Consider the following 56,421-nt stretch of genomic DNA (forward strand, 5'->3'; position numbering starts at 1 on the left):
ACCTCGGCCATGGTCTTGGGCGCTGGCTTACTGGCCAAATGCTTCGCGGTCGTGGTAGGCACCGTACTGGGCTGGATCGGCGCGGTGGTCGGCGATGCGATCCGCAAGTTCGCTCATCCTGATGCTGTCTTTACCAGCGGCGGGCTGCTGAGCCTGCTGTGGATCAAGATCTTCTGGCGAGTAGGACCACAACTGATTGGCTTGGTGTGCGGCGTGATGCTGGGCTGTGCGCTAGTGCTGCGTTGAGGGGACTTGGATATGAAGAAGTACCTGGCACTCCTCGCCTCTCTGCTGCTGATCAACGCGTGCTCGGACGAAAACTCCAAGATCCGCGGTGATTTTATAGCCGGCTGCATGAATGGGGGCTCGAGCAAGGCCGTATGTGCTTGCACATTCGAGAAGCTCGAAACGAAGTACAGCCCAGCAGAACTGCGAGGGATCAATCGCTTAACAGCACCGCCGGAATCTTTCCTAAGGGAAGCTTTTCAATCAGCACAAGCGTGCCGTATTCAGCACAACTGATCCCAATGCGCCATATACCGCTGCCCCTGCCAACAAATTAGCCTACGCATATAAGTCAAGACGTTCGAAACCTTAATGAGGAAGGGCTGCTCAAAGCAGCCCTTCCTCATTAAGAATGAACAATATTTTTATTTTTCTGTTCGGTGCCTTTTAGCATGCAGATATTCAAACTTAGACGATCTGAAAGCAGGTCCAATGACAAAAATTCAAGCCACCTCGAAGATCTGACAGAGGTTCCAGCCACTCTACTATTGGTCCGTCTTCGACATGCGAAATGGCAGTACGCCCCAATGGATTTGCCCAGGAAGCCAGGGTCAGCTCCTGGAGGTGTATGAGCACAGGCAAAGCCGGTACCGGGCACCGCGCCCCTACTTTACGAAACCGCTCCAGGCTAATTGTCAGTCCAGTCCTAAGCGCACCCCATCTGCACTGTGCGCTGCGCCACTCGCGCCTCACGTCGTTGCAGCAGGTTCAGCAATGGCGCAGTTATCAGGGTAGAGAACAGCGCCATGATCACGAGGATCGAGAACAGCTGTGCCGGCATCAAGCCCAGCTCATGGGCGATGTTCAACACCACCAACTCCATCAGCGCCCGGGTGTTGAGCAACACTCCGATCTTCAACGCCTCACGCCCCGCCATCCCCCCCAGCCGGGCGGCTAGCGCGCAGCTCAGGCCTTTGCTGGCACAGGCGCAGAACACCCAGAACAGACACCAGAGCAGGTCATCGGCCGTGCCGAGGGTGCCCAGGTCGATCTTCATGCCGGTGTAAAAGAAGAACACCGGCACCATGACGATATTGACCAGCGGGCGCATGCGCAGATCCCACTGCTCGCGCAGCACGTCACATCGGTACAGCGCGGTGCCGAGCACGAAACCGCCGACGATGGCGAACACGCCCAGACATGCAGTGATGACCGCCATGACGAAGACCGTGGCGACCACCAGGCCGAAACGCATGTCGCTCAACCCCTCGCCCGAGGGCGACTCACGCTGCAGCCAACGGTTCAGCCAGGGCGCCACCCCGCCATAGAACAGGCCGAGGAACAGGCCGACCGCGCCCACTTTCAACAGCGTGGCGGTGAAGCCTTCGCCGGCGCACACCACGATGACCAGCCCCAGCGCAATCCAGCCGATCAGGTCGTTGATGCCGGCAGCCGCTATGGCGGTCACTCCGGTCTCGCTACGTGCCATGCCGCGCTCGAGCAGAATGCGACCGAGAATAGGCAGGGCCGTGATGGAGAAGGAAATGCCGCACACCAGCATCAGCCCGGTCAAGTTCTCCACCGGCTGGTACTGAGTATAGAGATACGCGCAGGCCATCCCGGCCAGATAAGGCATTGGAATGCCCAGCACGGTGATCCAGCCCAGGGCACGCTTCAGTCGGCGCTCGCGCAGCAGGCCGAAGTCGAACTCCATGCCGATCTGGAACATCATCAGGATGATGCCCAACTGCGAGATCGCCGTGAGAATACCGCCCACCGAGCCGTTCAGAAACGCCCTGCCCTCGGGCCAGAACATGCCCATTAGGGTGCCGAGCACGATGCCGCCAGCGATCTCGCCGACCGCAAACGGCTGGCCATGACGCTGCGCCAGTCGCCCCGCTAGCTGGCTGCTGACGATGATGATCGCCAAAGCCCCTAGGAGCGTGACCAGTTGCTGTTCGTGATGATTCATGGCTGGACCTCCTAGTCCGAAAGAAGGGCAAGTTCGCCCAGCAGCCCGTCGAGGCCTTGTTTGAAGGAGTGCATGTGCGCCACGCCAGTGTCCGGGTTGCTGACCGCGACCCGCAGGTACTGACGCCCTTGCCAGTCCAAGATGCTGGGGTAGCCCAAGCCACGTTGCTGGCAGAGCTCCACCAGTTGCTGGACCTGCTGGTCGCTGGCCGCCCTTGGACGAAACGCCAGGACCGGCATCAGTCCCTGATCCGGCACCAGGCTGTAGCGCGTATCGGCCCGCACCTGCTCACGAAGGCTGGCGGCGGCGGCTGTCATGCCGCGCAACGTCTGGCGATAACCCTGTACGCCGAGGTGGCGCAGCAGGCACCACAGACCCAGGGAGCGAAACTGGCGGGTGCCGTACAGGTTCATCTTGAAGGTGTCGAGCTCTCCCTTCTCTTCCCAGTACGGCCCGCCTGACCAGAAGCTGCCCGCCAGCAGCTCGCCGTTGCGCACCAGCAGGCAGCCCACGCCAAAGGCAGCGAACATCCACTTGCAGGGGTCGAAGGTGATCGAGTCGGCCTCGTGCAGGCCGTACATCATGGCCCTGGCCTCGGGCAAGGCAGCCAAGGCCAGACCAGCGGCGGCATCGACGTGGAACCACAAGTCATGCTGGCGAGCACAGTCGGCAATCGCCTGCAAAGGGTCGATCGCGCCAGTGGCAGTGGTGCCCAGCATGCCGATCACGCACATCGGACTTAGGCCCTGGGCGATGTCCGCAGCCAATTGCGCAGTCAAGGCATCGACCTGCAGCACACCATGGCTGTCGACTTCCACCGAGACCAACACCTGCGGATCGAAGCCGAGCACATCCAGGGCCTTGGCCACCGAGAAGTGCCCTTCGCGTGACATGTACACCCGCGCCCGAGAGAACGGTATGTCATGTCCGACGCGAGCCTGCCAGTGCTCGCGTGCCAGCTTGAGGCCGATGAGGTTGGCCAAGGTACCGCCACCGGTGAAGATCCCTCCCGGCAGACGGCCCTGCACTGGCGGCAGGTCGAACAGCCCGCGCAACGCGTGCAACACCTCCGCTTCGATCATCGTCGCGCTCGGCCCCGCGCGCCAGGCGCCTGGGGTCTGGTTCAACGCGCTGCCGAGCAGGTCGCCGAGCACGGTGGCGGGGTGTGGCTTGGGCGAGATGTAGCCGAAATACTTCGGGTGGCTGACATTGCACAGCCCTGCGCTCATCAGTTCGATGGCCGCCGCCAGGGTGTCGCCCAGCGGTTGGCCGTCGACGGTCAACGGTTGCGGCGCGTTGATCCGCTCGGCGATGGCGTCGTGCGCGTGCCAGAGCGGGAAGCGCTCCGGCGCCACCTGCATGTCAGCGAAGAATTCCAGCACCTGGCGTCCGGCGCTCAACAGCGCCTGTGAGCGCCCATGCTGCAAGGGATCAATCACGCTCCACCCCCAAGGTCTCGACGTGCAGACGGATCTGACGCTGGATGCGCATGTGCCGCCCCAGTACAGCCTGCCGGTCTTCGCCGGCGATCAGGTAGTAGCAGTAGTGCGGCTGAGCCGAGTCGGGCATCGCCTGTACCCAGTCACCGGGCTCGGCCAGGATGATCCGCTCACACAACCCCGGCATGTCGTCGAACACCTCCAGCCCCTCGACCTCGCGCAGCACACCGCTGCGCTCGATCACCACGCCACCGAACAGCATCGCGCCCTGGGGCGGAGCTAGGGCCGGCAAGGCCGGAAGGCCGAGCAACTGCCCAGCCTGGGCGGCATGCACATCCAACCCGGTAAGGCGGCCGATCGCCTGCACAGTGAAACCGCCGCCTGGCCGCAACCCCGCCTCTAATACGCAGGGCACGCCCTGCCGGTAACGGATCTCGACGTGCGCGGCGCCCTGGGTCAGCCCCAGGCCCCGCGCCGCACGGATCGCCAACGCGCCCAGTTGGCGCTCCTCGTCACGATTGCCGGAGGTCGGCCAGACCGATGCCGATTCGGCGAAGTACGGCCCATGTCCGCCTTCCTTCTCCAGTACCGCTAGCACCAGATCCTCGCCGTCAGCCTGCAGCAGCACGTCGATACCGAACTCACGCCCTTCGCAGTAGGCCTGGGCAATCATGCGTAGGCTGCCGTGACCGTAGGCGAAGCGGTTGCGGTCCTTGAGTGGATCGACCGCGATGGACTGCGCGATGAGGCCTTCGAGCCTGGCCAGCGCAGCCTGGTACTGCCGCTCGTCAGCGACCGCGATGACCCCTTGGCTGTTCATCGAGTCACTGAGCTTGATCACCACGCGCTCGCCCAACTGCTCACGCACTCGTGCCCACGGCGCGTGCGCATCCAGGGGCAAGGTCGGCGGCACGACGATGCCCTGAGCCTCCCAGAGCAGCGCCGCCAGGTACTTGTTGCGGCTGGCGACTGCCGTGGCCACCGACATGCCCGCCAAGCCCAACTGCTCGGCCAGTTGCGCCGTCGCCAGCACGGTGCCTTCGTTGACCGGCAGCAAGGCATCGAGCGGCTGCCGCGCGTGGTAACCACGAACAGCATCGAACAACCCCTCGAGCGGCCACAGCGGCACATTAAGCACCGCCTCCACGGCAGGGTGCTCACGCCACGCCTCGCCGTTGCCGATCAGTACCACGCGCAAGCCCGCTGCGCCCAGGCCATCGAGCAGGCGTCGACCGGGATAGGCGTGAAGCACGCCTATGCGTTTTCCCTTCATTGCAATTCTCCTCAGAAGGACCCCGTGCGGGCGCCCGGGCGGCTTTCGAGCAGCGTCAGCACTTGCCCGCCGACCTGGCGCTGGGTGGCCTCGAACAGGTCGGTGGTCATGTTGTTGGTCCACAGCCGACCTCGCTGGGAGATCTCGTAGGCGTGCTCACCGTCGGCCAGCAGGCCGTGCTCGACCCAGCGCTCCAGCAACCGCGGGTCAATGGTCTGCAGCGCCTGGTGGTGGGCCTTGTCCAGTCGCAGGAACTTGGGAAACATCACCGCACCACGGTTTTCCGGACGCTCCAGCGCCAGCGAGCTCTTCTCGATGCTCGGCAGCCCTTGCTCGATCGCCTCCATGTAGCGGTTTACGTTGCTTTGCTTCATGTAGCTGAAACCATCGACGTAGCCGCGCGCCGAGGAGCCGACCGCCAGCGTCTCGGCGCGGTGCTCGCCACCACCGCCGCCCCACAGCAGGCGGAAGTACTCGCACACCTGATCCTTGCGGCTGTAGATCTGGTCGGCGACGTTGCGGTAGCCCGACTCTGCCAGGCGGTGGCGCAACTGTTCGAACATCGCAAGCATCAAGGTATCGCTGGGCTTGGGCGGAATGCTGCCCTCCTCCATCTGGCGCTTGAACTTGGGCGGGAAGGCGAAGTAGTGCAGGTTGTAGTAGTCGACGCTGTCGAAGCCGTCGTCGATCAGCCGCGCCAGGTCACGCTCCAGCGACACCAGAGTCTGCCCTGGCAAGTTGTACATCATGTCGACGTTGATCTCGTCGAAGCCGAAGCGCCGCCCCTGATCGCGCACATTGGCCACGTCATCCAGAGTCGCGGCGATATTGAAATGGTCGCGCAGCGACTGGTCATAGGTCTGAAGGCCGAAGCTGATACGCTGCACGCCATTGGCCTTGAGTACCTCCAGGCGATGCGGATCGCCAAGAGTCTTCGGCTCGCCCTCAAAAGTCCATTCGGCCTGCGGGTCGATGGTGAAACTCTGCCTGATGGTATCCATGATGCGTTGCAGCTGCCCAGGCGACAGCACCGAGGGCGAGCCGCCACCGAAGTAGATAGCGCGCAGCATCGAGGACTGGCCACGCACACTCGCCGCCTCGTTGCGAATGTCACGGCACAGCGCCTGGGTGTAACGCTCGTAGACCGAGGTGTCCTTGTCCACACGCACGTGGAACGGGCAGAAACGGCACATGTCCTGGCAGTAGGGTATGTGCACATAGAGCAGGGTTTCTATGCCGGCCGCCACCGGTTGCTGGAATACGCCTGGCAGTCGGGCATGCACCGCATCGCCGAGCAACGGATAGAAATAATAAGTCAGCGGATAGTAGGCCTCGTACATGCTCGCCCCCTAGCCCAGCAAACGGTTGGCGTTGTCTTGCAGCACGGCACGCAGTACCTGCTCGTCCAGACCCGCGCCGAGAATGCGCTGGCACACCGCCGAGTAGCTGCCGCTGACCGGCAGGTCCGAACCGAACAGCACCTTGTGGTGAATCTGCGGCCGGTCGTGCAGCCAGTCCGCCAGAACCTCTGGCGGCACCAGCGCGGTATCGAGGTAGACCCCCGGATAGCGCTCTGCCATTTCCAAGGCTTCGTCGTACCAGGTCGGCTTGCCGCCATGGGCGAACACCACGTTCAGCGTCGGGAAGGTTTCCACCAGGCGGCGATAGTCGCTGGGGCGAATATATTTCTGCTCGGTGTCGCGCTGGGCGGTCAGCCCGGTGTGATACATGATCGGCTGGCCGGCCTCGGCGCATTTCTCGTAGACCGCCATCATCGAGTCCAGGTACGGGTCGAAGTCGTGATCGGCTGGGTAGAATTTGTAGCCCTTGATGCCGCGCGCATGGTCCTTGTGCCATTCGGCGAGCGGATCGGGATGATGGTTGGGGTTGATGTTGCCGAACGGCACGAAGAACGGATCGTTGCCGCAGAACTCTAGAATCAGCTCACTATCGATGGAGAAGCTGGTGCCCGGCCCGCACTCGGCCAGGATCACCGCGCGCACCACGCCACAACCTTGCAGGTAAGCCTTGAGCGCGGCCGGGTCGGAAAAGATCTGGCGCACGTCGACACCCGGCTCGAAAGGAAACTTGGTCAGCAGGCCCTGGATGTCGTCGCGCAGCAGAGCGAACTTGCCGGCATGAATGTGAAAGTCAACGAAGTTCATTTCAAAAGTCCTTTTCAAAATGTCGGAACGGTCTGGAACAGGGACATGTAGTGAGGGGCGACACTGGCGTGCAGACGCTGTTCGAGGAACGCCAGCAGCGGCTCGACATGCTCGGGCTCGTGCCATTCGGCGGCCAGGTCCTCGATCACGTGGTGTTCGGCCAGCAGTTCACCGTCCTGGTAATGGCGCACGATCGGATGGAGGAAGTTGGAGTCCTCGGCGCGCTTGACGTTTTCTCGGCCGACGCGCTCGACGTTGAACGGGTTGTCGAACTTGCGCTGGCCGAACTCCAGGGTCAGGGTGAGGTATTCCTGCCCAGCGAAGCGCTCGGCGACCTGGAGCATGGTCAGTTCCTCGAAGAAGGTCAGCGTATGCTCCTTGCGGTCGAGCACCGCCACGTCCTGCAGATAGCCCGGTTGCTGCCAGAGCGCCGAGGAACGGTTGATTCGCGCCAGCAAACGCTCGCACAGCGCCTCGGTCTGCAACGCCAGCGTCTGGCTTGGCAGACCGATGCCTTCGTAGCGCTCATGCAGCAGGCGGCACAGGGTGCGCACGTTGTAGCGGAAACCATGGATGAATCCGGACATGTACTTCTTGTAGTCCAGGTACTGCATAAGGGTGCCGGCGAAATACAGGTCCGGTACGTTGGCGGACTGCCAGTCGGCACTCTGCACCGGCAGCCGGCCCTGGGTGCATAGCTGTGGGCGGCAGCTGTCGTCGAACAGCGAATCGTCGAAGCGGAAACCAGTGCAGGCAATGACCCGGTCGTACTCGATCATTTCCTGCTCGCCCTCGGCGTGCTGGTAGGCGAACCACGCTTTGTAGCGCTCGCCGTCGCGCTCGATACGCTGCAACTGGGCATCGAGCACAGCGTTCTGCGACTTGAGCTGGTAGGTATCGAGCAGGTTGTTGTTGACTGCCCGGACATGGCCTACATAGTGAGTCGACCAGGCCATGCGCAACGGGTTGGGGCTGGCCACGTGAATCATCGCGGCGTGCTCAATCAGCGCATCGGCGGTCTCGAACGCCGAGTTGCCCTTGCCCAGGATCAGCACTTTCTTGTTGGTCAGTGGCTCGGGATCGACATCCATGTCGGCATAATGCTCGGCGTGCTCGATGCCCTCGATGGCCGGCAGCCAGCCCAGGTGCACGCCGGTCGCCACGATCAGCACACGCGCATGCAGCTGCTCGCCGTTGCCCAAAGTGACGATGAAGTGCCCGTCACGCTTGACGTTGGTCACGGTGCAGCCGCTGCGCACGTTCAGTTGATGCTGCTCGGCGAAGCTCTTGAGGTAACGGGGCATGTCATCGGCGTCAGGGAAGTAGCGCCGACTGAAATCAGGGAAACGCTGGCTCGGCTGCTCGTCGCTGAGCAGCGAGTTCCAATCCCAGCGCAGGTTGATTTCCGGATCGTCGTAGCCGGTGTGGACCTTGTTGATGGAAATCAGCTTACGGTGCCGGGGGAAGCGCTTGAAGCTGGTTCCCGGCGCTTGGCCACTTTCGAGTATCAGGTAATCGCAGCCCTGTTCCTGCAGGCAGTAGCCTGCCTGCAAACCGGCCGGGCCAGCACCGATCACCAAGTATCCATACATCCTTGAGTTGGGCATTTCGATAACTCCATTTATTCATGGTCTGTGAATAACGGGCACGCGGCGTCGCTCAGCCATCGCCGGTTGGCGAAAGCTGTGTGCGCTCATCGAGTCGTTAAGTCAGTGTTAACGTGTTGTTGTAAACATCGGGCTCAAGGCCCCCGGGTGGGCTACACGAAGCCGATCACCGCATGCTTTTCGCCGCTGCCGCGGGTTACCTGGGTCCTGCTGAAACCGGCGGCGCGCAGTAGCGCCTCGAACTGCTCGGCGGTACGGTGCCGGCCACCGGTTTCCAGCAGCATGGCCAGGTCCTGCATCACGGCATTGAAGGGCGCCGCGCCCGAGGCCTCGAGCAGGCGGTCGAGCACCAACACCCGACCATTCTCCGGCAAGGCTTCGCGCACCCGGCGCAGCAGGGCGCACGACTGCTCATCGTCCCAGTCCGAGAGGATGAAGCCCAAGGCATAGGCCTGAGCCTTGGGCAACGGGCTGTCCCAGAAATCGCCGGCCACGAAACCGACCCGACCGAGCAGTTCCATGCTCTCGACACGCGCCAGGCAATGGCGCTCGACGGCGGGCAAGTCAAACACCGTCGCGCGCAAACCGGGGTGACGGCGAGCCGCGGCGATGGCGAAGGCCCCGACGCCGCCGCCCAGGTCGACAATGCTGTCGACTTCATCGAGCAGGCCAAGCCCTACGAGCTCTTCGGAAGGTTGGTGGCTAAGGCTCCACATGGCGTCATGAAACGCGCTGCCACGCTCCTCAGCCTCCAGATAGTCGAACGGTGCCTGGGCTTCCTGGGCCAATTGCGACCATTGCGCCTGGCCGCTAGCCAGCGCCGCATCCAGGTGCTCGAACAGCGGCTGGGTATTGTCGGCGAAATGCTCCAGCAACGGTCCCAGGAACTGAGGTGACGCCGGATCCAGCGAGCGCTGGGCCCCGGATGTCAGGACATAGCCGTACGCGCCGTGACCGACCAGGTTCCAGGCCATCGCGCCACCGAGCACGCGACGCAGGGTGTCCTGGTCAAGGTCCAAGCGTTGCGCCAGCGTGTCCAGTGCAACGCCGTCGGGGGCCGCCGCCAGTTCGCGATACAGGCCAAGACGATGGCCATGGAAGAGGATGCCACTGCCCATGAAGCCGTAAAGCGCCATGTTCACCGGATCCTGAGCGACGAGGGTGTCGAATGCCGTTTGCATGGGTAAAACCTCCTTGTTTCGGGGGCGCGAATTCAGGTGCCCAGTTCGAAGGTACCTTCGGCCAGTACCTGTCCATTGACTATCAGCTGTATCTGATGCGCACCGGGGTAATAACTACGCACCTGGTTGGTGGCGATGCCATGCTCGCGCTGCAGGCGCACGCTGCCCTGGGCCTGCTTCTTGCGCTTGCTCCACTTGAATACCCGGCGATTGGTCTGCCCGCGAGCACCGGGAGCGAGGATGGCGTAGTCGACCATCAGGCCATGTTCGCCCGCCCCTTCGACCTGGATATCGCAGTCCAGCGTGATGCTCTGGCCGGCCACGATGCTCGGCGGACTGACCTCGAAACGCTTAACCTTGACCGGTGTCGTGCGCAAATAGCCAAGCAGCTCGAGGGCCGCGGCGTTGCCCTGGCGCGTCAGAGTGCGCGCGGCGTGGCGTACCATCCACTGCCCCTGCTCGCTCGGCAGCTCGGCTTTCCAGCGGCTGAGCAGCTCGACCACCAACGCGGGATGATCCTTGCTGATGTCGTTGAGGTTGTTGGCCACCGAACGCCGCACATAAAGACTGGGATCGTCGCGCAGACGTTCGAGCAGCGGCAGGATCGGCGTCGGATCGAGCAGCAGCGAAGGCACACGTGAAGCCCAAGGCAGGCGCGGCCGAGTGCCTTCGCTGATCAGCCGGCGCACGTCGGAGCTGTCATCGTCTAGCCAGCCGGTCAGCACCGCCAGGGTCTGCTGCGGACAGGCCACCAGGTACGGGCGAATGGCGAACTCGCTGGTGAAGTGTCGGGTCACCTTGTGAATGGCCTGCATCGCCAGCTCGAAATCGTCCAGGCCACGGGTCTCGACGATATCGGCGATGACCCACACCGGGAACCCGCTCATGCGCCCCAAGCGCGTCTGGGGCACGGCATCGAGCATGCCCGTGAGCACCGGCACGGCTTCGTCGAACGACAGCCCCAGCCCGTGCCACAGCGCCTCGGCCAACGCCCGTACCCGGGCTTTCATTTCCAGGCCTTGCAGCTCGGTCGGCAGGGCCGCCTGGTAACGCTGGGCATCGAAGCCCGGCGCCAATGCCGCGGCGCGCAGGCCCAGCTCCTGGCACAGTGCTTGATCGAAATGATCCTTGAAGTCCATGTCCTTTCTCCGTGCCTGTCAGCGCCGGGCTTCCAGGCTACTTCTGTCGAAGGCAAGCGCGTCGTAGCCGTTGCCGAAGCGATAGTTGCTCCAGCGCATCAGTGTCTGTTTGCCGGTCTGGTGATTGACCATGCGCATCTGTCCGGCACGCCAGTAGCGCTCGCCATAGACCTGGTAGTCCTGGTAGGTCTGGGTCTTGAGCAGCGCGTTCTTGCGGTCGTAGTACTCGACTTTCAGAGGCCGGTAATGTGCCTTGTCCAGCCAGGTTACCTGACGCGTGTAGCCCGAGCGCGGATACGCCGGCACCATCTGCAAGCGGTACGCCTGCTGCCCTTCGACTTCCTCGTCGCCCAGGTACTCGTAGCTGTACTTGTCCAGCTCCCAACTGGCCATGTCCTCATAGGCGAACTCACTCCCCATGAACGGCCCGGACTTGTTCTCCGAGGCGATACGCTTGACCCTGCGAAGCGACGGGAAGTACTGCCACTGATCGTCTGACTGCAAGCTGTGGGCGTGGGTCAGCAGGGTCGTACCGCGCACATCCGCCGGGCTGAGAAATCGCGCCAGGCTCTTGTCGCCATCGCCCTGCACTTCGAGAAACTGCACCTCTAGCTCACGACTGCTGGTCGCACCGTAGGCATTGCGCAGTTCCATCTGCAGTTCGGCCGCCATGTCCTGCCAGCCCGTGTTGCGGCGATCCGCCTCCTGGGCAATCTGCAGGCCACGCTCATCGGCCAACGCCGCGCCCGCCTCAACGAGGCAGAGCAGGCTGACCAGCAGCTTCAATTGTTTCAGTCCCTTCACGTTTTTTCTCCAGAGTCAGTTCAAGCAGCCGTGGCAGTAGGAAGAAGTCCGCCAGCAGGGCGATCACCAGGGTCAGGGCGGTCATCAACCCCATCTCCCGGTTCAAGGCGAAGTCCGACAGGGCCAGCACCAGGAAGCCGGCGGTCAGGGTCAGCGTGGTCACCAGCAAGGCCGGCGCCGTGCTGCCGAAAGCATCGACTACCGCCTCGGCGACGCTACGCCCTTCTTCGCGGGTGCGTTGCAGCACCGCATACATGAAGTGGATGGTGTCATCGACCACCACGCCAAGCGTCATCGACGCGACGATGGCGACGGAGAAGCCGACCTGGCCAACGAACAGCCACCAGATGCCCAGCACCATGGCCACCGGAATGATGTTCGGCACCAGCGACAGCAGGCCGAGCTTCCAGGAACGGAACAGCACCATCAGCAGCAGCGCCACCACCAGCGCCGAACTGGCGATGCCCCACATCATGCTTTCGACGTTGCGCTGGCCGATATGGGCGAAGATCAGCGTGGTGCTAGCGGCCGTGGCGGTCAGCATCGAGGCGTTGGCCTGCAGCCAGTCCATCGAGCGGCGCTCGAAGGCCAGCATCTGCCGCGTGCTCAGCTCGTGCAGCGCGACCACGGTCCGGGCGGTGCCACGGCCGACATCAATCTGGTTGTTCAGGTCGAGTCCGTAGGGCAACGACTGTTCGTACAGCAACAGGCTCTGGGCCGCGATTTCGGTGTTGGCCGGCAGACGGTAGGCATCCGCCTCGCCGGTGGTCAGGCTGCGGTTGATGCGCTTGACCACATCCGACAGGGTGCCCACGTGCGCCACTTCGGGCTGCTGGCGCAACCAGCCGGCGAAGGCGTCGACATCGGCGAGGAAGCGCGGATCGTTGACACCAGCGTCGGAGCGCGACCGCAGGGCGTATTCGATGGTGTAAAGGCCGGTAAGGTTATGCTCGGTGAAGTCGTTGGCCTGGCGAAACGCGGTGTCCGGGCTGAACCAGCGCAGGTACTGGTCGTTGAGATCGTTGCGCCCGGCCAGCGACACCAGCACCACCACCACCGGTAGGGTCAGCCACATCAGTAGCCGCGAGCGCGCCTGGACCCAGGTGCCGAAGCGACGCATGCCACGCTCCAGCGGATCGCTGCCCTTGCCCGGCTTCAATGGTAGCAACGCCACCAGCCCCGGCAGCAGGCACAAGGTATACAGCCAGGCCATGCCGATGCCGATCGAAACGATGTTGCCTAGGTCGCGGAACGGCGGGATCTCACTGAAGTTCAGCGATAGGAAGGCGATGGCGGTGGTAATGCTGGTCACCGTCACCGGTACGGCGGTTTCCTGCAACGCCTCGCGCACCGCCACCAGGCGCGATTCGCCCTTGCGCAGGTGGCTCAACGTCACCGACAGGACATGCACCACGTCCGCCACCGCGATCATCAGCACCACCAGCGGCGCCGAGGCCGACAGCGAGGTCAGGCTCATGCCCAGCCAACCGGCGATGCCTTCGGCGCTGTTCATTGCCAGGTAGACCACCGCCACCGCCGCCAGCGTGGCCAGCACGCTGCGCAGCATGACCAGCGCGGCGACCAGGATGACCAGGTAAACCCACGGCGTGAGGTTGATCGCATCGCCCATGGCCGCCTCAAGGAAGGCATTGTTGTACATGGCCATGCCAGTCAGGTGCACCTTCAGGCCGGGATAGCGGCTCTGCGCCTGATCGGCGAGCTTACGGGCAAAGCCCACCACCTCGCTGTTCTCGAACGGCGACGCACCGGCCAGATGGTAGATGACGTTAACCGCGGCAACCTTGCCATCCTGAGACACCAGACGGCCGACCAGTTGCGGTTCGGCCAGGGCCACGGCGCGGATGCGCTCGCGCTCGGCAGGCTCCAGACGGGCCTGCTCGGACACCAAGTCGGCGACGCGGATGTTGTCGGCGTCGGCATCTATATGCTGGAAGTTGGCCAGCGAGTCGACGCGCACCGAATAGGGCGTCTGCCAGGCTTGCCGGGTGATCCAGCGCAGGGCCTCAAGGGATTGCTTGTCGAAGGCATCGCCGGAGGCAGGCGCCAGCACGATGAACAGGTTGTCCGAGCGGTCGAAGGTGGCCTGCAACTGCTCGAGCGCCATCAGCTCGGGGTTGTCCTTGGCCAGGTAGTCACGGTAGTCGGTGCTGAAGCCGAGCCGATCTTTGCCCAAGCTGGCCAGCGCGGCCACGGCAAGAAAGGCAAGCAGCAATCCCCAGCGCAGACGCACCAGCACCGAGGCAATCGTTCTCATCATTTTGACATCCATTCCAAAAAGACCGGGGTAATCGGTGGCTACACAAGCTATAGACCTATAGTTCACATGTCAACAATTGACGTATCAACTTTTGACTTGTAATTTTCGGCCCTTACTTTCCCCTCGCAAGGAGCGATACATGAAATTGACCGTTAGCCACTCCGCCGAAACCCAGGCCATTGCCAGCGGCCTGCTGGACGGCCTGGTCGCCCAACCGCTGTTCGGCGAGCTAGACGTGCGCCGTCTGCAGCTCGCCCCCGCCGGCACGGGCCTGGCCGTGATGCAGGTGAAAAAAGACCTGGCGCGCTGGAACAACCCCACGGGTCAAAAAATGTTGGTGGTGTTCCAGTTCCACGAGCGCGATGCTGACCAGCACGAATCGTCCTTGGCCCGCTATGTCGACGACCGCGAACCAGCGCTGGCCCGCCACGGTGTGGCGGTGGTGCTCAGCGCTGTGACCGAGCGCGGCGAGCATTGGCCCTTCGATGGCTTCGAGATCATCGACTTCCCAAGCCTGGAAACCGTTGGCCAGCTGATGCAGGACGACGACTACCGTCAGCGCACCGCAATCTCCAGCGCCGTGTTCGGCGGTGCCTTCGCCATGGCGCCGATCAAGGCCGCCTGAAGCCGCAATCAAGGACGATGACATGATGGCTTTCGCCCCAGGCCCTCGCGGGCATGTTCTCTTTGGCTGTGCCCAGCAGTTCCGTGAGCGCCCATTGGCGCTGCTCGACGAGTGCCACCAGCGCTACGGGACGCTGGTACGTCTGCCGGTCGGTTTCGGCATGGCCTTCTGCCTTGCCTTCGACCCCCATGACCTGGCCACGATCTTCCACAGCGACAACTTCGGCCGCAGCGATATCGCCAAGGCCTTCGAGCCGCTGGCTGGCGGCAGCATGATCATTGCCGATGGTGATCGATGGAAGGAGCAGCGCAAGGCTGTCATGCCCTCGTTCGCGCTACCACGACTGCGCGCCCTTGCCCAGGTGGTCGATGACCTCGCCGCCGAACGCGTCGCCGGCTGGCAACACCACCAGCGGGCCGGCGCGCCCCTGGACCTGCAAGCACAGATGGTCGCGTACGCCATGGACGTGCTGACCCACTTCCTCTTCGGCCGGCGCATTGACGCACAGGCGATCGCGCGTATAGCCGATGGCTGGACGCAGAGCCTGTACTACATGAACATCCGCCTGTCGGCCGCCGTGCCGGTGCCCAACTGGCTGCCGACCCCCAACAACCGACGCCTGCACCGTGCCGCGAGCCTGATCGCCGATGTACTGCTGGAAATCATCAGCGAACAGCGCCAACGTCAGGGCAGCCAAGACGGTGGCTTTCTCGGCGACCTGATCGGCTACCGCGACGAGCGTGGCCATGCCCTGCAGGACGCGCGCATCCTGCGCGAAATCATGGGTGTATTCCTGGCCGGTTTCGACACCGTAGCCAGCGCCATGATGTGGACGCTAAACGACCTGACCAACCATCCGCAGTGGCAGAGCAGGGTCGCCGACGAACTGGCCAGGCCTGGCCAGGAACCGCGCCTGGATCTGAAGGACACGCCATTGCTGGAGCAGTGCTTCAACGAATCAATGCGGCTGTCGCCACCACTCTGGCTGGTGGACCGCAAGGCCAAGGCCAGCTGCATGCTCGGCGGCCAGCGCATTCCGGCAGGCACCAACATCATCACCAGCCCCTGGGTCACCCACCGAGACCCGCGCTACTGGGCCACGCCATTGCGGTTCAACCCCGAGCACTTCTCCGCGCACGCTCCCGAGCGCCCGAAATACGCCTACTTCCCCTTTGGCGGCGGACGCATGAAGTGCATCGGCATAGGCCTGGCCCACTTACAGCTCAAGGCGATCGTGCGCCATGCCTTGGGGCATTTCGAGCTCGCTCCGGCCGCCGACCACGTTCCTCAGATCGAGCCGGCCTTCGTGCTACGTACCCGTGACGGCCTGAAGGTGACATTGACCAGACGCGAAGCCCGACGTGCAACGGCCGTTGCGGTCTAGCGCCTGCGGGCTGCTGGGCTGGCTGTGCTGCGCGCTCGCCCAAGGCGAGCCGGGACACACCGAGCTGACCGTGCAGGGCAATGGCTACGAGGCCGCGCGTCGCAGCTTCGTTGGCCTGCAGTACAAGTGGGATCGCCAGGAGGCGCTGACACGCGGGCTCATGCTAGATATAGAGGTCGAGTTGCAGATGGCAGGCGTGCCACGCTACGACGCCGCCGACCTGCGCGAGCTTTCCATCACCTACGACAATGGCCCCTGGCAGCTGCGCGCTGGCGCCAGTCGCGTGTTCTGGGGCGTCACCGAATCTCGCCACCTAGTAGATGTGATCAACCAGCTCGACCAGCGCTTCGACCCGGACGGCGATGTACGCCTGTCGCAGCCCATGATCGCGCTCAGCTATCGCCAGCCCGGACGCAGCGTCACGCTGTTCGCCCTGCCCTGCTACCGCGAGCGGCAGACCACGCTGATGGTTACGCCCAGGGATGATGCGGCCTACGACGACAGCACGGTGTCAGCGCTGCGCTGCGACGGCGCGCCCGGCTTCGCCCTGCGTGCCAGCCAGGTGGCCGGGCCGGCAGACCTAGGCCTGAGCCTGTTCCAAGGCCCGGCGCGCGAGCCGTACGGCGGGCGTCGGGCCGAGCCCCAGGACGATCCCTATCCTCGCGTGCAGCGTGCCGCGTTCGATGGCCAGGTCACCCTGGGCCCCTGGCTTCTCAAGCTTGAGGCCCTGCTGCAGGACAGCGAGCGTGGCAGCGACCGGGCCGCGGTAGCCGGTTTCGAATACACCTGGCCATCGGCCCTTGGCGGCGCCAGCGACCTTTCCCTGCTGATCGAGCACCTGGTCGACAGCCGCTGCGACAGCCTCGTCGCGGCCTGCGGGGAAATGCTCGGCGTGCGCTGGCTGGCCAACGACAGCGAAGACAGCAACCTGCTGGTCTCGGCCGTTCGCGATCGAACCAGTGGTCGCGTGGGCCTGAAGATCCAAGGCAGCCGGCGCATCGACGAGCAGCTCAGCATGCTGCTCAATAGTGGCGGAATGCACCGCACCAGGTATCTCTCCATTGGGCTATCCTATGCTTTTTGAGCTCGTCCTTCTCCCCTTCGACAGTACGTATGCTCGCCGCTCCACCAGGATGGCGCCAACCTATTGCGCGTCTTGCTTGGTCGCCTATCGCATCCAGAGGTCCTGAACAGTGGCAAGCAACGCTGAACCTGTATTACGCAGCCTATTTTGTTTCAACTTCTACCGTGGCTGGAGAGGCATCTCCGAGTTCTATCGCAAGTACCTGCCCGAGGGTATTTCCGCCCAGCAGAGCTACCTGCTGGAGCTGTGCAGCGTCGATGAGGGCATCCTGGTCGGCGAGATCGCGCATCAGCTCGAAATCGAGATGTCGGCCGTGTCCGGCCTGCTCAAGCGCATGGAGGCCAGCGGTCTGGTGCGCCGCGAGGTGGCGCCGCAAAATCGCCGCCAGACCCTGGTCTACCTGACCACCGAAGGCGAGGAACTGCGTAGCCAAGTGCACACGGCCATGATGGCGGCGGATAAGCAACTGTCCAAAGCCATCCCCAAAGAAGACAAGGTCGCCTTGATGAAGGTGGTTGACCAGATCCGCGTGCTGATTGGCGAAGACGGCTGAAGTCTGTTTTAAGCAGCAACGCTTTGCTTGCAATGATACTTCACGAAGATTGAAGTACCACCAGGCCCATCAGCGTCTAGAAGCGCATGATCGACCTACAGGATCGCAGCGTGCAGATCACCCACGGCGGCTACCCAAGCTCTATCAGATGAGTCGGCGGGACCTTTCCAATCGCTTCGGCGCCATCCTGCTCGACGCGGGCCAGGATGTGAACGCGGTGATCGCCACCAGCAGCTCTATCGATTTCGCGGCGCAGACGCTCTGAGCGCGCCCTGGATAGCGGATGCCGAGGGGCACCACCTGATCCAGTCGTTCCACTTCGGCCCGGCTGTGGCCCACGTGACCAACGTCATCCTGTCGTTCAGGGGCAAGACGGCGAAGCTGCAGGGCCTTGGCCAACGCACTCTGGTGAAGCGATCGCTGCCGGAGGGCCCTCCACACCGCACCTGGTTACACTGCACAGTGAGCGGGGTGATCGAGAACGCCCTGTGCCTTGAGAAACAGGGTGGCCAGCGGATGTTCTAGATCGGCGGGATCTACAGCCACTCGCTGCGTGAGCTCAAGGATCTGTTCCAGCTCAGCCACGGGCGCAATGACCTGGTGCAGCAGAGGAAGCTCCTGAAGGACTACCGCGGCTACGAGCAGTACCAGGAAATCGCCAAGGCCACCGAGGACGCAGAAATGCAGCGTTCGGTGCGGATCATCGAGGCGTACTTCGACCTATCCAGCGCATCGAGCAGCTACGGCGCTGCTCGGTGGCCAGCGCCGCACCTGGGAGGCACCCACCCAGCGGATCGGCCAGACCGTGGCGAAGGCCTGCTGGAATTAAATGGTTTGTCTCCTTCCCCCATGACCGTTACCACCAAGAGCATCCAGGATAGCGGCAGGATCATCCGCTGGAGCTGGAAGGCCGGCGTGGTGGCTAGCCCCGACTGGTGCCGAACCCACGCTGTCGATCCCCATAGGTCTTGGTAGCACTCTTACACAAGTAGCTTGCTCGATAGAAAAGCTCTGGCAGCTCATCGACATCTCCTCGACGAATCTCCCGATCAACAAAGTACTCGGCATTCCTAGGAACCTCTAAAAGCCCATTCGCTTGCTCGACCGGTATGCCCAGTGCACTTGCCCAGGACTCTTGCATTCGGCTTATCATGTTCACACGCTTTGAACGTAGCCGTCCCATCGTGTAGTAGGCATCTCGGTTTAACAGAATCAGCAGATGGTAGTGCTGCCGACCCGCGTGACCCACCTCTCTTGCCCAAACGTACCTGACCTTGCATCCACGCGAGTAGCCTCGCTCAGCCACCCGCTCTTGGTGGTACTCAATCTTCTTCGTGAACGACTCAAAGAACCTGCTGATGATCCGATTCGTATAGACGTGGCCGGGAAGCTCGACGCCTCGGGGCAAGCGGAGATCCACTCTGAAAGCCAAGATCCTCGGATACTCAGCCAAGGCCAGCTCAATAGTGTGCTTGAGATCAGACAGGTACTCACGAATAAAGGGGCCTACTTCGCTCTGTAAGGGAAAGCCCTCGAAGGTATCCCCGTGGTGCAGATGGAGGTTGGGATTATCAGGATGACGGAGTGGGTAGCGCTGGGTGGGTTCGTTATCGTTAAGCATGGTTATGACCTCTCGTTGGTTGAGTTTCATAACCTGTGCCTGCTGTGTACTTTTTAACCGCTACCTTGCTCGCTGACCAATTGCTTGGTCTCTGTGCATGCGTTGTAGTGTTAGCCCTTCAGGTGGTGGCTCAGTATCCGACTCCCTGTATAGGTCAGTGAAGGTTGCTACTCAGTTGGGCATGAACCCTTCGGGTGGTAATAGCTAGTAAAAGCATATAGCTAGTAAAAGCATAATACCCGCACCGCAATTTCCTTCTCCGACCAACTCGGGCAAAGCCACCTCAATGATCCCGCCATGGCGGCATTTTTTGCCTAGTTCGGATTTCGGAAATAAATCAAGCAGAAGAGGCCCGAGCCAGATATCGGAACTGAGGCTGTCGGGGCGGCGGGAGCAATACTGCCACGACTTGCCATGCGGAGCCGAACAGTCAGGGACTGAACGGCGGCATAAGCGCCATGACCAGCCAATGCTGATCATGGCGCAGATGGCAGTGCTAGCTGGCCATACTCAGATGGCCGATTGGGCGCGCAACGCCTCCCTCAGCCTGGTCACGCTCCTCGATCCTGGCCAGGATCCAGTCATGCACCTCGCTATCAACCCAGCCGGCGCAGCGTTCACCCAGGGATACCGGCTTCGGGAAGGTGCCTTCCTTGATGTATTTGTAGATGGTCGACCGGGCAAGACCGGTCGAATCGATGACTTCTTTCAGGCGGATGATCCTCATGAACGGGGCTCCTCGTATTCGTTCAGAGGATTGGCAAAGCCCGTAAAAAAACACTGAAGGACTGGTACGCAGGTGCCCCTCCATGGCCCCCATCCTTAGACCTAGCCAAGCTGTAAACCTACGGCTCTCTGGCGCCTGAACACCAACTAGGGCAAATCTCCCTTCCTCGTGACTCGCCGACTGCATTCCGCAACCGGCACCCGGCTCACGCCACGTCCTGCAGGACATCCGGCTTGTGTTCTAGACAGCCGTTTTGACCGTCTGCCTAATCCAACGCCCCCAATCTCAAGATCATCTTGTCGCTTGCCTGAACATGGCTAGCAAAACCGCGCTTCCAGACCGGCGTCCTGTGGTGCTCTCACCTCACGCAAAGGCAGATTAGGATAAGGAAACGCGAGATTCTTTCAAAAACCCCACTGAAACCCAGCAAAATTAGGGTATACAAAGAAAAAATATTCCTAGAATCACCATAGAGCGGTCCTAGAAACTCAAATAAATCTTAATAGATCGTATATAGAATCAATATAGAATTTGGCGAGATCTTCCCCCCAACCGCCTCTAGACCTGGGTTGAAATGACGTGAAAGCTGACAATCGTGCGCGCAGCAAGGATGCGGATAGGCTGAGCGAACTGCTCCAAGAACCTCATCAAAACCATCGTCAGGACATCTGGCTGTGGCTGTACCTCTACTACTACAGAGAGGCCAGGATTGATCTCAGAACCTGTAACGGACTCACCATGCGTGACGAGATAGCCAAGGCCCTAAGGGACGAAAAGTACTTCCAGTCCCGCATCCCCCGAGAGAAGGATCGACTGCTGCTTCCAAATGAAAAGCTGGACTGGATCGAAGAGGATGAACGGCAGCACCAGTGGCTGATCCGCGAGATCGAACTGATGACTGACCTGCGCCTTTCTCGCGGCCTAGTCCACCTCACTGGCAGGGATCGCCTCATCGCCATGATCGACCTTTGGGATGTCGATCTTGCCGAGAAGGCATCCGAGGTCGAACTCCTTCACCGGGACTGGCGCAGGCACAAGGCAAAGGACAGCGACTTCGAATGGTTCGCCGATAAAAAAGAGGGCGAAAAGCGCTGTATCTGTGCCTGGGAATGGCTTAAGAAGAAGCATCTATCGCCGCTATCTAGGCAGGCGCCGATCAGCAACTACCAAGAGCTGCTGATGTTCTTCGACCAGGAGGATATAGGCGGAAACGAACGGACAGCCATGATTCGAGAGATCAAGAGGCGATGGAGCCGCAAGCAATTCGACGAGCGCGCCGCCAACAAGAAGCAGGTCAACGTCATGCTCTCGAAAACGGTGATCGTCCAGCTCGATGCGCTAGCTGAAAAACATGGCCTTAAGCGCGCTCAAATTATTGAGAGCCTAGTGAGGATGGAGGCTGACGCCGGCATGTACTTAGCCGAAAACTAGGCGTCGCCCCATCCCCTACAAGCCACCATACCTGCAGTAGTTACTACGCCGCAGCGTGTACTACACAAACCACCCACGCATTCAAAACCGGGTACAAAATCGGGTACTCTGAATTATGCAATTCGCGCAAGAAGCCACATTTCAAGGCCCGGCAACCAACACTTACCGGCTAACGTCTGTCTCGGCGAACGCCAGAACCCCCTCCCCACCGCAAGGTGGCGAGGGGGTTTTCTTTTGGGCGAGTCTCTGCGGGTAAAGGCCCGCCCTGATTTGGCACAATGACGGCCACCCGCCGCCCGGATGCCGCCATGAACTTCGATGACCTGCGCCTGTTCGTCACCACTCTGAACGAGGGCAGCTTCACCGCGGCCGCCGACAAGCTGGGGTTGTCCAAGCAGTTCGTCAGTCGGCGGACCATGGTGCTGGAGGAAAGCCTAGGGGTGCGCCTGCTTAATCGCACCACGCGGCGCTTGCAACCGACCGAGCTGGGGGTGCTGCTCTATGAGCGGGCGGTGAAGATCCTCGAGGACGTCAACGATACCGAGGAACTGCTCTCCAGCCGGCGGACGGTGCCCCAGGGGGTGCTGAGAGTTAGCGCGCCCATGACCTTCGGGACGCTGCACCTGAGTCCCTTGCTGCCGGATTTTCTCTCGGCCTATCCGCAGATCCGGCTGGAGTTGGATCTCAACGACCGTGCGGTGGATCTCCTGGCGGAGGGCTACGACATGTCGATCCGCATCGGCACCCTGGCCGATTCCAGTCTGATCGCCAAGCGGCTGACCGAGATGCAGTTGGTGACCTGCGCCAGCCCGGAGTATCTGCGCCAGGCGCCGCCCTTGGTGCAGCCGGAGGATCTGGCCGAGCACAGCTGTCTGCTCTATGGGCATGGCCGGCAGGTGGAGTGGCGTTTCCAGCGCGGGGGCAAGCCACTGGTGCTGCCCATGCAGGGGCAACTCAGGGCCAACAACGGAGAGGTGGTGCGGGATGCGGCCATCGCTGGCCAGGGGATTGCGGTGCTGCCGACCTTCATCGTGGGCGAGGCACTGGCATCAGGGGCGCTGGTGCAGGTGCTGCAGGACTTCGATCTGCCCAGTGCCGCGGTCTATGCAGTCTATCCCCAGCATCGCCAGTCGGCGCGCATCGTCCAGCTGTTCTCGGACTATCTGCGCGACCGACTGACGATTTAGCCGGCTCAAGCCACGGCGCCGCGGGTCGGCTGGCGCTGGGGCCACTGCTGCAGGGTGCGTTCGGCACCGTCGGCAGCCAGGCGTTGGCCGTCCAGGCGCTGCTGTTGACGCTGGATCGAGGGCTGCAAGGTGCGGTCGGCGCCGTTCTCGGCCAGGGCGCGACGCGGGTCCAGGCGCTGCTGCTGGCGCTGGATCGACGGTTGCAGGCTGCGGTCGGTGCCGTTTTCGGCCAGGGTACGATCGGTCTGCTGGTGCTTCTCGATCAGCGAGCCCAGAGGGCGCAGGGCGCTTTCCTCGGCCTGGGCGGATTGGCCGATGGCCAGGGTGAGCAGGGTGGCGCTGAAGAGGGCGGTGAGGGTTTTCATGGCGAGTACCTGTGTCGGGTGGGTGTGGACTCATTGTCTCCACCCTCCCCTTCGCCTAGAAATCGTCCTGCGGGATAGCGATCATCGACCGCGCTGATGATCGTCTAGGCCTGCAGCGCCTGGCGCTGGCGCAAGAGGAACAGGCACCAGACGGCCAGCGCCGTGGCGGCCAACAGGCAGCCGGCGAGGCTCACGCCGGTCCAGCCGAAGTGTTCGTAGAGCCGTGCCGACAGCAGCGAGCCCAGGGAGCCACCGAGGAAGTAGCCGGTCATGTAGCCGGCATTGAGACGGCTGCGGGCTTCGGGGCGCAGGCGATAGACCACGTTCTGGTTGCTGACGTGGGTGAGCTGCACGGCGAGATCCAGCACCAGGATGCCGAGCAGCAGCGCCGCCAGGGAGCTCTGGGCGAAGGCCAGGGGTAGCCAGGCGAGGGTCATGGCCGCCAGGCCTATGCTGGTGGCGAGACTGCCCTTGCCCTTATCGGCCATGCGTCCGGCCAGGTTGGCGGCCAGGGCCCCCACCGCCCCGGCAAGACCGAACAGGCCGATGGTGCCGTCGCCGAAGCCATAGGGCTCGGCGGCGAGCAGGAAAGCCAGGGGCGTCCAGAACACCGCGAAGACGGCGAAGCCCAGACAGCCCAGCAGGGTGCGTAGCCGGTGCAGGGGTTCGTCGCGCAGGAGGACGAACACCGAACCCAGCAGCCGCGGATAGCTCAGGCCCGCCGACTGCTGGTAGCGCGGCAGGGCCAGGCGTAGGGCCAGGGCGGTGGCCAGCATGAGCCCGGCGGCGACGGCGTAGACGGTGCGCCAGTCACCCAGGGACGAGAGCGCTCCGGCGACGGTACGGGCCAGCAGGATGCCGAGGATGAGGCCGCTCATGACGGTGCCCACCGCCCTGCCCCGCTGTTCCGGCGCCGCCAGGGTGGCGGCGAAGGGCACCAGCACCTGGGCCACCACCGAGAAGAGCCCGGTCATGGCGGTGCCCAGCAGCAGCCAGGGCAGGCTGGTGGCGGTGGCGCTGAGGGCGAGGCCCGCCGCAGCGATCACGCTCATGGTGACGATCAGGCGGCGCCTTTCGAGCAAGTCGCCCAGCGGCACCAGCAGCAGCAAGCCGGCGGCGTAGCTGAGCTGGGCGGTGGTGACGATGCTGCCGGCTTGGGTGTAGCTGAGGTCGAAGCGCTGGGCGATGGTGTGCAGCAACGGCTGGTTGTAGTAGTTGCTGGCCACGGCGATGCCGGTGGCGACGGCCATGAGCAGGGTCAGCCAGCGGCTGAGGGGTGGCGTGGGGGTCGACATCCGCAAGGGTCCGGGACGATGAAGGGCTCATCAGTATCGGACAACGGCAGCTATCGGTTAAATGAATCGTTAAGATGAGTTTTATCTCATTTCAAGATAGCGCCCATGAATCTCAAGCAACTGGAATTTGCCGTCGCCCTGGCCGAGGAACGCCACTTCACCCGCGCCGCCGAGCGCTGCCACGTGGTGCAGTCGGCGCTCAGCCACCAGATCGCTCGATTGGAAGCCGAATTGGGCGCCACCCTGTTCGAGCGCCTGCCGCGCCAGGTACGCATCACCCCGGCAGGCGAGGCCCTGCTGGTCCAGGCACGCCAGGTGCTGGCGGCGGTGGCGCGGCTGCAGCAGGACGTGGCGGCGGCGGTGGGCGATATTCGCGGCGCCCTTACGGTGGGCTTGATTTCCTCGGTGCCGCGGCTGGATATCGTCGAGCTGCTGGCCGCCTTCCATGCCCGCCATCCCCAGGTGGACATCCAATTGCGCCAGGACAAGAGCGAGACGCTGCTGGCGGCGGTGCGCGAGCGGCAACTGGATTTCGCCCTGATCGGCGTCTCCCGGCAGGTGAGGCTCGAGGCGGTGGAGCACCGCCTGCTGCTCAGCGAAGAGCTGGTGGCGGTGCTGCCGGCGGAGCATGAGCTGGCCGGACGGGAACGGCTGTCGCTGCATGAGCTGGTGGAGCTGCCACTGGTGGACCTGCCAGCCGGTAGCGGCGCGCGGCGGCAGACCGACGAGGCCTTCGCGGCCCTGGGCCTGCCCCATCGCGTGCGCTTCGAGACCAGCAACATGCAACTCCTGGAGCGCTTCGTGCGCCGCGGCCTGGCCATCGGCCTGGTGCCGCGCAGTATCGCCGCCACCCTCGCCGGCCTTACCAGCGTGCCGGTGAGCGATGCGCCGCAGCGAAACGTCTATGCCATCTGGTCGCCCCTGCCGACACCGGCGACGCGGGAGTTCCTGCGGGTGCTGGAGGAGGCCTTGGCGGATTAGCTGCCGAATACCGTTGCATTGCACACGCCTTGCTAAGCTGCGAGGCCCATCCCAGGAGGTTGCGTCCATGCAGATCACACGCATCGTACCGAACATCGCCACCGAGCAACTGGCCGCCGCCAAGGCCTTCTACGGCGAGCTGCTGGGTCTGACGCTGGCGATGGACCATGGCTGGATCCTGACCTTCGTCGGCGCGGGCCAGACCAATCCCCAGGTCAGTTTCGCGGTGGAGGGTGGCTCGGGCACGCCGGTGCCGGAGCTGTCGCTGGAAGTCGATGACCTGGATGAGGTCTTGCGGCGACTGGAGCGGGCGGGCTATGCGCCGGAATACGGTCCGGTGACCGAGCCCTGGGGCGTGAGGCGCTTCTTCGTCCGCGATCCCGGCGGGCGGTTATTGAATTTTCTGGAACATGCCTGAGAAGCAGCCTTTTCCACGGGTGACTACGGGACGTGGGGCGCGCCCTCACCCCAGCCCTCTCCCGGAGGGAGAGGGGGCTAGCTGAGCAGGCTTTCATCACCAGCGGTACCCGGCGGATCGCGATCAGAGCGTAGCGTGGAAAACGGTGCAGCCTTTTCCACGGGTGACTGTGTGGCGTGGGGCGCGCCCTCACCCCAGCCCTCTCCCGAGGGGAGAGGGGGTTCATCCGAGCAGGCGTTCATCTTCGGCGGTACCCGGCGGATCGTGATCAGAGCCGTAGTGTGGAAAACGGCGCAGCCTTTTCCACGGGTGACTGCGTAGCACGGGGCGCGCCCTCACCCCAGCCCTCTCCCGAGGGGAGAGGGGGTTCATCCGAGCAGGCGTTCATCTTCGGCGGCACCCGGCGGGTCGCGATCAGAACCGTAGCGTGGAAAACGGCGCAGCCTTTTCCACGGGTGACTGCGTAGTACGGGGCGCGCCCTCACCCCAGCCCTCTCCCGAGAGGAGAGGGGGTTCATCCGAGCAGGCGTTCATCTTCGGCGGCACCCGGCGGGTCGCGATCAGCCGTCGTGCCCCATCCGTAGCAGCGGCATCTGCGCCCCTGGCATCCGGCTACCTACCAAACGCCTGGGAGCCTCCTGATCGGCCCTCAGCCCTCGCTCACCGGCAGGCGGCGGACGAAGGTACCGACGCGCCAGGCGAATCTTTCGCCCTGGCACTGCACCAGCAGGTTGCGCACCCGGTAGGCCTGGTCGGCGACGCTGGCCTCGGCCTGGGCTTCGCTGGCGCCGTCGATGTCGTTGCGGGCGAGTACCTGGTAGCTGCCGGTGGCGCAGCGCTCGGCGGCCTCGCCGGCACAGCCGGACCAGCTGCCGAAGACCCCGTTGCACTGCACCAGGTAGGCCGTGCGGCCATCCTGCAGGTAGGCGGTGTGGGAGCTGGCGCAACCGGCCAGGGCGGCGAGGAAGCCGGCACAGGCCAGCAGGCGAAGGGCGGTGCGGAAGGAGGCGAGGGACATGGGAGTGGCTCCAAACAATATGGAGCCATCGTAGAAAGCCAACTCCCTCCGCAATAAATCGTACCGGCGGATAGCGCTTATCGATGCGGCTGATGACAAGCGCGGGCTACCCCAGGTCAGGGGCGGTGATGTCCACCTTAAGGCTCTGGTAAGCCGGGCGGGTGGAGGCTGTGAACACAACCACTACAAACCCGCCGCTTCCTGTCCCTTGAGCCGCGAGCCCGCCAGAGGTCGGAAGCCCTTCGAGCAAGGAGATCGCCATGTCTACCTGGACTTCGACACAGCGCAACGTGGCCTTCGCCACCTTTGCCAGTTGGACGATGGATGCCTTCGATTTCTTCATCCTGGTGTTCGTCCTCAGCAACCTGGCGCAGTACTTTCACAACTCGGTGACGGATGTGTCCCTGGCGATCATGCTGACCCTGGCGGTGCGGCCGCTGGGTGCCCTGATCTTCGGGCGGCTGGCCGAGCGGCATGGGCGCCGGCCGATCCTGATGCTCAACATCGTGCTGTTTTCGCTGTTCGAGGTCCTGTCCGCCTGGTCGCCGACCTTCATGGCGTTCATGGCCTTCCGCATCCTCTACGGTGTGGCCATGGGCGGGGTCTGGGGCGTGGCTTCGTCGCTGGCGATGGAGACCATCCCCGATCGCTCGCGCGGGCTGATGTCGGGGATCTTCCAGGCCGGCTATCCCTGCGGCTACCTGCTGGCGTCCATCGTCTTCGGGCTGTTCTTCTCCTCGGTGGGCTGGCGCGGCATGTTCCTGATCGGCGCCCTGCCGATCCTGCTGCTGCCCTTCATCTACTTCAAGGTGCCGGAGTCGCCGGTATGGCTGGCCGCGCGGGCGCGCAAGGAGAGCATCGCCCTGCTGCCGATCCTGCGCCAGCACTGGAAGATCTGCCTGTACATGGTGCTGCTGATGGCCTGCTTCAATTTCTTCAGCCATGGCACCCAGGACCTCTACCCCACCTTCCTCAAGGTGCAGCACCAGTTCGATCCGCACACCGTGAGCCTGATCGCCATTGGCTACAACATCGCGGCGATGCTCGGCGGCGTGTTCTTCGGCTCGCTGTCGGAACGCATCGGGCGCAAGAAAGCCATCATGCTGGCCGCCCTGCTGTCCTTGCCGGTGCTGCCGCTGTGGGCCTTCGCCAGCGGTTCCTGGAGCCTGGGCATCGGCGCCTTCCTGATGCAGTTCATGGTACAGGGCGCCTGGGGCGTGGTACCGAGCTATCTCAACGAGCTGGTGCCGGGCAATGCCCGCGCCATCCTGCCGGGCTTCGTCTACCAGATGGGCAATCTGCTGGCCTCGGTCAACGCCACCCTGCAGGCGCATATCGCCGCGGTCCATGGCGGCAACTATGGCCTGGCCATGGCCTTGGTGGCCGGTACCGTTGCCGTGTTGATCGCCGTGTTCGCGGCCTTCGGCAAGGAGACCCGCGGCATGCGGATTTCCGGGGCGGTGGCCGATACAGCCCCGGTTACGTCGCCGGCTCGCCCATGAATCTGAGGATCTCCCCGCGCAGCCAGCGCTCGCCCGGGTCCTGATCCTGGGCGGCGCGCCAGACCAGCGACAGCTTGGCCGGGACGATGGGAAACGGCGGTTCCTCGAGGCGCAGACTGCCACTGGCGGCCAGCGCCCGGGCGGCGTAGTCGGGCACGGTGGCGAGCAGGTCGCTGCCGGCCAGCAGGGCGCCGAGGCCGTTGAAGTGCGGGACGCCCAGGGCCACCTTGCGCGAGCGGCCGAGACGCGCCAGATCGTCGTCGATATTGCCGCAGAGATCGCCGGACATGGACACCAGCACATGGGGTCTGCCGCAGTAGTCGTCCAGGCTCAGGGGCGCGGGATCACGGTCGGCGCGCACCACCAGGGCGCGGATGTGCCTCAGGGTACGACTCTTGGCATTGGCCGGCAGCTGGGTGGTGTAGCTGATGCCCAGGGAGACCTCGCCGCTGGCGAGCAGGCCGGGCAGGAGCAGGAAGTTGGCGTTGCGCACCACCAGCACGCAGTGCGGCGCCACCTCGCGCAGATGGTTCAGCAGCGGCGGCAGCAGGCCGCATTCGACGTCGTCGGACATGCCGATGCGAAACACCGCGCGGCTGGCGCCGGGATCGAAGTCGTCGACCTCGCTCAGGGCGTTGGACAGGCCATCCAGGGCCGGGCGTAGCCGTTCGAGGATGGCCAGGGCGCGCGGCGTGGGCTCCATGGCGCGCCCGCTGCGTACCAACAAGGGATCGTCGAAGAATTGCCGCAGGCGCACCAGGGCGGCACTGATGGCCGGCTGGCCGAGAAAGAGTTTTTCCACGGTACGGGTGAGGTTGCGCTCGTGCATGAGGCTTTCGAACACCACCAGCAGGTGCAGGTCGATGCGGCGCAGGTCGTTGCGGTTCACGGCATCCCTCCGCGACGGTCCGGCGCCTGATTGGGCGCCGGACTGCCTCTTCCGTTATTTAGCAGCCAGCTTGGCGTAGCTGGTCATCAGGTTGCGGTAGTTGGGGATGTGGTTGGACAGCAGGGCGCCCAGGCCCTCGATGTCGTTGCGCCAGTCGCGGTGCAGCTCGCAGGCCACGCTGAACCAGTTCATCAGTTGCACCCCGGCGGCGCTCATGCGTGCCCAGGCGGCCTGTTGTACGGTCTTGTCGAAGGTGCCGGAGGCATCGGTCACCACGAAGACGTCGAAGCCCTCGGCGATGGCCGCCAGCGCCGGGAAGGCCACGCAGACATCGGTCACCACGCCGGCGATGATCAGTTGCTTGCGGCCGGTGGCCTTGATGGCGGCGACGAAGTCTTCGTTATCCCAGGCGTTGATCTGGCCGGGACGGGCGATGTACGGCGCCTCGGGGAACAACTCGATCAGCTCGGGCACCAGCGGGCCGTTGGGGCCCTGCTCGAAGCTGGTGGTGAGGATGGTGGGCAGACCAAAGAACTTGGCGCTGTTGGCCAGGGCCAGGACGTTGTTCTTGAAGTCGCTGGGAGTGAAATCCTGCACCAGGGAGATCAGACCGGCCTGGTGGTCGATCAGCAGGACGACGGCATCGTTCTTGTCGAGACGGTTGTAGGGCTTGCTCATGGTGGAGTCCTCAGGGGTGGTGGTTGATGAGGTAACGGGCTGCGCTAGGCGCCGCCCAGGAGATGGCGGATGGCGATGGGTACGCCGGGGGTCTGGTATTGCCGCGCCGCCGCTTCCAGGCGCTGTTCGCCCTGGGTGACGCGGTGGTGGTGGCGCAGGTGCTCCAGCCAGGATTCGTCGCAGAAGAATTCCTGCCAGCGGCGCGGCTCGGCGCTGTCCTGCAGCAGGGCCCAGGAGAAGGCGCCGTTGCGCCGGCGCATGCCGCCGACCGCCTGCATGGCCTGGCGGAAGGCCGGGCCGTGTTCGGGGGCGATGTCGTATTCCAGGGTGACCATCACCGGGCCGCGCTCGCGGTCCAGGGAGTCGTCGAGCAGCGGTGTCGGCCAGTGCAGCGAGGGGGCGATGTCCGCCGCCGGGGTGACCGGCAGGCGCAGGCGCCAGGTCAGGACGATGCCGGCCAGCAACACCGCGGCGGCCGCGCTCAGGGCCACGGTCAGGGAGAAGTGACTGGCCACGGTGCCCCAGAGGGTGCCGCCCAGGGCGCTGGTGCCGAAGAACACCAGGATGTAGACGGCCAGGGCGCGGGCGCGTACCCAGCCGGGAACGGCGGTCTGGGCCGCCACCTGCAGGCTGGAGAGCACGGCGATCCAGGCCAGGCCGCTGGCGAGCATCACCGGCAGCAGCCAGGCGAAGTCACGGATCCAGGCCAGCCCCAGCAGGACGAGGGCATAGAGGGCGCTGGCGCCGGCTACGAGCAGATCGCTGGAAAGTCTTTCGCGTAGCCGCGGCAAGAGCATGGCGCCGCCGATGGCGCCCAGGCCCACGCAACCGAGCAGGATGCCGAAATCCAGGGCAGTACCCTGCAGGGCCTGGCGGACCAGCAGCGGTAGCAGGGCCATGCCGGCGCTGGCGCCGAGAAAAAACGCGGCGGTCCGGGCCAGCACCACCTGCAGCTGGGGGGAGCTGCGGGCGTAGCGGAAACCGACCCGGACCGCGCCCAAGAGGCGCTCCGCGGGCAGCACGGCGGCTGCAGGTTGGCGCCGCCAGGTCAGGAGCGCGACGATGACGGCGAAGAAGGACACGGCATTCAGGGCGAAGGTCAGCCAGGGACCGGCCAGGCTGACCAGCACCCCGGCCAGCGCCGGCCCCAGGGCGCGGGCCACGTTCATGCCCAGGCTGGACAGGGCGATGGCCGCGGGCAGCTCGCTTTTATCCACCAGCTCGGGGGTGAGCGCCGACCAAGCCGGCAGCATCAGCGCGGTGCCCACGCCCATGGCCAGGGTCAGGCCCAGGAGCAGCGGCACGCTCATCCAGCCGGCCAGGGTCAGGCTGGCCAAGGCCAGGGCCACCGCGGCCATCCACAGCTGCACGCCGAGCAGATAGCGGCGCCGGTCGACGATGTCGGCCAGGGCGCCGGCCGGCAGCGCCAGCAGGAACATCGGCAGCGCCCCCGCCACCTGCACCAGGGCCACCGCCAGGGGGCTGGCCGACAGCGAGGTCATCAGCCAGCCGGCGCCCACCTCGTGCATCCAGGTACCGATGTTGGAGGCGATGCTGGCCAGCCACAGCCAGCGAAAGGTGCGCTGGCGCAGCGGCTGCCAGGGCGAGGCAGTGTTCGGCGTGAGGGTGGCGGCGGTCATGGCGGCGGTCCTCAGAAGCTGAAGCAGGAGCAGCCGAAGGCGCCCCAGAAGCCACTGAAATCGCTGACCGGCACCCGGCTCTGGCGCGCCCGCTCATGGCCGTGGCCATGCACGGAACAGGCGCCGGCGCACTGGTGCACGGCGGCCTGCAAGGGCGTACCGGGTTTCCAGTGACCGGGCACCTTGACCACCGGCGACCAGTCCGGCGTGACCGGCAAGGGCGCCGGCCCCAGGCGATCGAATTCCTCGGCGCCATGGACGATGCGGCCACCGACCACGGTGAGCACCGACTCCAGGTGCTTGATGGCCTCTTCCTCGACGCTGAAGAAGTCCGCCGAGAGCACCGCCACGTCGGCCAGTTGGCCCACCCGCAGTTGGCCCTTCTTGCCCTGTTCCGAGGAGAACCAGGCACTGCCCTGGGTGAGCAGCTGCAGGGCGGTGGCCCGCGGCAGGCCCTCTTGGTAGAGCGCCAGGCCGCCGACGGTGCGGCCACTCACCAGCCAGTACAGCGAGGTCCAGGGGTTGTAGCTGGACACCCGGGTGGCGTCGGTCCCCGCCCCCACCGGTACACCAGCGGCGAGCATCCGCTGGATCGGCGGGGTCTGCTCGGCAGCCTGGGCGCCGTAGCGGTCGACGAAGTATTCGCCCTGGAAGGCCATGCGGTCCTGGATGGCGATACCGCCGCCCAGCGCCTTGACCCGCTCGATGTTGCGCGGGCTGATGGTCTCGGCGTGGTCGAAGAACCAGGGCAGGCCATTGAAGGGTACGTCGCGATTGACTCGCTCGAAGACGTCGAGCATCCGCGAGATGGATTCGTCGTAGGTGGCGTGCAGGCGGAACGGCCAGCGCTGCTCCACCAGGTGGCGCACCACGGGTTCCAGATCGGCCTCCATGGTGGGTGGCAGGTCCGGGCGCGGTTCGAGGAAGTCCTCGAAGTCGGCTGCGGAGAAGGCCAGCATCTCGCCGGCGCCGTTGTGCCGGAGGAAGTCGGTGCCCTGGTGCAGGGTGACGCTACTGGTCCAGTTCTTGAAGTCGGTCAGCTCTTCCTTGGGTCGCTGGGTGAAGAGGTTGTAGGCGATGCGCACGGTGAGCTGGTCGGCATCGGCCAACTCCTGGATCACCTGGTAGTCGTCCGGGTAGTTCTGGAAGCCACCGCCGGCATCGATGGCGCTGGTCAGCCCCAGGCGATTGAGTTCGCGCATGAACTGGCGGGTGGAGTTGACCTGGTACTCCAGCGGCAGCTTGGGCCCCTTGGCCAGGGTGGCGTAGAGGATCATGGCGTTGGGCCGGGCGATGAGCATACCGGTGGGCTCACCGCGGGCATCGCGCTGGATCTCGCCGCCCGGGGGATTGGGGGTGTCCTTGGTGTAGCCGACCACCCGCAGGGCGGCGCGATTGAGCAGCGCCCGGTCGTAGAGGTGGAGGATGAACACCGGAGTGTCCGGCGCCGCCTGGTTGAGTTCGTCCAGGGTCGGCAGGCGGCGCTCGGCGAACTGGAATTCGTTCCAGCCGCCCACCACCCGCACCCACTGGGGCGCCGGGGTGCGCTCGGCCTGGTCCTTGAGCAGGCGCAGGGCATCCGCCAACGAGGGCACGCCCTCCCAGCGCAGCTCCAGGTTGTAGTTGAGGCCGCCGCGGATCAGGTGCAGGTGGGAATCGTTGAGGCCGGGAATGGCGCGGCGGCCGCGCAGGTCGACCACCTGGGTAGCCGGACCGCGATGGGCCATGGCCGCGCTGTCGCTGCCCACGGCGATAAAGACGCCGTCCTTGATGGCGACCGCAGTGACCTCGGGGCGCTCGGGATCGACGGTGTGGAGCTTGCCGTTGTGCAGGATCAGATCGGCGTGTTGCATGGTGCCTCCAGGGGCAGGGTCGGCGCGTCCGGCCAGGGGCAGGACGGACCAGAGCGCGCCGGCGGCGCCCAGCAAGAGGGCGCGACGGCGTTGGGGGTCCAGGGGTTCTTGGCTCATGGCGGCTCTCGCAGCCCGGACAGCACCTGCTGCCCGGGCCGGTGCTCAGCTCGCCACGAAGGCCAGCAGGTCCTGGTTCAGCTGCTCGGCGTGGGTCACCGCGAAGCCGTGGGGGGCACCGGCATACACCTTGAGCTCGGCGCCGCGGATCAGCTCGGCGGCCAGCTTGCCGGTGGTTTCGAAGGGCACCACCTGGTCGGCGTCGCCGTGGATCACCAGGGTCGGCACGTCGATCTTGGCCATGTCCGGGCGGAAGTCGGTCGCGGAGAAGGCGGTGACGCAGTCCAGGGTGCCTTTCAGCGAGGCCAGCAGGGCGATGTTGAGGGTCTGGGTGAAGACGCCCGCGGAGACCTCCTGGCCCTGATTGGTGCCATAGAAGATCGGCGCGAAGTCGGCGAGGAACTGCGCGCGGTCCTTCAGCAGACCGCCGCGAATACCGTCGAAGACGCCCTGGTCGACGCCCTGGGGGAAGTCCGGTTTCTGCCCGAACAGCGGGGTGACGGCGCCCAGCAGCGCCAGCTTGGCCACCCGCGCCGAGCCGTGGCGCGCCAGGTAGCGACTGACGTCGCCACCGCCCATGGAAAAGCCCACCAGGGTGACGTCGCGCAGGTCCAGGTGCTCGATCAGCTCCTTGATGTCGTCGGCGAAGGTGTCGTAGTCGTAGCCATTCCACGGCTGGCCCGAGCGGCCGAAGCCGCGGCGGTCGAAGGCGATGGCGCGGTAGCCGTGGCTGGCCAGGTGGTGCAGCTGGTAGTCCCACATGTCGGCGTCCAGCGGCCAGCCGTGGCTGAACAGCACGGGCTTGCCGCTGCCCCAGTCCTTGAAATAGATCTCGACGCCATCGCGGGTGGTGAAGGTGCTCATGGTTGTTCGCCTCTAGGGGTGGGGGGAGTGGAAAAGGCGCCCGAGCGGGCGTTGAGCCAGGGCGCGCACAGACGGCTCACCCGCGGCATGATCAGGAACACCACCAGCGGCACGATGCACAGGGTGATCAACAGATTGCTCGGCACCGGCCCGGCCAGCAGCGGATAGCGCGCGAACAGCGGCTGCCACAGCGGCGGGATCAGCATGGTCAGGGGCGCGATGACCAGATAGGTCAGCACAGCCTGCTTCCAGGCCGGTGGCGGGCGCACGCCGGGGCGTGGCGGGTTGAACCAGAATTCGGCGTCGGCATGCACCTCGGGGGCATCGGCCTCGCGCAGCAGTGGTGCCACCTCGGCGATCAATGCCTGGCGCTCTGGCGAGGCCAGCCAGGCCTGCAGTTGGTCGACGTCGGCGAAGCGCACCAGGGTAGTAAAGGCGGCGCCCTCCTCGGCTGGCGGGATGACGTCCACACCGAGATGACCACAGGCCGCGCGGGCGGCGGTGACCGCGCGCTGCAGCCAGCGCTGGTAGGCCTGGTGCTGGCCGGCCAGCGGCTGGTGACGGATCACCAGGGTGACGATGCGACCGTGGGCCTGTTGCGGGTCTTGCCCGAGTGCGGCGGTCATGACAGCGCCCTCGCGAAGCCGCCCTGGGGCGCGCGGCGGCTGGCCAGCCAGGCCGTCAGCGAATAGCGACCTGGCCCGGTGAGCGCCAGGGTGCCGAACAGCACCAGCAGCAGCCAGCCGAACTGGCCCTGCTCCAGCGACCACTCCGGATGCACCGCCACCAGCGCGATGAGCAGCAGCCCCAGGATCGGCAGGCAGGCCAGGCGGGTCGCCCAGCCCAGGGCGATCAGCAGCGGGCAGAGCACCTCGGCGAACACGGCGAAGGCCAGCGTCGGCCAGACGCCCAGGTGCAGCGGGTCCTCGATCAGGCCGAGTTGCTGGCGAAAGTGCAGCGCCTTGGGCAAGCCATGGACCGCCAACAACAACCCGGCGCCACCCAGGCGCAGGAACAAGAGCCCCAGATCCAGCCGCGCCTCGCGCATGGCCCATCCTCCTGATGAGAGAGTCGGCTGCGAGAAAGGCCTCGCGCCGTCGATGGGGCGGACTTTCGCCCGGACGCCGGGGAGCGGCCTTGGACGTCTGTGCTGGTTTTTGTACGTCTGTGCTGTGGCGTGTGGGTGAAAGGATTCAGGTCACAACAACGGCCTGGAGGTATTGAACAGTCAACTCAGGCATGACGGTAAAACGCCATTCAGCTACTTAATCGAATTCAAGGTGGACAGTAATCTGCCGCCCATCGCATCTATGCCGGATGCCAGACCTTGAAAGGACAGCTGACGATGAACACCACCCAAGCCTTCACCGCCACCACCGGCCGCCTGCTGCTGGCCAGCCTCTTCCTGTTCAGCGGCGTGGGCAAACTGCTCGCCCCCGCCGCCACCAAGGGCTACATCGCCGCCATGGGTATGCCCTTCCCGGACCTCGCCTACCTGGGCGCCCTGGCGGTGGAGCTGGGTCTGGCCAGCCTGCTGCTGATCGGCTATCGCACCCGCCCGGTGGCGCTGGCCATGGCCGCCTTCGCCCTAGTCACCGCCGCGGTGTTCCACAACCACTTCGCCGATCAGAACCAGCTGATCCACTTCCTCAAGAACCTGGCCATCGCCGGTGGCCTGTTGCAGGTGGCGGCCTTCGGCGCCGGCGCCCTGAGCGTGGATGGGCGGCGGCCGGTGCGGTCGGCGCGGTTGGCCTGACTCCATCGCCCCTTGCGCGCCCGCTTGACCCTCGCGGTCAGGCGGGCGCCGTCACATCCAGCATCCGCGTGCAGGCCTCGCGCAGCAGGTCGAGGAACAGCCGCAGGCGCGCCGGATAGACCCGGGCGTAGGGGTAGATGAGGTAGAGCGGCAGGGGCGCGGCCTGCCAGTCGGGGAGCAGGTGCACCAGCCGCCCCGCGGCGACATCCTCGCGGACCATCCAGTGCGACAGCGCCGCGCAGCCCAGGCCGCGCACGGCGGCATGGCGGGCGACGAAGAGGCTTTCGGTGGCCAGGCGGGGGCGCAGGGGCACGATATGGCTCTCGCCCGAGACAGGGCGCTCCAGGTGCAACTCGCTCTGGTAGAACTGGCTCATGGCGATCCAGGGCAGCGCCGCCAGGTCCTCGGGACCGGTGAGCGGTCCGGCTAGCGCCGGCGCCGCCACCAGGATGCGCTGGACGTCGCCCAGGCGCAGCGCCACCGTGTCCGGGTCCTCCACTACCCCTACCCGGATGGCGCAGTCGACGCCATCGGCGACGAAGTTGGGCCCGCGGTCGCTCAGCACCCAATCCACCTGCATGCCCGGATAGCGGCGCAGATAGGCTTCCAGCGGATCGAGCAGTTGCTCCTGGCCGAAGGCATGGGGCATCACCACCCGCAGGCGCCCCTCGGGTTCGGCATGGGCGCCGTGCAGGGCGGCGGCGAAGGCCTGCCAGTCACCGAGCAGTTGCTGGGCCTGGCGATAGCAGCGCTGACCGTCCTCGGTGAGTCTCAGGGCGTGGGTCGAGCGCTGCACCAGGCGCACCTGCAAGGCCGCTTCCAACGCCTGCAGGCGACGACTGACGGTGGGCTGGGTGGTGCCGAGTTGGCGCGCTGCCGCCGACAGGCTGCCGGCCTCGACGATGCGGACGAAGGTCTCGAGCAGATCGAGACGGTCATGGGTAAAGGTGCTGTTCATACGCCTTACGTATACCCCCTGTACCGGGCGTTCGGCTACAACCGGCCAGCCTTCTGGCGAAGAATGCAGCCCATCGCATCCCGACCCGGAGCTTCCGCATGAACGACATGCCGCTTTCGCATAGCCAGACCCCGCCGCGCACCGCCACCCTCTCCCCGGCCTTGCTGGGCCTGCTGGCCACCGGCGCCGGCCTGAGCGTGGCCAACCTCTATTACAGCCAGCCGCTGCTGGGCACCCTGGCCAGCGACCTGCCGGCGACCGCCGCCGACGTGGGGCTGATCCCCACCCTCACCCAACTCGGCTATGCCCTGGGCCTGTTGCTGCTCGCGCCCTTGGGGGATCGCTTCGACCGCCGCCGCATCATCCTGGCCAAGCTCGGCATCCTGCTGCTGGCCCTGCTCGGTGCCAGCCTGGCACCGGGGCTGCACGCCCTGCTACTGGCCAGTCTGGTCACCGGTTTGGCCGCCACCGTGGCCCAGGATCTGGTGCCCGCCGCCGCGACCCTGGCGCCACCGGCCGAGCGTGGCCGCATCGTCGGCACGGTGATGACCGGGCTGCTGCTGGGCATCCTGCTGTCGCGGGTGGTCAGTGGCCTGGTCGGCGAGCTGTTCGGTTGGCGGACGCTCTATCTGCTGGCCGCGGCCAGCATCGCCGCCATCGGCATGGCGGTCTGGCGCGGGCTGCCGAGCTTTGCGGCGACCACCCAGCTGAGCTATCCGGCGCTGCTCGGCTCGCTGGGCACCCTATGGCGTCGACATGCCGCGCTGCGCCGGGCGACCCTGGCCCAGGGCCTGCTGTCCGTCGGCTTCAGCGCCTTCTGGTCGACCCTCGCCCTCTATCTGCATGCCGGTCCCTTCCAGCTGGGCAGCGCCGCCGCCGGGGCCTTCGGCCTGGCCGGGGCCGCCGGGGCCCTGGCCGCGCCCTGGGCTGGGCGCCTGGCGGATCGCCACGGCTCGGAATGGGTGACGCGCCTGGGCATCGGTCTCGCGGCCCTGGCCTTCGCCAGCCTGCTCGCCCTGCCCTGGATGCCGGGAGTGGCCGGCCTGGTGCTGCTGGCGGTGGCGACGGTGGTCTTCGACCTCGGTGTCCAGGCCAGTCTCATCGCCCACCAGGCCCAGGTCTATGGCCTGGAACCCGAGGCCCGCAGCCGGCTCAACGCGGTGCTCTTCACCGGCATGTTCATCGGCATGGCCAGTGGCGCCGCCCTGGGCAGCCTGTTGCTGGTACGCCTGGGCTGGAGCGGCGTCGCCGGCCTGGCGCTTACCGCCGCGCTCCTGGCGCTGCTGGTACGGCTCTGGCCCGCCGCTGTGCGTCGAATCTGAAGAGCGTCCTGGGCGGGGGTGGTGACGCCTCGCCCAAGGATCGTCAACCAAAACAGGACGACCATTCCGCTTTCAGCTCGTTAATCAAAGTCTCTCTCCACAGTAGGATGTCTTCCATGGCGTCGGCACCGACCGCGCCCCCTCAGACAAGGAGCCCTATCATGCTGGCCATTCGTAAAGCTTCCGATCGCGGCGCCGCCAACCACGGTTGGCTCAACTCCTTCCACACCTTTTCCTTCGCCAACTACCGCAATCCGGCGGAGCAGGGTTTCTCCGACCTGCTGGTGATCAACGACGACACCGTGGCGCCGGCACGCGGCTTTGGCGAGCACCCGCATCGCGACATGGAGATCTTCTCCTATGTGCTCGAAGGCGCCCTGGAGCACCAGGACAGTATGGGCACCGGCTCGGTGATCCGCCCCGGCGACGTCCAGCTGATGAGCGCTGGCAGCGGTGTCAGCCACAGCGAGTACAACCACTCCGACCGCGAGCGTGTGCACTTCCTGCAGATCTGGATCGTGCCCAACGTGCGCCGCGCCACGCCGCGCTACCAGCAGCAGCACTTCAGCGCCGAGACCAAGCGCGGTCGCCTGGCGCTGATCATTTCGCCGGATGGCGCCGAAGGCTCGCTGGAAGTCAGCCAGGACGCCCGCGTCTACGCCGGTCTGTTCGACGGTGCCGAAAGCGCCACCCTGCAGTTGGCCCCCGAGCGCTATGCCTATGTGCACGTCGCCCGCGGCAGCCTGGAGCTGAATGGCGTACTGCTGCAGGCCGGCGACGGCGTCCGGTTGCGCGGCGAGCGTGAACTGCAGCTGGCCCACGGCACCGACGCCGAGGTGCTGGTGTTCGATCTGCGGCCCAACGAACTGCCGCAAATGCCCTAAGCCTGTCTGCGCCTAGGTAGCAGCAGGCGCCAAGCCCGGAGGCCGCTCACTCGGCCTCCCCTTGCCGAGAACGCGCCATGAGCACCCAAGCCTTGACCTCCCTGGTGGCCGGTAACGCCACCCTCTGGCTGACGCTGAACGTCTTTGGCGAACAGCTGGGCCTGCCGGTACCGGCCTATCCCTCGCTGGTGGTGATGGGCGCGGCGGCCGACGAGGCCGAGTTGCTCCTGGCGCTGTTAGCCAGCGTCGCGGTCACCGGGCTGGCCGATCTGCTCTGGTACTGGGCTGGCCGTCGGCACGGCACCTGGTTGTTGCGTCATCTGCCGGGGCACGTCCCGGCCGCCACCCGCTTGCCCGGCCTGTTGCTGGTGGCCAAGTTCGTCCCCGGCGCCGCCGCCCTGGCGACCCTGAGCGCAGGGGCCAGCGCCATGCCCCTGCGGCGCTTCCTCGCCTACGACCTCGGCGGCGCCACCCTGTGGATCGGCTCCGGCCTGGCCCTGGGCCGGCTGTTCGAAGCCCACATCCTGGCCCTGCTGGACGAACTCGAAGGCTATGGTCCGGCCCCGCTGTTGCTCGCCGCGGGCCTCGGTATCGCCTGGTTCGGTTGGCATCTCCTCTCCCAGCGCCGCGCTCGCCACCCCGATCCGCGACACTGCTGCGCCTAGTGTGGTGTGTCAGAAGTTAACTGCACAATTTTGGCGGCGCTTTTTCGGTCTGGCCAGCGTTGCCACTCCTCGCCATAGCCCTGCTATGACTCGTCGCGGCGCCTAGCCCAGTCGGAACGCCGAACCGCCAAAAAATCACTCGCCAATTCTTGCGCGAACTTCTGACACACCACACTAGCAATTGCCGTCTTAACGCTAATTAACGATAGGCAACTCGCACGTCAGACAACCGCACGGAATCATTCTCATCCAGACCGCCGCTTCAAGGTTGGTTCGATAGGGAGAGCGCCATGTCCATGACCGTCGATAGCACCTCAGCCCTATCCAAGCGGCCGGATACGCGTCTGGTCGGTTTGGCCGCCTGGCAGGAGCGCCTGGCCAAGGAAATCTTGCTGCAACACCTGGAACGCGGGATCAGCGTCAGCCGGGTCGCCGCTCTCTGCGGGCTGTCGCGCAGCCACTTCACCCGGCAGTTCAAGCTCACAGCGGGACTCGCCCCGCTGGAATGGCTGCGCCACCAGCGCATCGTCCGCGCCCAGCAGTTGCTGGCCGAGCGCGCCTTACCCCTGGCGGCGATTGCCCTGGAATGTGGTTTCTTCGATCAGGCGCACCTGAGCCGGGTGTTCACCCGTGCCGTGGGTGTGCCACCGCTGGCCTGGCAACAGCAGGCCCTGGAACGGCGGCTGCTGGCGGAGCTGACGCAGGTGCAGCCGCAGCATGGCCAGCAGGCGGTAGCCTAGGCGCTCGCCAGCGTCCTCCACCAGGATCAGCGACTTGTCCACCAGTTGGCCCAGCAGGGGGATGAAGTACGCCTCCTCCAGGCCACGCTGGGCGGCCAGCGCCAGCGCCCGGTCACGACTGAATCGCTCGCCCGCCTCGGCCAGGGTCGCCAGCACGGCGAATTCGGCTTCGCTCAGGCTGTGCAGGCTCCAGTCCAACATGGCACCCAGGCTGCGCTGGCGCTGCGCCGCGGTACGTCGCCCCTGCACATCCAGGTAATAGCCACCTTCGAGTTGCGCCAGCACGCCGCCGAGCCCCTGGGCCGCCACCTGTTCGGCGAGGATCTCCAGGGCCAGGGGAATACCCTCGCTGCGCCGGCAGATCTCACCGACCAGCGACACGTCGGCCGGCCGCAGACGCAGCCCCGGCAGCCGTGCCCGGGCGCGGCGGACGAACAGGCGAAAGGCCGGCTCGCGCATGGCGTCGCGCAGGCGTGGCGAGGATGGGATCGGAACCGCCAGGGGGGCCAGGCGCAGCACCCCCTCTCCCTCCACCCGCAAGGCTTCGCGACTGGTGACCAGCACCTTGAGTGAGGGGCAGCCCTGCAGCAGCCGCTCCACCAACCAGGCACAGGGCTCGACCAGGCGCTCGGCGTTGTCCAGTACCACCAGCAGGCGCCTTGTGGCCAGGGCCTCCTGCAGGGCCGGCACCCCCGCCCCGGCCGCCAGCCCCAACTCGCTGGCCAGGCGCTCGACCAGGCCCATGACCGTGCCGAGGGCGGCGAGATCGAGGCTCTGCACGCCGTCGGGTAAGTCGTCCGCCAGGGTCGCCACGAGGTGCTGGACCAACAGCGACTTGCCGACCCCGCCGGGACCGACCACCGAGACCAGTCGCCGCGGCGCGAGCAACCGGCGCAGCTCGGCGAGGCTGGCCGCCCGTCCCTCCAGCGGCGTCAGGGGAGATGCCGCCTCGGCCAGCGGCAGGAGCTCGGTCTCGCCCAGGCGCTCCACCGCGAGGGCGAAGCCATAGCCGCGATGGCGCACGCTCAGAATGGGGTCCACGGCGCTGTAGGAGCGCAGCACCCGGCGCAGGGCCGAGATGTGCACTCGCAGGTTGATGTCCTCGACGACGCTGCCGGGCCACACCTGGGCCATCAAGGTCGGCTTGTCGATCAATTCGCCGGGACGCTCCAGCAGCACTCGCAGGATGTCCAGGGCGCGGCCGCCCAGGGGCAACGGCCGCTCGCCGTCGAGCAGCAGACGCCGCCGGGGATCGAGGATCAGACCGCAGAAACGGTAGGCACTCGCCTCCGCCAAGGGCTTGAGTTCATGCATGACCATGCTGCGCTCCGCCGCGCCAGGCCTGTCGCCGCTCCTGCAGGCGAACCCGACGGGCGTCCGCGCCTCTCCTTCGCCGATAGGTCATACCATTCTGGCCGCTGCCCCGGCCCAAGGAATGACGATCTACGGCCGGAAGCTGCCATCGATAGGCGTGATACCGCCATCGGCGTTGCCGTCAGCTGAATTGATAGCGGTACTGCGCCGGGGTCAGCCCCAAATGGCCCTGGAAGGCGGTGCGCATGCACCTGTCACTGGCGAAGCCGCTGCGAAAGGCCACCGTCTTCAGGGGCAGGTCACTGGTCTCCAGCAATCCACGGGCGTGATCGATGCGCGCCCGCAGCACGAATTCCAGAGGCGTCATGCCGGTGTCGCGCTTGAACACCCGGGCGAAGTTGCGGGTGCCCATGGTCGCCAGTTCGGCAAGACGGCTGATCGAATAGGCCTGGTCGATATGGGCCACCACATGGCGCTGGACCTGGGTGATGGGCGTCGTCGCTTCCGGGTCGTCGAACAGCGGGCTGAACTGCGCCTGCTTGCCCTGGCGCTGGGTCACCACCACCAGCACCTTGGCCACCTCGCGGGCGATGACCTTGCCGTGGTCCTCGGCCACCAGGGCCAGCGCCAGGTCGATACCGGCGGTGACCCCGGCCGAGGTCAGCAACGGGCCGTCGCTCAGGTAGATCTCGTCGGCCGTCACCTGGGCGCGGGGAAACCGCCGCGCCAGGCGCTCGCGGTAATTCCAGTGGGTGGTCACCTGGCGCCCATCGAGCAGCCCGGCGCTGCCGAGCAGGAAGGTCCCGGTGCAGACCGCGCCATAACGGCTGCAGCTATCGGGCACCTGGCGCAGCCAGGCGGCGGTATCGGGGTGCGGCTCGTTGTAGGCGCCGGGCCCCCCGGGGACCAGCAACAGGTCGTAGGCCGCGGGCGGTTGAGCCGTGGTGAGATCGGTGCGGATCGTCATGCCATTCGAACAGCGCAGGGTGCGCCGCCGCCCGGCGGCGATGGTCACGAGGCGATAGTGGTCATCCGCCGGCAGATAGCGATTGGCGATGGAAAACACCTCCACCGGCCCGGCGAAATCCAGCATCAACACCTCGGGGACCAGCAGGAAAGCCACTGTCCTCGTCATGGCGATACGTCCTTATCCGTGTAGCGAATTATCCCTGGGCGGTGGCGCCGCCCGAGTGAAGTTTGAGGTGAGGATAAGAACTTACGCCACGAGGGCAAGCTGCTTTTGTCTGTGTATTACCCATTGCACATCAGGATCTGCATTTACCGGCATACCTCGATAGCCACTCATACCGACCCCGCGTCCAGTCGCCGTTTCGCTGGAAACCTTGCGCATCAAACGGTCCCAATCGCGCTAGCCCGGGCGTCTTGGCTTGAGCATTACCAGCGTGACCAGCCCGATCAGTGCAGTGACGAGGCTCGCGCCTTTCAGCAGCGTTCCGAAGCTATCCAGGTAAGCCTGGCGGAGCACCTCGGCGGTGGCCAGAGATACGCCCTGGAGATCGCCCAGTGCCAACTGCTGGGCCAACGCCAGCCGTGCCGGGGCGGACCAATCGACCAGCGAGTGGGCGAGCAGCTGCTCTATCAAGGCGCTCAAGAGCGCGAAAGCTATTGCCAGGATCACGCCTTCACTGGCGACCCGGACGGTATTGAAGATACCGGCCGCCATGCCGGCTCGCTCACGGGGTACGACGCCTACCGCCAGCCCATCCATCAGCCCCCAGGGGAGCCCGGTGCCCACGCCGATCATGGCCAGGCAGAGCAACGTCGCGGGGAGTTCACTGCCCAGGGCGAAGCGGCTGAGCGCCAGGAGACCAGCCGCTGCGAACAGGAATCCGAACGCGCAAAGGCGTCCGGCCGGCACCCAACGGGTCAGCCAGGCCGCCAGCAGCGGGACCACCAGCAACGGCAGGGTCAGCGCCAGCAGTACCAGACCTGCGCGAGTCGCCCCCAAACCCTCCACGCCGATCAGGCGCAGCGGCAACAAGACGATGAACACGATGTAGCAGACGCAGGTACCGATAGGCAGCAGTTGTACGCCGAGGAAACGCGGCAGGCGAAACAGCCGCAGCTCCAGCATCGGCCGCGGGCTACCTAGTTGTCCGCGTACGAACAGCAGCAGACCAAGAGCTGCGAGCAGCAACAGGAATGTCACCCCAAGCGAGGTCCAGCCTTGGCGAGGCCCCAGGATGACGGCGGAGGTAAAGGCCACCAGCATGCAGGAAAAGCTCAATACCCCCGGAACATCGAGACGACTCGCCTGCGGATCGCGACTCTCCCGCATACACTTCAGTGCCACCAGCGCGGCAACACCGGCCAGCAGGGCGGTCAACAGAAAGATGGCTCGCCAGCCCCATCCGTCCAGCAACATCCCGCAAAGCAGCGGGCCGCAGGCCAACCCTAGACCGAAGGTCGTGCCGAGCAGGCTGAAGACGCGCGTGCGCGCCGGCCCTTCGAACTCCTGGGCCAGCGCCGCGCTACCACCCGCCAGGGCTGCGGCTGCCGCCACGCCCTGGAGTCCACGCAACGCATCGAGCCACAGAATCGAAGGAGCGCCGGCGAGCAGCAGCGAAACGAGGGTGAAGCCGGCAATACCGCCGATAAACAGGCGCTTGCGGCCATAGCGATCAGCCAAGGTCCCCGCGGCCAGGAGCAGGCTGCCGAAGCTGAGCATGAAGGCATTGGTGATCCAGGTCATGGCCACGGCATCGGCGTGCAACGCCATGCCTATGGCGGGCGTCGCCACAGCGCCGCCGGTGAAGCTCAGCGGCAATACCAGGGCGGCCAGGCAGATGGCCAGGACGATCGAATAGCGGCCGGACGCAGTAGGCGTGACCTCGGCTGAGAACTTGTGCACGGTGGAATTCCTGCGGATTCGACAGCCGGCCGGACTGTCGGGGTGAGCGCGCGACGAATTCGGCTCACCTTATCCAGGACGCAATCAGCGATAAACAAGGCTAAGATCCACTGATAACGGAGCAAAAGGACTCAATCGGAATGGACAGCCTCACTAGCCTGGTCGCTTTCGTGAAGACCGCGGATGCCTTGAGTTTCGTGAACGCCGGCCAAGCCATGGGGATCTCGGCGTCCGCCGTCGGTAAGAACGTGGCCAAGCTCGAAGCTTCCTTGAAGGTCCGGCTGTTTCATCGCAGCACCCGCAAGGTCAGTCTTACGCCGGAGGGCGCGCTGTTCTACGAACGTTGCAAGCGTGTGCTGGATGAATTGGAAGAGGCCCGAGCGCTGCTTTCCCAAGCCGCGCAGACGCCCCAGGGTCGGCTCAAGGTCAGCCTGCCAACCATCGGTTATCGGTTTCTGCTGCCTCACCTAGCGCCCTTTCGCCAGCGCTATCCGCAGATCGAGCTGGAGCTCGACTTCAACGACGAACTGGTCGACGTGATCGAGGAAGGCTTTGATGTGGTCATCCGCAGCGGTGGCCTGGCCGACAACAAGTTGATGGCCAAACGCCTGGGCCCTTTCCGCTTCGTCCTGTGCGCCGCACCCGCCTACCTGAGCCAGCATGGGCGACCCTCCATCCCGGCGGACCTGGAGCAGCACGACTGCCTGCGCTATCGCTTCGTCACCACGGGCAAGATCATGGATTGGACCCTGTCGGCCGATCCGCTCTTCACCCGTCTGCACCTGCCGACCACCCTGGTGCTCAACAACATGGAAGCCCTGCTCATGGCGGCGCAGGACGGCCATGGCATCGCCTTCATGCCGGACTTCCTGGTGCGGGACGCCCTCGCGGAGGGCAAGCTGCAAACGCTGCTGGATGCCTTCACCCGGGACGAAGGCCAGTTCTGGGCGCTCTGGCCTTCCAGCCGCCACCTTTCCCCAAAGGTCCGGGTATTCGTGGAGTTCATCGAGCAGCGACTATTCAAGGCCCCTGCCCTTGCGAACCCTACCCCCGCCGCAACCGGATCAGCGTGATCTCGCTCGGCGCGCCGAATCTCAGCGGCGGGCCCCAGTAGCCGGTGCCGCGGCTGATGTAGACGGTCAGCCGGCCCAGGCGGTGGATGCCGGCCACCCAGGGTTGCTGGAAGCGGACGAAGTACATCCAGGGCCAGAACTGGCCGCCGTGGGTATGGCCGGAGAGCTGCAGGTCGGCGCCGGCGGCCTCGGCCTTGGGGGCCGAGCGCGGCTGGTGGGCCAGCAGCAAGCGGAACAGCCCCTCCGGGGCGCCGGCGAAGGCGGCCGCGGCGTCGCTCCTGTGGCTTGGGACGTAGAGCGGCGCCGAGTAGTCGGTGATGCCGCCCAGTACGAAGGGCGTGCCCTGATGTTCCAGCACCCGGTGCTCGTCGATCAGCAGCGCCAGCCCCTGTTCGCGCCAGGCGCGCACCCAGGCCTCGGCACCGGAGTAGTACTCGTGGTTGCCGGTGATGGCGTAGGTGCCCAGGCGCGCCTTGAGCCCTTGCAGCGGCAGGAATTCATGGCGCAGCTCGGCCACGCTGCCGTCCACCAGGTCGCCGGTGATGGCCACCAGGTCGGCATCCAGGCCATTGACCCTATCGACGATGCGTTGCAGGTAGCCGGCCTTGATGGTCGGGCCGATGTGCAGGTCGCTCAGCTGCACGATACGCAGCCCGTCCAGGCCGGCGGGCAGCGCCGGCAGAGCCAGCTCCACCTCCCTGACCTTAGCCGTGCGCCGGGCGTTGTAGAGGCTTCTCAGCGCCACCAGCAGCACCAGTCCCAGCACCGCCCAGGCACTGCCGCTGCGCCAGGCGGCGTCCAGCGGGTGGCCGACCAGACTGGCCAGGGCCATGACCAGGCCGCGCAGCAGGCTGAAGATCGCCAGGCTGGAAAACACGCCCATGGCGATCAGCGCCGCCCAGGCCAGCAGCCGCGAACGCATGTCCCGCGAGCGAAAGCCCAGGGGCACCAGGACGAAGGACAGGATTAGCAGGAGCCAGAACGGCAGCTGTCCGGCCAGCGATAGGCCGAGATCGCCGATCAGGCTGACCCCGATGAACAGGTGCAGGGCGAGAAGAACCAGGTACATCGCGGTACGGGAACGGAACATGGAGGGCCCTGGGGCGAGGAGAGGGTTCTACCTTAGCACCCTACCGACTGGGCTCCAGCGCCCTGGTTGTTTCCAGCTACACCGATTCAGCCTGCATTCAGCGCGGCTTCGTCTCCTCCGTCTGGACGGCCTGGTCCGCTCGCCGGCCCAGGTAGAAGCCCAGCCAGGCCCAGAGCGCCGCGCAGGCGGCACCGATCAGCGCCGGTAGCCAGGCGCCATGGCCGAGCAGGTCCAGCAGGCTCTTGGCCCAGCCACTGGCGGCGTCACCGGCGCGGTAGACCACGGTGTCGATGAAGTTCTTGGCCTTGTACTTGGTCTCGGCGTCCAGCGGCGCGAAGAGCATCTCGCGGCCCGGGCGGATGAAGGCGTATTCGCCGATGCGCCGCACGATCATCAGGCCCGCCAGCATGGCGAAGGTGGGCAGCAGCGCGAGCCCCAAGAAGCCCACACACATCAGCAGCGGCACTCCGGCCAGCAGGACGCGCACGCCCAGCCGCTGGGCCAAGCGCCCGGTGATCAGCACCTGGCTGGCCAGGGCGCCAGCCTGGACCACGAAGTCCAGCAGCCCGAACACCTGCACCTGGCGCGCCCGGTCGGGGAACAGTTCGGCCACCAGCCGCGCCTGCTCGAAATAGAGAAAGGTGCTGACCGTGGCCAGCAGGATGACGAAGGCGCTCACCGCCAGCAGATAGGGCGAGGCCAGCACCCGGGTGAGGCCACTGAAGGGATTGCCGGCCACCGGGCGCCGCGGACTTTCCGTCGGCGCTGCGCCCGGTCGCCCGGCACCGCGGGTCTCGCGCCAACCCAACAAATAGGCCTTGAGTGCCAGGGCTAGGAGTAGCAGCGCGGCGGCCAGCAGCGCGAGGCCCGCCTCGCCGACCAGGGGCGCCAGGGCCGCGGCCAATACCGGGCCGAGCAGGCCACCGACACTGGCCCCGGCGGCGATGAAGGCGAACAACCGCCGCGCCTGGGCGCCGTCGAAGACATCGGCCATCAGACTCCAGGCCACCGAGACCACGAAGAGGTTGTAGACCGAGATCCAGACGTAGAAGGTGCGCGCCAGCCAGACGCTGTCGCCCAGGCTGGCGAAGCAGGCGGCGAAGGCCAGCAGATTAAGCGCGAAGAAGCCATAGACCCAGTCGACGAAGCGAATCCGCGCCACCCGCGAGTTGAGCCAGGCGAACAGGGGTACGGCCAGCAGCATCACCAGAAAGGTGGCGGTGAACAGCCACTGCAGATTCTCTACCCCACCGGCGATGCCCATGGCCTCGCGGATCGGCCGCAGCATGAAGTAGCCGGCGAACAGGCAAAGGAACAGCGCGAAACCCGCCAGGGCCGCGGACGACTCGCCGGCGCGGGCGTCGAGGACGCGACCGAGCCAGTCCTTCATCTAGTCGAACAGCCCGGCGATGGCCTCGCGCTGACGCGCATCCGGCAGGCGCCCACGGCCGGCCTGGAGGTTATCGACCATGTAGCGCGGATTGCTGGTGGCCGGGATTACCGCGGTCACCGCCGGGTCGGCGAGGATGAACTTGAGCAGCAGCTGCGCCCAGCTGGTAGCGCCCAGGTCGGCCGCCAGCGGCGGCAGTGGCTTGCCACGGGTGCTGGAGAGCAGGTTGCCGCGCTGGAAGGGTCGGTTGATCAGCACGGCGATGCCCTGGTCACGGCAATAGGGCAGCAGACGTTTCTCGGCTTCGCGCTCGCCCACCGAATAGTTGAACTGCACGAAGTCGACCTTTTCCTTTTTCAGGGTAGCCAGCAGATCGTCCAGCGCCGCCTCGCGATAGTGGGTGACGCCCACGTAGCGCACCTTGCCGGCCTGCTGCTGTTCGCGCAGCAGGGCCAGTTGGTTGGCGGTGTCCTGCAGGTTGTGCACCTGGACCAGATCCAGGCGGTCGGTCTGCAAGGCCTGGAAGCTGGCGGCCAGTTGCGCCGCACCGCGCTCACGGCCGGTGGAGGACACCTTGGTGGCGAGAAAGACCCTGTCGCGGGCCTTGGCCCGCTTGACCAGCTCACCGGCCACCCGCTCGGAATTGCCGTAGCTGGGGGCCGTGTCGATGAGGCTACCACCGCCGTCCAACAGCGCCTGGAGCACCTCCTGCAACGGCGCCAGGGCGGCGTCGTTCAGCTCGACATCGAGATTGCCCGAGGTACCCAGGCCGACCACCGGTAGCGCCTCGCCGGTGCGCGGAATCTTGCGGGTCAGCAGCGGCTCGGCAGCCTGGGCGCTCTGCCACAGCCAGGGCGCGGCGGTCACGGCGGCGGCCAGGGCGGTGGTGGTCTGCAGGAAATGGCGACGGGTCGGCATGGCGGGCCTCGCGACGGGCAGTCAGGATAGATGACCTTTGAGTTAAGCGGTTCTTCCAACCGATCGCCCGCCGGGCTCATTGCGGCATGTTGCGACGCTCTCGTAGGTTGGCGCTGAGCGCAGCGAAGCCCAACGTTGCCCAGTTTGAACCTCCCTGTTGGGCTTCGACGATGGAGCCGTCTCAACCCAACCTACATACTGCCTCCCGTAGCCTGGACAACGGCATAGCCTTGTCCACTGGTTAGCTCTGACTGCCCAGTGGAAAACGCTGCGCGGTTTTCCACGCTACGGGTTGGCGGCATCCTGGCCTGCAAGAATGCCGTGATCCGCCGGCGGCAGACTGCCATCGCCACCCAGGTAACGATCATAGAAATCCCGCACCGTGACGTTCTTGTGCTTGGCCTCGAACATGATGTCGAAGCGGTCAAGGAACTGGCAGGCGTAGCGGTTGCACCAGTCGTTCCACATCATGTCGCTGTGGCCATAGAGCAGCCGCTTGCTGATCTGCTGTAGCAGGAACTTGATATCGATCCGCTCGGTGGGCGAGACACCCATTTCCATCAGGGCTTCCGGCGGTTGGGAGTAGTGCATGGCCGGACGCACGCCGCGCCAGCTGTCGATGATCCGCGCCACTCGCGGTTCCCAGGGATCGATATAGGCCTCTTCGTGAATCCAGCAGTGGTGGATGTCCAGCACCACCGGCGCGAGGTCGGCCAGTTGCAGGCAGTCGTCGACACCGTAGGTCTTCTCGTCGTTCTCGAAGGTGATGCAGTTGCGCGCCTCGCTGGACAGGCGCGGCCAGACCGCGCGGATGCCGGGCACGCCCAGGCGACCGGCGATGTGCACGTTGCACTTGAAGTCCTGGAAACGCTGGCCGTAGCCCATCAGCCGGATCATGTCGGCGTGGTATTCGAATTCCGCCAGGCTGTTCTCCACCACCTCGGGGCGATCCGAACCCAGCACGCAGAATTGTCCGGGGTGCAGCGACAGCCGCACATCGCGTCGGCGCGCCAGTTCGCCCAGGCGGCCGAAGCGATCTTCCAGCAGCGCCTGCAACTCCTGGGAACGATAGAAATAGGCGAATTCGGCATGGCTGTAGAAGGGCAGCAGGTCGCTGCTCAGGCGCAGCATGCGCAGGTTTTCCGGCTGGTCGGCGACGTGCTCGACGAATCTCAGCTGGGCGTCCAGGTTGTGGGTGACCACGTCCAGCAGCTTGGCCTCGGCGGCGGCGCGCTCGACGCTACCCAGCCAGCGCAGGGTGGTGGTGCGGGTGTTGAAGGCCCGCTCGACCTGCTCCAATTCCTTGAGCGACAGGCTGCGCTCGGGGTGACGGTACATGCAGGCGAAGCCGATTCGATACATGGGACGCTCGGGACAGGGACTATAGGGATTAGTCCGCAGGGCGCCGCTTGGGTGCGGGTGGGGTGATGGGTGGCGGGGTGATGCCTTGGAATGCGGGAATTGGGGCTGCCCTCACCCCGGCCCTCTCCCGGAGGGAAAGGGGGTGGTCCGGTAGGCAGTCAGTGGAAAACGCTGCGCGGTTTTCCACGCTACGGGAGGCAGCGGTAGGGTGGAAAACGGCGCAGCCTTTTCCACGCGTGCTCCGGATGCCCTACCCCGGCCCCAACCATACCGTCAGCGCATGCAGCACCAGCCCCACCAGGCCGCCTACCAGGGTGCCGTTGATGCGGATGAATTGCAGGTCCTTGCCCACGCTCTGCTCCAGTTGCTGGACCAATTCGTCGGTGTCCCAGGCGGCCACGCGGTCGGCGATGTAGTCGCCGATACGCTGGCGGTTGCGGTCGATGAAGGGCGGGGCCACGGCGATCAGTTGTTCGTTAATCCACAGGCGCATGGCCTCGTCGCGACTCAGGGTCTCGCCCAGTTCGGCCAGCAGCCGACCCAGGCGGCGGCGAATACGGGAATCCGGAGCGGCGAGATCGGCTTGCAGCCAGTTCACCAGCTCATCCCACAACTCCTGCAGATAGCCGGCCAGCGCCGGGTGCTCCAGCAGGCGGTCGCGCAGCTGCTCGCCGCGCAGGCGGAAGGCCGGGTCCTGCTTGAGGCGCTCGATGAAGCCGACCAGGTAGCCATCGAAATGCCGGCGCAACTCGTGCTCGCGGTCCTGGCTGATCTCGCCGATCAGCCGCGATACCGCCTGCACCACCTTGATCGCCGACCAGCGCCCAACCCGCTCGTCCAGGCCCAGGTACTTGAGGGTGCGCAATTCACCGCCGATGGTACGGGCGATCAGCACCTGGGTGTCCTCGTCCTGCAATAGGCGGTCGATCTCCTGCAACACCTCGTCGAGCACCGCCTGGTGGCGGCCGTCGGCGGTCAGCACATCGAGCAATTCACCGGAGAGCGCCGCCACGTCCAGGCGCTGCAAGCGTTCCACCGCCACTCGGCGGATGAAGGCCTGCACCCGCAGCTCGCGCAGGGCTTCCAGGGAGTAGCGGGCGACACCGGTGGCCTGGCTCGCCACCGCGGCGGCGTTGTCCGGCTGGCGCAACCAGCCGGCCAGGCGTCCGGCGGCGTCCAGCTCTGCCAGCTTGGCCAGCACCTGGGGCGTGGCGAGGAAGTGCAGGCAGATGAAGTCCGACAGCTTGCGCCCGACCCCGGCCTTGTTGCGCGGGATGATGGCGGTATGGGGGATCGGCAGCCCCAGGGGATGGCGGAACAGCGCGGTCACCGCGAACCAGTCGGCGATGGCGCCGACCATGGCCGCCTCGGCGAAGGCGGCGGCATAGCCCCAGGCCGGATGGCGGGCCTCCAGAGCGGTGGCCAGGCAATAGAGCGCGGCCGCGAGAAACAGCAGCAGCAGGGCGATGAGCTTCATGCGGCGGACCGGGGTGAGGCCGTCGCGGGAGAGCGTGGTCATGACGATGGGGCGGTCCTCTGGCAGCGAGCGGGTGCTGGGTAGAAAGCGGCGCCCGGATGGAGTTTCCCACGCGCCGCCACGGTGCGACCCGGCTCCATCCTAGCGCAGCCCCTGCCAGCAAGGCGGCGAAAGGTTCGCCCTCGCGCGAACCAATGCCGGAGGTCCGCTTCACCACCCGGCGCTCGTCATCGTGCCAGAGCGTCGCGCCGAATGACGTGCCGAACCAATTTTCAATGGCATCGGCCTTGCACCCGCCTCTGCTATCCGAATCCCGCGGCGACGGCGCTGATAGCGCGCTTCGCTTCGGGAGATCGCCCAGACCTAAGAGGCAAAGGTTCGATGCAGATCCATACCGACGACAGTGCCCGCCTGGCCCTGGATGCCCTGCGCAACCTGGTGGCCCAGCAGAGCAGCGTCCCCGACAAGCCGCTGCCGCCGGAACGCGAGCTGGCCAGTGAATTCGGCGTCAGCCGCCGCTCCATCCGCCGCGCCCTGGCCGTGCTCGAAGCCGAGGGCCAGGTCTGGCGCCGCCAGGGCAAGGGTACCTACGTGGGCCCCACGCCGCCGAGCGCGGCCCTCACCCTGACCCAGCTGTCGGCGCGCACCAACTTCAGCGAGGTGATGGAGGCGCGACTGCACCTGGAGCCGAATCTCGCCGCCCTGGCCGCCCAACGGGCCAGTGGCGAGCAGCGCGCGCTGATCCGCCGCATGGCCGAGCGCACCGCCTTCGAACGCCTGGGCAGCAGTGAGGACGCCGACGCCATCGAGCTGTGGGACAGCGCCTTCCACCGCAGCATCGCCGAAGCCGCCGGCAATCGCCTGTTGCTGGACCTGTTCGAGATGCTCGACGCCATCCGCCTGGACCCGATCTGGCGCGACCTGCGCCACCGGGCGCGCAACGCCCAGCGCCTCTTGGCCTACCACGACGACCACCAGGCCTTGGTGGAAGCCCTCGACGCCCGCGATCCGGTGCGCGCCGCGGCGGTGATGCGCGCCCACCTGCGCGCCCTGCAACTGGCGCTGGACAGCGTGCTGCAACAGACCCTGGAGCAGGCCCTATGAGCGCCCCGGTATTGGTGGTGGACGACCTCAGCGTACGCTTCGCCGGAGCGCCGGCCGCGGTGGTGGAAGGCCTGAGTTTCACCGTGCAGCCGGGCCGGACCCTGGCCCTGGTGGGCGAATCCGGCTGTGGCAAGAGCGTGACCTCCATGGCCCTGATGGGGCTCCTGCCGCCGAGCGCCCGCACCCAGGCCCGCCAGGCGAGCTTCATGGGCGAAGACCTGCTGAGCATGCCCGCGGCGCGCCGCAGCGACCTGCGCGGCGATCGCCTGGCCATGGTGTTCCAGGAGCCGATGACCTCGCTGAATCCAGCCTTCACCGTCGGCGAGCAGTTGATGGAGACGGTGCTGCGCCACCGCGGCGGCAGCACCCAGGCCGCCCGCCAGCGCGCCCTGGAAATGCTGGAAAAGGTGCGGGTCCCGGCCGCGGCCCAACGCCTGGCGGCCTATCCCCACGAACTCTCCGGCGGCATGCGCCAGCGGGTGATGATCGCCATGGCGCTGGCCAACGACCCGGCGCTGATCATCGCCGACGAACCCACCACGGCGCTGGACGTGACCATCCAGGCGCAGATCCTCGAACTCATCGCCGGGCTGCAGGCCGAAACCGGCAGCGCCATGATCCTCATCACCCACGACCTCGGCGTGGTCGCCGAGGTGGCCGACGAGATGGCGGTGATGTACGCCGGCCGGGTGGTGGAATCCGGTCCGGTCGCCCAGCTGTTCGACGATCCTCAGCATCCCTACACCATCGGCCTGATGGGCTCCATGCCCTCGCTCGGGCCACGCACGGGGCGCCTGGCGACCATCGCCGGCCGGGTGCCGACCCCCGCCGAGATGCCCGCCGGCTGTCGCTTCGCCAGTCGCTGCCCCTTCGTCCTCGACGCCTGCCGCCAGGCGCCGCCACCGCTCGTGGCACTCGCGCCCGGGCAGCAGGTGGCCTGTATCCGCGCGCCCCTGGAACAGCACCTGGAGACCAGCGCATGAAGGCGGTAGATCGTCCCATCCTCGAAGCCATCGGCCTGACCAAGCACTTCGGTGGCCAGGCCGGTTTCCTGCAACGCCCGCGGCCACCGGTGCAGGCGGTGAGCGATGTCTCCTTCGCGGTGCGCCGCGGCGAGACCCTGGCGCTGGTGGGCGAGTCCGGTTCGGGCAAGTCGACCCTCGGCCGGCTGCTGCTCAACCTGCTCGCCCCCACCGCCGGCGACGTCATCTACGAAGGTCGTAACCTGGGCAATCTCAGCACGGCGGCGCTGCGCCAGGTCCGCCAGGAATTGCAGATCATCTTCCAGGACCCTTTCGCCTCGCTGAATCCGCGCATGAGCGTGGCCGACATCGTCGGCGAGCCGCTGTGGCTGCATAAGCCGCTGGATCGCCGCCAGCGCGCCGAGCGGGTGGCCGAGCTGCTGCGCACCGTGGGCCTGGCGCCGGAACTGGCGGGGCGCTATCCCCACGAATTCTCCGGTGGCCAGCGCCAGCGCATCGGTATCGCCCGCGCCCTGGCCGCCGAGCCGCGGCTGTTGCTCGGCGACGAGCCGGTCTCGGCCCTGGACGTCTCGGTGCAGGCCCAGGTGGTGAATCTGCTGGAAGACCTCAAGGCGCGCTTCGGCCTGACCCTGATCATCGTCGCCCATGGCCTGGGCGTGATCCGCCACATGAGCGACCGGGTGGCGGTCATGTACCTGGGCGAGATCGTCGAGCTGGCGCCGGTGGAGGCGCTGTTCGAGACGCCCCTGCACCCCTACACCCAGGCGCTGCTGGCCGCGGTGCCGGTCAGCCATCCGCGCGCGCGGCGACCGCGCGCCCTGCTCGGCGGCGACCTGCCCAGCCCCACGGCGCCGCCTAGCGGCTGTCGCTTCCATACCCGTTGCCCCCACGCCCGGCCGCTGTGCCGCGAGGCCAAGCCGCTGCTCGAAGCCACCCCCGGCGAGGCCCGCGTGGCCTGCCACTTCTGGCGCGAGATCGCCGGCGCCGGCGCCGCACCGCCGCCGGTGATCGCCAGCAGCCCGGCCTTCACCCGCCGCCTGGCCCTGTTCAACCGTCATCAGTCCCTTCTGGAGTCCACCCCATGAAAGCCTCCGCCTGGCTCACCGCCACCCTTCTGCTCCTGGCCGGCGGTTCCGCCGTGGCCGAGACCACCCTGCGCATCGGCATCCAGGACGATCCCGACGTGCTCGATCCGCACCGCTCGCGGACCTATTCCGGGCGGCTGGTCTACACCGCCCTGTGCGACAAGCTGGTGGACGTCTCGCCGCAACTGGAGCTGGTCCCCCAGTTGGCCACCGCCTGGCAGTGGAGCGACGACAACCGCAGCCTGACGCTGCAACTGCGCCCCGGCGTGACCTTCCATGACGGCGAGACCTTCGACGCCGCCGCGGTGAAATTCAACCTGGACCGCGCCCGCACCCTGCCCGACTCGCTGCGCAAGAGCGAATTGGCCTCGGTGGATACCGTGGAGGTGGTCGATCCCCAGACGGTGCGCATCCGCCTCAAGCAACCCGATGCCACCCTGCTCGCCCAGCTCTCCGACCGCGCCGGCATGATGCTGGCGCCCAAGGCCTCCGCGGGCGACGTCGGCAGCAAGCCGGTCTGCTCCGGTCCCTATCGCTTCGTGCAGCGGGTACAACAGGACCGCATCGTGCTGGAACGCTTCCCGCAGTACTGGAACGCCGCCGCCTACCACTTCGACAAGGTGGTCTTCCTACCCATCCCGGATACCTCGGTGCGCCTGGCCAATCTGCGCTCGGGTGACCTGGACATCATCGAGCGGGTCGCCCCCACCGACGTCAAGGGCCTGCAGGGCCAGGCCGGCTTCACCCTCTACAACACCCCGGGCCTGGGCTACATGCAGCTGATGGTGAACATGGCCAACGGCGACCGGGCGAAGAATCCCTTCGCCGGCGACAAGCGGGTGCGCCAGGCCTTCGATCTGGCGCTGGATCGCGACGCGCTCAACCAGGTGGTGTTCGAGGGCCTCTATGCACCCAGCGTGCAGCCCTTCCCGCAGAGCAGCCCCTACTACGACAAGGCCTTCGCCGTCCCGGCCCGCGACGTGGCGCGCAGCCAGGCGCTGCTCAAGGCCGCCGGCGTCAGCCTGCCGGTCAAGGTGGAGCTGAAGATCGCCAACAACCCCATCGCCCAGCAGGTGGGCCAGCTGATCCAGGCCATGGCCGCCGAAGCCGGTT

At 65.8% G+C, this 56,421-nt stretch carries 51 protein-coding genes and 2 pseudogenes (1 of these 53 only partly in view); 22 read left to right on the top strand and 31 right to left on the bottom strand.

The window, feature by feature from the left end:
* Both FAZ11_RS20805 and FAZ11_RS20810 read left to right on the top strand, forming a co-directional pair.
* Positions 1–246: hypothetical protein (locus FAZ11_RS20805; RefSeq protein ID WP_193557485.1), on the top strand; the 246-nt coding region annotated here is incomplete at its 5' end.
* 12 nt (positions 247–258) lie between these two features.
* The gene (locus tag FAZ11_RS20810) at positions 259–522 is read left to right on the top strand and encodes a hypothetical protein (protein WP_137279056.1); all 264 of its coding nucleotides are present in this window, start codon (positions 259–261) and stop codon (positions 520–522) included.
* Between the two features lie 409 nt (positions 523–931).
* On the opposite strand, the gene FAZ11_RS20815 is transcribed toward FAZ11_RS20810, so the two are convergent.
* The 10 genes from FAZ11_RS20815 to FAZ11_RS20860 all read right to left on the bottom strand — a co-directional run bounded on the left by FAZ11_RS20815 (position 932) and on the right by FAZ11_RS20860 (position 14,083).
* Positions 932–2,197: a cation:proton antiporter gene (locus FAZ11_RS20815; RefSeq protein ID WP_058766255.1), complete on the bottom strand. Its 1,266-nt coding sequence runs from the start codon at positions 2,195–2,197 to the stop codon at positions 932–934.
* 11 nt (positions 2,198–2,208) lie between these two features.
* Positions 2,209–3,579: a pyridoxal phosphate-dependent decarboxylase family protein gene (locus tag FAZ11_RS20820; RefSeq protein ID WP_137279055.1), complete on the bottom strand. Its 1,371-nt coding sequence runs from the start codon at positions 3,577–3,579 to the stop codon at positions 2,209–2,211.
* A gap of 49 nt (positions 3,580–3,628) precedes the next feature.
* Positions 3,629–4,909, bottom strand: a complete 1,281-nt coding sequence (locus FAZ11_RS20825; protein ID WP_058766256.1) for an ATP-grasp domain-containing protein — start codon at positions 4,907–4,909, stop codon at positions 3,629–3,631.
* 11 nt (positions 4,910–4,920) lie between these two features.
* Positions 4,921–6,249, bottom strand: a complete 1,329-nt coding sequence (locus FAZ11_RS20830; protein WP_058766257.1) for a coproporphyrinogen-III oxidase family protein — start codon at positions 6,247–6,249, stop codon at positions 4,921–4,923.
* 9 nt (positions 6,250–6,258) lie between these two features.
* Positions 6,259–7,074: an amidohydrolase family protein gene (locus tag FAZ11_RS20835; protein ID WP_058760838.1), complete on the bottom strand. Its 816-nt coding sequence runs from the start codon at positions 7,072–7,074 to the stop codon at positions 6,259–6,261.
* Positions 7,075–7,088: 14 nt separating this feature from the next.
* Positions 7,089–8,651 (bottom strand): NAD(P)-binding domain-containing protein, encoded by a 1,563-nt coding sequence (locus tag FAZ11_RS20840; RefSeq protein ID WP_204957066.1) that lies wholly within the window; start codon positions 8,649–8,651, stop codon positions 7,089–7,091.
* 182 nt (positions 8,652–8,833) lie between these two features.
* Positions 8,834–9,862, bottom strand: a complete 1,029-nt coding sequence (locus FAZ11_RS20845; RefSeq protein ID WP_058766259.1) for a methyltransferase — start codon at positions 9,860–9,862, stop codon at positions 8,834–8,836.
* Positions 9,863–9,894: 32 nt separating this feature from the next.
* The gene (locus FAZ11_RS20850; RefSeq protein ID WP_058766260.1) at positions 9,895–11,001 is read right to left on the bottom strand and encodes a DNA alkylation repair protein; all 1,107 of its coding nucleotides are present in this window, start codon (positions 10,999–11,001) and stop codon (positions 9,895–9,897) included.
* Positions 11,002–11,019: 18 nt separating this feature from the next.
* Positions 11,020–11,805: an outer membrane lipoprotein-sorting protein gene (locus FAZ11_RS20855; RefSeq protein ID WP_081049595.1), complete on the bottom strand. Its 786-nt coding sequence runs from the start codon at positions 11,803–11,805 to the stop codon at positions 11,020–11,022.
* The gene (locus FAZ11_RS20860) at positions 11,753–14,083 is read right to left on the bottom strand and encodes an efflux RND transporter permease subunit (RefSeq protein WP_058760842.1); all 2,331 of its coding nucleotides are present in this window, start codon (positions 14,081–14,083) and stop codon (positions 11,753–11,755) included. The genes FAZ11_RS20855 and FAZ11_RS20860 overlap by 53 nt, the downstream gene beginning before the upstream one ends.
* A gap of 139 nt (positions 14,084–14,222) precedes the next feature.
* Here FAZ11_RS20860 and FAZ11_RS20865 point away from each other — a divergent pair, with 139 nt between their 5' ends.
* The 5 genes and pseudogenes from FAZ11_RS20865 to FAZ11_RS25075 form a co-directional block, all read left to right on the top strand.
* Positions 14,223–14,708: a DUF1330 domain-containing protein gene (locus FAZ11_RS20865; protein WP_058766261.1), complete on the top strand. Its 486-nt coding sequence runs from the start codon at positions 14,223–14,225 to the stop codon at positions 14,706–14,708.
* A 22-nt stretch (positions 14,709–14,730) separates the two neighbouring features.
* Positions 14,731–16,092: a cytochrome P450 gene (locus FAZ11_RS20870; RefSeq protein WP_081049593.1), complete on the top strand. Its 1,362-nt coding sequence runs from the start codon at positions 14,731–14,733 to the stop codon at positions 16,090–16,092.
* Positions 16,070–17,176 carry a hypothetical protein gene (locus tag FAZ11_RS20875; protein WP_058766262.1) on the top strand — a complete coding sequence of 369 codons (1,107 nt, stop codon included), beginning with the start codon at positions 16,070–16,072 and terminating at the stop codon, positions 17,174–17,176. The genes FAZ11_RS20870 and FAZ11_RS20875 overlap by 23 nt, the downstream gene beginning before the upstream one ends.
* Before the next feature lie 109 nt (positions 17,177–17,285).
* Entirely contained in the window at positions 17,286–17,729 is a 444-nt protein-coding gene (locus FAZ11_RS20880; protein ID WP_058760846.1) for a MarR family winged helix-turn-helix transcriptional regulator, read from the top strand.
* Between the two features lie 80 nt (positions 17,730–17,809).
* Positions 17,810–18,493, top strand: a pseudogene (locus FAZ11_RS25075) (DNA helicase); the annotation flags it as partial.
* Between the two features lie 158 nt (positions 18,494–18,651).
* On the opposite strand, the gene FAZ11_RS20890 reads toward FAZ11_RS25075, so the two are convergent.
* A complete protein-coding gene (locus FAZ11_RS20890) occupies positions 18,652–19,350 on the bottom strand; it encodes an inovirus Gp2 family protein (protein ID WP_081049598.1) in 699 nt (232 codons plus the stop codon).
* A gap of 496 nt (positions 19,351–19,846) precedes the next feature.
* Complete coding sequence (locus FAZ11_RS20895) at positions 19,847–20,077, bottom strand: helix-turn-helix transcriptional regulator (RefSeq protein ID WP_058766264.1); 231 nt, start codon at positions 20,075–20,077, stop codon at positions 19,847–19,849.
* Between the two features lie 579 nt (positions 20,078–20,656).
* Here FAZ11_RS20895 and FAZ11_RS20900 point away from each other — a divergent pair.
* Positions 20,657–21,508, top strand: coding sequence for a hypothetical protein (locus tag FAZ11_RS20900; protein ID WP_058766265.1), 852 nt, complete (start codon positions 20,657–20,659; stop codon positions 21,506–21,508).
* A gap of 308 nt (positions 21,509–21,816) precedes the next feature.
* On the top strand, positions 21,817–22,695 hold the full coding sequence (locus FAZ11_RS20905; protein WP_058773247.1) for a LysR family transcriptional regulator: 879 nt from the start codon (positions 21,817–21,819) through the stop codon (positions 22,693–22,695).
* Positions 22,696–22,700: 5 nt separating this feature from the next.
* Here FAZ11_RS20905 and FAZ11_RS20910 read toward each other — a convergent pair whose 3' ends face one another.
* A complete protein-coding gene (locus FAZ11_RS20910; RefSeq protein ID WP_058773246.1) occupies positions 22,701–23,060 on the bottom strand; it encodes a hypothetical protein in 360 nt (119 codons plus the stop codon).
* A 104-nt stretch (positions 23,061–23,164) separates the two neighbouring features.
* The gene (locus FAZ11_RS20915; RefSeq protein WP_058773245.1) at positions 23,165–24,355 is read right to left on the bottom strand and encodes an MFS transporter; all 1,191 of its coding nucleotides are present in this window, start codon (positions 24,353–24,355) and stop codon (positions 23,165–23,167) included.
* Between the two features lie 105 nt (positions 24,356–24,460).
* Here FAZ11_RS20915 and FAZ11_RS20920 point away from each other — a divergent pair, with 105 nt between their 5' ends.
* Together FAZ11_RS20920 and FAZ11_RS20925 are read left to right on the top strand one after the other, a co-directional pair.
* Positions 24,461–25,336 (top strand): LysR substrate-binding domain-containing protein, encoded by an 876-nt coding sequence (locus tag FAZ11_RS20920; protein ID WP_058773244.1) that lies wholly within the window; start codon positions 24,461–24,463, stop codon positions 25,334–25,336.
* A gap of 67 nt (positions 25,337–25,403) precedes the next feature.
* Positions 25,404–25,754 carry a VOC family protein gene (locus FAZ11_RS20925; protein ID WP_058773243.1) on the top strand — a complete coding sequence of 117 codons (351 nt, stop codon included), beginning with the start codon at positions 25,404–25,406 and terminating at the stop codon, positions 25,752–25,754.
* Between the two features lie 649 nt (positions 25,755–26,403).
* Here FAZ11_RS20925 and FAZ11_RS20930 read toward each other — a convergent pair.
* Complete coding sequence (locus FAZ11_RS20930) at positions 26,404–26,772, bottom strand: YgdI/YgdR family lipoprotein (protein ID WP_058773242.1); 369 nt, start codon at positions 26,770–26,772, stop codon at positions 26,404–26,406.
* A 260-nt stretch (positions 26,773–27,032) separates the two neighbouring features.
* Between FAZ11_RS20930 and FAZ11_RS20935 the strand changes: the two genes are divergently transcribed.
* Complete coding sequence (locus tag FAZ11_RS20935; RefSeq protein WP_058773241.1) at positions 27,033–28,274, top strand: MFS transporter; 1,242 nt, start codon at positions 27,033–27,035, stop codon at positions 28,272–28,274.
* Here the strand turns inward: FAZ11_RS20935 and FAZ11_RS20940 are convergent.
* The 7 genes from FAZ11_RS20940 to FAZ11_RS20970 form a co-directional block, all read right to left on the bottom strand.
* The gene (locus FAZ11_RS20940) at positions 28,252–29,163 is read right to left on the bottom strand and encodes a LysR family transcriptional regulator (RefSeq protein WP_058773240.1); all 912 of its coding nucleotides are present in this window, start codon (positions 29,161–29,163) and stop codon (positions 28,252–28,254) included. The genes FAZ11_RS20935 and FAZ11_RS20940 overlap by 23 nt on opposite strands.
* Positions 29,164–29,217: 54 nt before the next feature.
* A complete protein-coding gene (ycaC, locus tag FAZ11_RS20945; RefSeq protein WP_042136560.1) occupies positions 29,218–29,841 on the bottom strand; it encodes an isochorismate family cysteine hydrolase YcaC in 624 nt (207 codons plus the stop codon).
* A gap of 44 nt (positions 29,842–29,885) precedes the next feature.
* Positions 29,886–31,481, bottom strand: coding sequence for an MFS transporter (locus FAZ11_RS20950; protein WP_058773239.1), 1,596 nt, complete (start codon positions 31,479–31,481; stop codon positions 29,886–29,888).
* An 11-nt stretch (positions 31,482–31,492) separates the two neighbouring features.
* Positions 31,493–33,334 carry an amidohydrolase gene (locus FAZ11_RS20955; protein WP_167497024.1) on the bottom strand — a complete coding sequence of 614 codons (1,842 nt, stop codon included), beginning with the start codon at positions 33,332–33,334 and terminating at the stop codon, positions 31,493–31,495.
* A 162-nt stretch (positions 33,335–33,496) separates the two neighbouring features.
* Complete coding sequence (locus tag FAZ11_RS20960; protein ID WP_058773237.1) at positions 33,497–34,315, bottom strand: alpha/beta fold hydrolase; 819 nt, start codon at positions 34,313–34,315, stop codon at positions 33,497–33,499.
* A complete protein-coding gene (locus FAZ11_RS20965; protein WP_058773236.1) occupies positions 34,312–34,941 on the bottom strand; it encodes an antibiotic biosynthesis monooxygenase in 630 nt (209 codons plus the stop codon). The genes FAZ11_RS20960 and FAZ11_RS20965 overlap by 4 nt, the downstream gene beginning before the upstream one ends.
* A complete protein-coding gene (locus FAZ11_RS20970) occupies positions 34,938–35,363 on the bottom strand; it encodes a DoxX family protein (RefSeq protein WP_058773235.1) in 426 nt (141 codons plus the stop codon). The genes FAZ11_RS20965 and FAZ11_RS20970 overlap by 4 nt, the downstream gene beginning before the upstream one ends.
* Positions 35,364–35,660: 297 nt before the next feature.
* Here FAZ11_RS20970 and FAZ11_RS20975 point away from each other — a divergent pair, with 297 nt between their 5' ends.
* A complete protein-coding gene (locus tag FAZ11_RS20975; protein ID WP_058760652.1) occupies positions 35,661–36,071 on the top strand; it encodes a DoxX family protein in 411 nt (136 codons plus the stop codon).
* Positions 36,072–36,108: 37 nt separating this feature from the next.
* On the opposite strand, the gene FAZ11_RS20980 is transcribed toward FAZ11_RS20975, so the two are convergent.
* The gene (locus FAZ11_RS20980) at positions 36,109–37,029 is read right to left on the bottom strand and encodes a LysR family transcriptional regulator (protein ID WP_058773234.1); all 921 of its coding nucleotides are present in this window, start codon (positions 37,027–37,029) and stop codon (positions 36,109–36,111) included.
* Between the two features lie 98 nt (positions 37,030–37,127).
* On the opposite strand from FAZ11_RS20980, the gene FAZ11_RS20985 reads away from it, so the two are divergent.
* From FAZ11_RS20985 to FAZ11_RS21000, 4 genes are all read left to right on the top strand, one after another.
* On the top strand, positions 37,128–38,351 hold the full coding sequence (locus tag FAZ11_RS20985; RefSeq protein ID WP_058773233.1) for an MFS transporter: 1,224 nt from the start codon (positions 37,128–37,130) through the stop codon (positions 38,349–38,351).
* Between the two features lie 161 nt (positions 38,352–38,512).
* A complete protein-coding gene (locus FAZ11_RS20990) occupies positions 38,513–39,235 on the top strand; it encodes a pirin family protein (protein ID WP_137279052.1) in 723 nt (240 codons plus the stop codon).
* A 77-nt stretch (positions 39,236–39,312) separates the two neighbouring features.
* The gene (locus tag FAZ11_RS20995; RefSeq protein WP_058782928.1) at positions 39,313–39,900 is read left to right on the top strand and encodes a DedA family protein; all 588 of its coding nucleotides are present in this window, start codon (positions 39,313–39,315) and stop codon (positions 39,898–39,900) included.
* Positions 39,901–40,190: 290 nt separating this feature from the next.
* Complete coding sequence (locus FAZ11_RS21000) at positions 40,191–40,640, top strand: helix-turn-helix domain-containing protein (protein WP_074529220.1); 450 nt, start codon at positions 40,191–40,193, stop codon at positions 40,638–40,640.
* A gap of 624 nt (positions 40,641–41,264) precedes the next feature.
* Here the strand turns inward: FAZ11_RS21000 and FAZ11_RS25085 are convergent.
* The 3 genes and pseudogenes from FAZ11_RS25085 to FAZ11_RS21015 form a co-directional block, all read right to left on the bottom strand.
* Positions 41,265–41,960 (bottom strand): annotated as a pseudogene (locus FAZ11_RS25085) (winged helix-turn-helix domain-containing protein); the annotation flags it as partial.
* Between the two features lie 175 nt (positions 41,961–42,135).
* Complete coding sequence (locus tag FAZ11_RS21010; protein ID WP_058760645.1) at positions 42,136–43,089, bottom strand: GlxA family transcriptional regulator; 954 nt, start codon at positions 43,087–43,089, stop codon at positions 42,136–42,138.
* A gap of 234 nt (positions 43,090–43,323) precedes the next feature.
* Positions 43,324–44,826: an MFS transporter gene (locus FAZ11_RS21015; protein ID WP_058773228.1), complete on the bottom strand. Its 1,503-nt coding sequence runs from the start codon at positions 44,824–44,826 to the stop codon at positions 43,324–43,326.
* 140 nt (positions 44,827–44,966) lie between these two features.
* Between FAZ11_RS21015 and FAZ11_RS21020 the strand changes: the two genes are divergently transcribed.
* A complete protein-coding gene (locus FAZ11_RS21020; protein ID WP_058773227.1) occupies positions 44,967–45,899 on the top strand; it encodes a LysR family transcriptional regulator in 933 nt (310 codons plus the stop codon).
* On the opposite strand, the gene FAZ11_RS21025 is transcribed toward FAZ11_RS21020, so the two are convergent.
* The 5 genes from FAZ11_RS21025 to FAZ11_RS21045 all read right to left on the bottom strand — a co-directional run bounded on the left by FAZ11_RS21025 (position 45,871) and on the right by FAZ11_RS21045 (position 52,178).
* Positions 45,871–46,989: a metallophosphoesterase gene (locus FAZ11_RS21025; RefSeq protein ID WP_058773226.1), complete on the bottom strand. Its 1,119-nt coding sequence runs from the start codon at positions 46,987–46,989 to the stop codon at positions 45,871–45,873. The genes FAZ11_RS21020 and FAZ11_RS21025 overlap by 29 nt on opposite strands.
* Positions 46,990–47,086: 97 nt before the next feature.
* Positions 47,087–48,379 (bottom strand): NTP/NDP exchange transporter, encoded by a 1,293-nt coding sequence (locus FAZ11_RS21030; RefSeq protein WP_058773225.1) that lies wholly within the window; start codon positions 48,377–48,379, stop codon positions 47,087–47,089.
* Positions 48,380–49,297: an aldo/keto reductase gene (locus FAZ11_RS21035; protein WP_137279051.1), complete on the bottom strand. Its 918-nt coding sequence runs from the start codon at positions 49,295–49,297 to the stop codon at positions 48,380–48,382.
* 285 nt (positions 49,298–49,582) lie between these two features.
* Positions 49,583–50,659 (bottom strand): UV DNA damage repair endonuclease UvsE, encoded by a 1,077-nt coding sequence (uvsE, locus tag FAZ11_RS21040; RefSeq protein WP_058774035.1) that lies wholly within the window; start codon positions 50,657–50,659, stop codon positions 49,583–49,585.
* A gap of 250 nt (positions 50,660–50,909) precedes the next feature.
* The gene (locus FAZ11_RS21045) at positions 50,910–52,178 is read right to left on the bottom strand and encodes a DUF445 domain-containing protein (protein ID WP_058774036.1); all 1,269 of its coding nucleotides are present in this window, start codon (positions 52,176–52,178) and stop codon (positions 50,910–50,912) included.
* 339 nt (positions 52,179–52,517) lie between these two features.
* Between FAZ11_RS21045 and FAZ11_RS21050 the strand changes: the two genes are divergently transcribed.
* The 4 genes in view from FAZ11_RS21050 to FAZ11_RS21065 are tightly spaced (each overlapping or abutting the next) and all read left to right on the top strand, a layout consistent with a single transcriptional unit that may run on beyond the window.
* Entirely contained in the window at positions 52,518–53,240 is a 723-nt protein-coding gene (locus FAZ11_RS21050; protein ID WP_058766294.1) for a FadR/GntR family transcriptional regulator, read from the top strand.
* Positions 53,237–54,223: an ABC transporter ATP-binding protein gene (locus FAZ11_RS21055; RefSeq protein ID WP_058774037.1), complete on the top strand. Its 987-nt coding sequence runs from the start codon at positions 53,237–53,239 to the stop codon at positions 54,221–54,223. Before FAZ11_RS21050 ends, FAZ11_RS21055 begins: the two co-directional genes overlap by 4 nt.
* Entirely contained in the window at positions 54,220–55,308 is a 1,089-nt protein-coding gene (locus FAZ11_RS21060) for an ABC transporter ATP-binding protein (RefSeq protein WP_058774038.1), read from the top strand. Before FAZ11_RS21055 ends, FAZ11_RS21060 begins: the two co-directional genes overlap by 4 nt.
* Positions 55,305–56,421, top strand: the 5' portion of a protein-coding gene (locus tag FAZ11_RS21065; RefSeq protein ID WP_058774039.1) for an ABC transporter substrate-binding protein. 386 nt of this gene lie beyond the right edge of the window; 1,117 of the gene's 1,503 nt are visible here — the first part of the coding sequence; the start codon lies at positions 55,305–55,307; the stop codon falls past the right edge of the window. The genes FAZ11_RS21060 and FAZ11_RS21065 overlap by 4 nt, the downstream gene beginning before the upstream one ends.

The sequence above is a fragment of the Pseudomonas rhizoryzae genome, assembly GCF_005250615.1.
GTDB lineage: Bacteria > Pseudomonadota > Gammaproteobacteria > Pseudomonadales > Pseudomonadaceae > Chryseomonas > Chryseomonas rhizoryzae.

Coding starts and splice junctions, on each gene's coding strand:
- FAZ11_RS20830 (WP_058766257.1), bottom strand. CDS start 6,249: ATGTACGAGGCCTACTATCCGCTGACTTATTATTTCTATCCGTTGCTC.
- FAZ11_RS20815 (WP_058766255.1), bottom strand. CDS start 2,197: ATGAATCATCACGAACAGCAACTGGTCACGCTCCTAGGGGCTTTGGCG.
- FAZ11_RS20865 (WP_058766261.1), top strand. CDS start 14,223: ATGAAATTGACCGTTAGCCACTCCGCCGAAACCCAGGCCATTGCCAGC.
- FAZ11_RS20920 (WP_058773244.1), top strand. CDS start 24,461: ATGAATCTCAAGCAACTGGAATTTGCCGTCGCCCTGGCCGAGGAACGC.
- FAZ11_RS20910 (WP_058773246.1), bottom strand. CDS start 23,060: ATGAAAACCCTCACCGCCCTCTTCAGCGCCACCCTGCTCACCCTGGCC.
- FAZ11_RS21045 (WP_058774036.1), bottom strand. CDS start 52,178: ATGACCACGCTCTCCCGCGACGGCCTCACCCCGGTCCGCCGCATGAAG.
- FAZ11_RS20915 (WP_058773245.1), bottom strand. CDS start 24,355: ATGTCGACCCCCACGCCACCCCTCAGCCGCTGGCTGACCCTGCTCATG.
- FAZ11_RS20990 (WP_137279052.1), top strand. CDS start 38,513: ATGCTGGCCATTCGTAAAGCTTCCGATCGCGGCGCCGCCAACCACGGT.
- FAZ11_RS20905 (WP_058773247.1), top strand. CDS start 21,817: ATGAACTTCGATGACCTGCGCCTGTTCGTCACCACTCTGAACGAGGGC.
- FAZ11_RS20995 (WP_058782928.1), top strand. CDS start 39,313: ATGAGCACCCAAGCCTTGACCTCCCTGGTGGCCGGTAACGCCACCCTC.
- FAZ11_RS20895 (WP_058766264.1), bottom strand. CDS start 20,077: ATGAGGATCATCCGCCTGAAAGAAGTCATCGATTCGACCGGTCTTGCC.
- FAZ11_RS20845 (WP_058766259.1), bottom strand. CDS start 9,862: ATGCAAACGGCATTCGACACCCTCGTCGCTCAGGATCCGGTGAACATG.
- FAZ11_RS20890 (WP_081049598.1), bottom strand. CDS start 19,350: ATGCTTAACGATAACGAACCCACCCAGCGCTACCCACTCCGTCATCCT.
- FAZ11_RS20950 (WP_058773239.1), bottom strand. CDS start 31,481: ATGACCGCCGCCACCCTCACGCCGAACACTGCCTCGCCCTGGCAGCCG.
- FAZ11_RS20955 (WP_167497024.1), bottom strand. CDS start 33,334: ATGCAACACGCCGATCTGATCCTGCACAACGGCAAGCTCCACACCGTC.
- uvsE (WP_058774035.1), bottom strand. CDS start 50,659: ATGTATCGAATCGGCTTCGCCTGCATGTACCGTCACCCCGAGCGCAGC.
- FAZ11_RS20870 (WP_081049593.1), top strand. CDS start 14,731: ATGATGGCTTTCGCCCCAGGCCCTCGCGGGCATGTTCTCTTTGGCTGT.
- FAZ11_RS20850 (WP_058766260.1), bottom strand. CDS start 11,001: ATGGACTTCAAGGATCATTTCGATCAAGCACTGTGCCAGGAGCTGGGC.
- FAZ11_RS20810 (WP_137279056.1), top strand. CDS start 259: ATGAAGAAGTACCTGGCACTCCTCGCCTCTCTGCTGCTGATCAACGCG.
- FAZ11_RS21060 (WP_058774038.1), top strand. CDS start 54,220: ATGAAGGCGGTAGATCGTCCCATCCTCGAAGCCATCGGCCTGACCAAG.
- FAZ11_RS21010 (WP_058760645.1), bottom strand. CDS start 43,089: ATGACGAGGACAGTGGCTTTCCTGCTGGTCCCCGAGGTGTTGATGCTG.
- FAZ11_RS21050 (WP_058766294.1), top strand. CDS start 52,518: ATGCAGATCCATACCGACGACAGTGCCCGCCTGGCCCTGGATGCCCTG.
- FAZ11_RS20980 (WP_058773234.1), bottom strand. CDS start 37,029: ATGAACAGCACCTTTACCCATGACCGTCTCGATCTGCTCGAGACCTTC.
- FAZ11_RS21035 (WP_137279051.1), bottom strand. CDS start 49,297: ATGCCGACCCGTCGCCATTTCCTGCAGACCACCACCGCCCTGGCCGCC.
- FAZ11_RS21055 (WP_058774037.1), top strand. CDS start 53,237: ATGAGCGCCCCGGTATTGGTGGTGGACGACCTCAGCGTACGCTTCGCC.
- FAZ11_RS21000 (WP_074529220.1), top strand. CDS start 40,191: ATGTCCATGACCGTCGATAGCACCTCAGCCCTATCCAAGCGGCCGGAT.
- FAZ11_RS20985 (WP_058773233.1), top strand. CDS start 37,128: ATGAACGACATGCCGCTTTCGCATAGCCAGACCCCGCCGCGCACCGCC.
- FAZ11_RS20935 (WP_058773241.1), top strand. CDS start 27,033: ATGTCTACCTGGACTTCGACACAGCGCAACGTGGCCTTCGCCACCTTT.
- FAZ11_RS20960 (WP_058773237.1), bottom strand. CDS start 34,315: ATGAGCACCTTCACCACCCGCGATGGCGTCGAGATCTATTTCAAGGAC.
- FAZ11_RS20970 (WP_058773235.1), bottom strand. CDS start 35,363: ATGCGCGAGGCGCGGCTGGATCTGGGGCTCTTGTTCCTGCGCCTGGGT.
- FAZ11_RS20860 (WP_058760842.1), bottom strand. CDS start 14,083: ATGATGAGAACGATTGCCTCGGTGCTGGTGCGTCTGCGCTGGGGATTG.
- FAZ11_RS20975 (WP_058760652.1), top strand. CDS start 35,661: ATGAACACCACCCAAGCCTTCACCGCCACCACCGGCCGCCTGCTGCTG.
- ycaC (WP_042136560.1), bottom strand. CDS start 29,841: ATGAGCAAGCCCTACAACCGTCTCGACAAGAACGATGCCGTCGTCCTG.
- FAZ11_RS21020 (WP_058773227.1), top strand. CDS start 44,967: ATGGACAGCCTCACTAGCCTGGTCGCTTTCGTGAAGACCGCGGATGCC.
- FAZ11_RS21030 (WP_058773225.1), bottom strand. CDS start 48,379: ATGAAGGACTGGCTCGGTCGCGTCCTCGACGCCCGCGCCGGCGAGTCG.
- FAZ11_RS20825 (WP_058766256.1), bottom strand. CDS start 4,909: ATGAAGGGAAAACGCATAGGCGTGCTTCACGCCTATCCCGGTCGACGC.
- FAZ11_RS20965 (WP_058773236.1), bottom strand. CDS start 34,941: ATGACCGCCGCACTCGGGCAAGACCCGCAACAGGCCCACGGTCGCATC.
- FAZ11_RS20835 (WP_058760838.1), bottom strand. CDS start 7,074: ATGAACTTCGTTGACTTTCACATTCATGCCGGCAAGTTCGCTCTGCTG.
- FAZ11_RS20925 (WP_058773243.1), top strand. CDS start 25,404: ATGCAGATCACACGCATCGTACCGAACATCGCCACCGAGCAACTGGCC.
- FAZ11_RS20930 (WP_058773242.1), bottom strand. CDS start 26,772: ATGTCCCTCGCCTCCTTCCGCACCGCCCTTCGCCTGCTGGCCTGTGCC.
- FAZ11_RS21025 (WP_058773226.1), bottom strand. CDS start 46,989: ATGTTCCGTTCCCGTACCGCGATGTACCTGGTTCTTCTCGCCCTGCAC.